Here is a 50,364-nt window from a genome sequence, read left to right on the forward strand (position 1 = left end):
CCCCGCTACATGGAATTTCTTGCTAAAATATATGTAGTCGGATCCCCTCCCGCCATTCTGACCAAAAGGAGGGGTGGCCGCATGGAACTTATCATCTTAGCCGGATCCTGGGCAAACCTTAACGGTACGCTCGGAGCTGTGCTTCCTGCTGCTGCTACTGTAGTGGCGGCCTGGATAACGGCGAAAAGCGTTAACAAGGACAAGTAATACCTAAAACTAAACATTTATAGATAGCATGAGCATAAAGCCGGATCAATATACTCCAGCGTCTTTTCCGTCTGACCAACGGAGCTGTGGCCGACTTTAAATAACTCGCCAATACAACCACTTAAACGCGGGAGGAGATCGTTGAGAGAAGGCCGCTTGCTGTAGCTGTCTAGGCTGGCTTAAGCCAATGAAAAAAGCACCTGGGTGACCAAACCCGGTGCTTTTTTCTGATGGGATTTTATTAATCTTTCCAGGATCAATAAAATCTACGTTCTGATTTGTTGCTCAAATTAGTGTTGGTACGAACATTGATTCTTTTAATAGTGAAAGTCCTCATCTAATAAAAGATACGCTTTGCCGACAACCACACCGGCATGAAACTTATCATCCTATTTTAAGTATATTCCATTCCCGGGGAAAAATAAACAGATATAAAAGGAATTAATGGAATAAACCGGATAAAAGGAGTAAAAAGACGCTGCTAAACAAGCCTCTAAACCCTTTTTGATAATTCCTTATACAACTCCCTTGATTTTTCCGGGAGCCATGAGAACCGCGTCGGATTGGAATAATACTTTATAAATCGTTCTTTTTCCGCTTCCTCTGCTTTCTGGATCACAGGGAGGCAACCTTTACAGTAGTAGCGAATTTTTTTAGGATTATTCCAACTTGCTAGCGGATAGACTTTAGTTTTTTGCATGCAATAACCGCAATGTTTTTCCATTCTATATTACTCACTTTCTTTCCTGGGTTTCATAAAACCTCGCCCTACTCACGCTTTGACATATCTAATTATAAAAACCTGGAGGATCCGGCTCCAGGCCTTACTTATAATTTTCTCGCTTGTGATACTTCTTTATAAAGCAGAAAAGCTGCATTTTTGTTGTTATCTCCCATGATGGATATATTAAACTCCCGCTCCATTCTTGTCATTAAATTGGATAGTCTAATATCTTTCCTGGTTTGATCGTATCCGGAGGTTTGTATCTGATTAAATTCTTTTCTGTATTCTTTTAATGGATCCATTCCCTCACCCTTCCAGGAGCTATTTTATGCTGATTCGTTCTTTCTTTTAGCAATCTCCCTATATAAAGAGCTTTTTCCTACATTCGTTATTTCCTCAATCTCTTTAATTGTATGCTCTCCCGCTTCATATAGCTGCAAGGCCATTTTCATTCCGGCATGTTTATCAGTATATTTTTTGGGTCTACCCTCATACTTTCCATTTTCTTTTGCAATCTCAATTCCTTCTCGCTGTCTCATTTTGATTAAATCTCGCTCCAGCTGATTAACCCCGGCCATAATTGTAAGAAGAAACTCGCTGTAAGGATTATCGCTTGAAGTATCTAACCATGTATCCTTTAAGCTCTTTAATGCAGCTCCCTTTTCCTTTATGTCTGCAACAAGTTTAAATAAATCCTGGGTGCTCCTGCTGATCCTGGTTAAATCAACAACTATAATTTCATCTCCAACCTCAATTACTTCTAACAACTCCTGGAGCTTTTCCCGCTCGGTAGTCGCCCCGCTTATTTTTTCTTCAAAGATATTTTCCTCCTGAATCCCGGCCTCTTTTAATTGTTTAATCTGTCTTCCTAAATTTTGCTCTTTTGTTGAAACTCGCGCATAACCGTATTTCATTTTTAATGACCCCCATTTATATGTAATTCCGTTAATTTCTGTCTTAATTATAACATCACTTTTGGGAAAATCCTATTGGGAATGGATAAAACCTTATTATTATGCTTATTATTATTTTCCCTAACCCTTCCCATTTAAGTAGACTTTTTTGGGAAAGCGTAGAAAGGGATCCTTTAGGTGAACCAAGCATTCTTTTTAAAGAAACTTGGTTAGAACTTACGTGAAAAGTTAAGTTAAACCTTGGTATTTATTATCAAGGGGGTCGTATATTTAATTTCATCTCGAGATGACCTTTCTTCGGATATAGATTTTTGAATGACACAACAATAAAATGAACCCTTTGTCTTTTTTATGGTTATTAATGGTAAAATATATTTTTGGGAGAGCATGAAGATAAAAAGGAAAATGAAACCATTTCTGTATTTGAACGTAATATTGTGGAATAGTCTTTATCTAAATCAACTTTTAAGGGGGATATCATGAGAGAAATAATTTATTTAGACACGGATTTTTTACATTCATTTTTAGCTCAAACTCAAGGAGGTTTACCTACTGATTATACTAGAGAAAATGAGGAATATACGCAGGAAGACCTTCAGCGAACAAGCGGTTATCAGTCTAATAATTATACTGAAATGGAAGGTAAAACAGGGAAATTTAATATACCAACCATTTTAGAAACTCCTGAGGGAGCTTTAAAGTTACATTTTGAGCCAGGTAAGTACAGTTCAGAAAATACATTTTGGAGTGAATCTGATTTAGGGAGAGAGCTTATCTCAAAAAAATTACATGATAACTCTATAATTGAATTTGAAAATTACTTACTTAACGAAGGAAAGGTAACAGAAACGAAAGTAGTAAGTGGTGACGAGACATATATAAAAGTAAACTCAAGTTTTGAATTAATTGATTTCAACACTTTTAATACAACTTTTAGTGAAGATATGGTATATACAATGAATAAAGAAATTGAGAAGGAAAAAAACGCCAAACTAAGGGAAATAAATCAAAATGATGGGTTAACAAAACAGCAAAAGAAAGATCACCGAGATGAAGTTAATAGAATAGCTGAAGAATCAAAGAAAAAAAATGAAGTTGATTTTAAAGACTATCGGGAAACTTTAGGATTTCTCAAAGAATTTTTACCATCTAACTTTTTCTTAAAAACACCAAACTCTTTAGCACCATTGAAAGAAGAGTATTTAAGGGAAAGTAGAAACCAATTACTTTTTAAATATGGTAATAATGAGGATGGAGCAAAAGTTACTATGATAGGTAAAGTTACGAGAAAAGTGCATTGTAATGAAGATTATACCGAGATTGCGGAGGACAGGAAGGCAGTAAGTCAAATGTCTTATATTTGGAAAAGTTTGGTTGATGATATGTTAGTAAATCATCTGGGTATTATTGAAGACGGAGATTTTGTGGTTAATCCTATTGCCATTTATTTTGAATAAGTCTTCTATTATTAGAGCGTCTTTTTAGGCGTTCTTTACTTTTATTTATTTCCTCTTGAACAAGGTTATGATGCTTTCGGCTATCTTCAAGATCTTTCTCGATTATTTCAAAACCTCTTCGAAACATATGTTCAAGTCTTTCTTTATTCATCGTTTACCTCCTTTTCAAGCATTTTCTTTTAATTCTAAGATATTTATACCTTCTATTCAATCACTTTATTCCAGCAATGGTATCTCGTGTTTCATCTTACATTAGCAAAAGAGAAAAGGATCCTCAGGTGAGGTATCCTTTTTCTTTTAAGCTAAAGTAACCTTCGGGGTTATCAGAAACGATTAGAGAGTCTAAGACTTCAATACCAATTAGCTCGCCTGCTTCCTTCAACTGCTTACTAACTTGGATATCCGGATTGCTTGGCATGGTATTACCTGATGGATGCTGGTGAGCAACAACTATAAATGCTGAGTTATTAAGGATCGCTGCCTTAAAAATCTCTCTGGGATGAACAATACTGGAATTTAAAGAGCCAACATGCGCCCTATGTACAGCAATAACCTCATTTTTTGTATTCAAGCACATCACCAACATCACTTCACGATCATCATCCCCAATAAATTCAGTAGCTACTACAGCAGCATCTTCAGGAGAACGAATGGTACTTTTGTTCACCTCTACTTCTAATTTTACCTGTTTAATACGCTGAATTTCCATTATGCTTTTCATGTTAATTCCTCCTTTTCTTTGGTGGCTACCACTTAATTTTTTCGAGAATGGCAGTAGAAGGGAGAGCCGGAGGCGAATACGAAGTATCAAAAAAACCTTAGTGAAAGTTAGAAAACCCAATGACTTAGGGAGCGTTAAAGGCGAAATTTCCTTTTTACGCTCCCTTAGCCAACTTGGTTTTCTTACTTTCTCTTAGGGCTTTTGCAGACCCTTTACCGCCATGACGAGAAAATAATTACAATAAGGAGACCAAAGAAGGATGGATACAACTGCATAATAGAAAAAGCAAAAAAGGTATTAGCTGGTCTACAGCTAATACCTTTTGCGCGTATGTGTTAACTGCGATAGCATTTAACACATCGGTTTGCGGAGGGTTCGATGCCCGGAGCAAACCGCATAGATATTAAGTTGGTTCATGAAATCAAGTGACTAGCTTTCCGATGCCAAGAGGAAAGTATCCACGCCTTTAGGTATATACTTTCGTAACATCTATATTTTCAACATGGACTTTTCCATCAACCTTCGTAAGTTTTAATGTAAGTGGATCGTAAGAAGAAAAGAGATCCTTCAATTTGGTAACGAAACTTTTCTCTTCTTCTTTAAAATCCGAAAAGTCTATTGCTGATAAAATCATCTCAACTCGATAGTCTTCAAATGGATTGTACTTATCGATTTCTCTCTTCATGTCTAACCATAATTCATGGCCATTTTTCCCTTGAATACAGATAGGAAATATTTTTTCCTCTTGAATAGAGTCACCTTCTTCGACTAAATAGTTACCTCTGCTGATTGCTTGACCTCTTTCTAAATATAAATAAACAGCATCAATTTCATCTAAGATTCTTTGAGAATAATAAGCAGTAAAACCTTCAAGGTGTGAAAGTGTATCCATATATCCAATCATAGAAGGTATTGCAACAATTTTATTATCTGGATTTTGGTAAAAATCAACCCCAGGTAGATCATATTGTTGGGACTCAACAACATCAAATTTTGTACCACTCACCTCTAATTGATCATCTGGAACATTATAATAAACCTGGCGATTTTGCTTAATAGCGTCTTCCAAATCAATCCCTATAGATTTTAACAGTCTTACAGTATTACTTGGACCATATCCTCCGTAACCTGCATTATAGTCATCTCTCCAGAATTCATCACCATTTTCATTTCTTACTACTAGTCTTGGTACGTTAATAATCTTTTTAAGCTTATGATTATGAGAGACTTCTTCTGTTTCATAGTAACCTTTTAGCATAGCATCTTTATGAACAAAACAAGCGAATACTTCCTTAACGGAAGATAGTTCATTAAATTCAGGTCGAACCTTTTCCCAATCTTCATTAAAATATCTTACCACTTCACTCACACTCCCCATTAAAAGTTATTTGACGGACGGATGGCTTGTTTCTCAAGGGCTAAAGTCTTTTATGGACTCTCCCTAATTCAATGCAACAGAGACTCCGTGAATTTTATTAGCTGCTTCAAATTTAAGTTGGAACAAATAATTAGTTATCTCTTTTGTCGCTTTCGTTCTTCATTCTTTTGTAAGTGACTGTTACATCTCTCCCATGCACCCTGCTCTTGACTTTACTCATTAGAATAGACAAATCTTTAAGTTGTTTATCAGTTAATTTTATCATTACAGATTAGACCCCTTACATAAACGTTATAAAAGCAAAAGTTCCTTCTAAAAAACTTAAGTTTTTCTTTACGTCACTTAAGTGACTCATGAGTTTTGATTAATTGCTATCCTCCAAAAAATCTTTTAATTGTTGTTCTAATACCTCAATTCCTTCAGGACTTACTATAATCCCATCGTGCAATTGAACATTGTCATCACTGACTTCCCCTGTAATGATACATTCATTATTAGGCGTGTATTTCTGGATAACAATTTTTTCATTATCTACATAGATCTCAAGGGGATCTTGTTCATGAATATCTAAAGTTCTTCTTAATTCACTCGGAATAACAACCCTTCCAAGCTCATCAACGTTTCTAACAACTCCAGTACTTTTCATCTAATTGCTCCTTTTATATCTTTTGTATTTATAAAGGTTCAGCCTTGATTTGTTCAAAGTCATTAACTAACCATTCGTCTCCTTCTTGCTGTAAAAAAACTTGTAACGTCATTTTTTTGTAGCTGGATTCTTGATTGGCTAAATTCTTTACCTCTTGATCAAATACCACATAAGCACTTCGATCTTCTATAGATAAGTAAACAGCTACATCAGAAGCATCAAACTCATATTTCAACCTTTCCTCGTCTCCGGGAAACAGCTTTTCGAATAATTCCTGTGTAAGTATGACTTTGGCATCTTCTTTTCTTTCCTCATAATTATCTTTTTTAACATCAAACGTGGATTCGATAAATACATTCACGCTTTCCTTCATCTTTTGACTAGATGCGTCTTCGGATATTTCTGTTTGTTCACGCTTAGAATTTTGAAGATACTCAATTTGTTCTTCCTGCTTTTTTATAGTAGCTTCCAATTCCTGAATTTCGTTATCCTGTCCTTCTGCGCTGGAAAGTCCAAACCAAACACCTACTATAAGTATGATCCCAGCAATCAGCGTTACCGTCTTTATTAGTAAGTCCTTCGTCATTTTACCCCTCCCCAAGATCGAAAAAATTTAATGGATCTTGGTGGCCGCTCCATTCTTCGTTTTTTGCTTCCAGGTGTAAGTGGGGGCCAGTTGAATTACCAGTACTTCCACATACGCCTAGTTTCTTGCCAGATTCTACAACGTCTCCGGTGCTGACTTTAATAGAAGATAAATGAGCATAAGCCGAAATAACATCCCCATGATCCACCATGACTAAATTACCGTAACCTTTACCTTGAGAGGCATAAACCACTCTTCCAGAATCTACGGATTGTATAGGTGTTACTCCACCAATGCAAGCAAAATCAACACCTTTATGATTTTCTCTAGCCCCTGTAAATGGATCATCCCGCATTCCGAATGAGCTTGTAATGTTCATAACACCTTCAATCGGCATCGACCATTCACCACTTCCTACACCAGTGGAAAAATCATAATAACCAAGTACCGCATCTACATAATAAGGATCTCCATAACAAGCATCATAAGGAACGGCTTCTGGTCTTATGCAGCTGTAACTACCCGTATGTTTTAACTCTTCATATTTCATAGCTGAAAATTCTATCGCTAAATCCTTCGTGTAAGAACCTCCATTGCCCATTACAAAATCAATGAATCCCCCACCAAAATTATAACTTTGCAAAGCTAGTTTAATGTCATTGTCAGCTTCCTCTAGCACATCGGCAAAATAAGATACGCCTTGCTCGATTGACTTTTCTGGATCATCGATACAACCGACAGAGCCACACAACGACTCAGAAGCTTGCATAGGGTCGCTTCCTCTTCCTCCTGATTCTTGCATCATTAACGCTAATAGAATCCCCACATGGTCTTCAATACCTTCTTCTTTCGCATACTTGGTCACTTCATCTTTATATTGGAGAACCTCAGGGGAAACATTCCCGACACTCCCATTCATGAGATCGCTGGATCCCTCGTTTGTAAGATTCCCCATCAACAACACAAACATAAAGATAATGCCGTAAACGACGCCGAAAAATATTAAAAATGGGAGAACATACTTTAAGAAAATACCTAACAAAGCTAATTTCGCCTTCGTTTCTACATAGTTTCTTAGCATGTTCTCCCTCCTTTACTGGTCAGAATCCTTGTGTAATCGTGAGGTGCGATTTAATAACCCTTCTTCTGAACGGCTTCCAATAGGTTTTTTATTCTGCCTTCTTTTTGAGGTGGATTTATTGTTAGATTGATAGTTAGTAAACCTAGATTGATAAGGGTTTCTACCTGATCTCTTGTATGGCTGTTTTTCTTGTTTCGGATGTATGGTTTGTTGATTAGAGGAGACCTTGTTTGCTTTACTTTTTCCCACTTGATTATCCTTGATTTGCTGTTGAGCTTCCCATTTCGTAATTGGTTTATCCTTACGAATGTTATATTTTTCTCGGACAGATTGATTCACATTCTGATTAGCAGAAGAACCAACCTTCTTAGCTGTCACTCCTGCTGAGGGCATATAGGCCTTCGTATTTCCTTCTACATTTTTCTTGTCGGCTGTTTTTTGATTAGTTAATGAATGATTCTTATTTGATTTAAAACCTGATTTGTATTGTCGAGGGTTGCGTGCTCCTTGGGTCGAATTCACGCTACCTGAAGGATGTTGCATGTAATTAGATCCTACAGCTTCCTTGGTTTTCTCCGTAGCTTCATTAGTTGACACGTTTTGAATTACTGCATCATTGTGATAGGGATTTTCTTTTTGACTTGGAATCTCCCCCTCTTGAACGGCTCGAATATGATCTCTAGCCCTTCCAGCTTTATCTTTAATGGTCCCTTTTATATTTCTGCCTGAAGCTGTTGGTTTGTCGTTCAGACTAGATGTATTTTGAAAAGATGCCTTTCCAGCGGACATGCCCTGTAAGCCTTTTTCTTGCAGTACACGCTTTTTCTTATTTGCTTTGTTCATACCTTTATAAGCTTTATTTTGCCTTTGTCTATTCAAAAATCTTTTTCCTTTTCGAATGGTTCCTCTTCCCATACCTTCAGCTGCACCCATGTCCGATAAGTTAGGGGAAGCACCTTCTAGCATATTAAAGACAAATTGACGCTTCATATACAGGAATAGAATAGCTACACTGAAAATGATTTGAATAAACATCCGATAATAAACGTCATCGTTGAAATTAGTCATGTCATATCCAAGAGTGATAAAGCTTGTTGCTACAAGAACAAAGAACATCGTAATTCCTTTGAATACGATTACCATAAATGTACCTTTGGTAAATTTCCCAACCAAGCTTTCAAAGGAAGGAAACAGACTAACAAAAAGAATGATCGGTACTAGTAACATCATGATAATGAACGCAAATTGAAGCATAATCCTAGTCAGGGCTATAAAAAAGAATACAACCCCTTGGATAATAGTAGAAATCATCATAATCATGATATATCCCATTTGCTTATAAGCGTTCCCAGCAAAAATAGATTGATTGTTATAGTTATTAAACTCTTCTTCTTCAATTTCTGCCCTTGATTCTGCTCCATCCTCTGTAGCAGGGTCTGCCGATAAGTAACTATCAATTCGTTCTGGATCCTCAGCTTTAATTGCTTCTTCATCACTTGTACCGTAATTTAGTAATAAATAAGGTTGATAAATCAAAGCATTAAAAACCTTATTTTCAACAGCTATAGATACATCCCTAGCAGAATTATTGTCAAAGTCTACAAATTCAAAGGCGCCATCCTGAGATAGAGAAGGATTAGCTTGCATGAGTGTATTTTCAAGAGTTATAGATAATCCATGTGAAAGTTCAATGTAGTTAAATTTTTCGGATTGAATGGAATATAGCAACGATAGACTTATGAGAATGAGCGATAGTAACTTCATAAATGAACGCCAGTCCTGTTGAATATAAGAGCGTACAACTATCCCAATAGAAGCTACAGCTAAGGCAAACAAACCAAAGTTATAGGTTAAGGCTCCAGCTGTACTTGATGTTATATTCTGGACAGATGATTTAGTCATTTCTACAATATCTAAGGAAAAAAGTTGATAAACAATCATCAGTACAAACGAGGCCATTGTCCGATTAAGTGCCCAAAGAGAATTCTTTATGAAATCCATCATTTCAGATCCTGATTTACCCATGAAGTCATACCAAGCATCATCTGAATAGGTCATTAGTTCATACCGATTTTCCTCATATTTTTGAGATTGACGTTCCTCTTCATCAGCTGCCAACACATTGTTTGCCGGAATTAACAATGAAAATATCAACATAAAGGATAGTAAGAGTTTTTTATGCATCGACTCTCTCCTTATTTAGTAATTAATGCATTCCTCCGTTTTTTCGTAGAAATCAGCAGCTCCATCTTTTTCATATTTTTTCATGACTGTATTTTTTTCATATATTTCTCCGTCATTAGTTTCCCAATGAACAAAATAATGTTGCGGAACATCCTTTTCTGATTTTCTTTCTGCTTCACAGATAGAATTCACTTCAATATCGGAAGCTTCATAACCACCTTCTCTAATATCATGACGTTCTAAAGCTTGCTCTACTACAGCTTGCTTCATTTTCTTTTCGTCTAGATCTAAATTGTTGCCTCCACACCCTGCTAAGATTAGCAAAGTGCAGGCAACAAAAACTATCTTTTTCATATGGTCCACTCCTTCTAAGAAAAGGCTTCTTCCAACTGTACAGCTTCAGATTCCTTTTGAGTCGTTTTAAAGGCTTCAAACCATTCATCAAACAAGATATCTATGGCTATCGCTTGATTACGTCCCCGATGATCTTGAAATAAACACATCCCTGATTTCAGATTACTTACCACGCCGATATTGGCTAGGTTTTCTTCCATATCATAGAAATTTAAGATTGGCTTTATAGATTCATCTGATTTAGGTCGAAAAGCAAATTTAATACCAATCTGTTCTTTCGTGGTATCTACATTGAAATCATCATAAGCTTGTGTCACTAGAACGATATCTGTTTTTAACGAGCGTCCTGTACGAAGCATTTCATCAATCAAATCTTGACCATTACGAGACCGCTTAAGTGTCCATGCTTCATCGAAAATTATCATGGCTTCTTCATCTTTGCGTGTCGAGAAGATATGAACGTACTTAGAAATAGACATCATCAAGCACAACCCTATCCGTTCTTCTTCGTTCATATTATCTGAAGTCGGAAGTCGTAACCCTTGTAATCCCAATACATTGATTTGTTTATCAAAGTCTAATCCATAGGAGTCTTCAGTACCGAATAACATACGTCCCAACCCATATTTATACTTTTGAATGAATTTACCAAGGATATGATCTTTTTCTAAAATCCGATTTAAAACCCCTGACAAGGTAGGAAAATCAGATTGATTTACCTCTTCCAACACCGAATCATAGATTGTTACGGACTCATCACGAGATCCACTAACCTCAGCCAAGGTATCTAAAATCATAGTAGCAGTCTGTATTGCTTGGTCACCTTCAAGAAATACCAAAGGGTCTAAAGCTCCGTGAAACTCACTTTGCTCTGATAAGTGAATGAAATTAATCCGTTCATACAGCTCTCTAAACTCGGGAATATCCCCAAACTTATTCAAGGCGTCCTCATAATAATTCTGAAACTCATTTTTTGGATCAATGTACAATACCTTTGATCCCAGGAATGTAGACCACGTAAAGAAATTTTTAACAAGCATTGATTTTCCACTCCCGGGGGGGCCTGTAATTAAAATATTTCCATTAGTATGGGTAGCCCCGGATATGGCTTTTTTCGTGAGAAGAGGATTAAAAACCACGATATTATTATTGATCTCTCTCGCTTGTTCAACACTAGAGAGTTTCTTACCTGTTACTACTTTTCCTAATACCATACCAAAACGATTCCCTATCTTATTCGATAAATCCATAGCCGATTGAGCTAAATATGTTTCGTCTACCACTTGTTCAAAGTAATCGTATTCGGTATAAGAAGCTGGTAAGGACTGTGTAAAGAGTGTCAGCTGATCTACTAAAGGTGTGACCAATTTAAACCCAGTATTCTTAAAAAGATTATTCAAAGCTTCCTGTTTAGCCTCTAATCCTTCTTTGCTACGATCGGATAATACAATATAAAAGTTCATAAACAGCAGCTTCCGAGTATCTGCCTTTACATCATCGAGTAAGTTATCCAACCTTTCCGAAGCCATTTCTACTACAGTATCTTCATCTGCTGTTGTTGTGTTCTGGATCTCGTAATCAAAGTTAGCAAAGCGTTTTTTTAATTTCCGCACTTGGCGAACGTTGGTAGTATTGTCTTTGAACTTATAATTAATTTGAAACTCAACGGGAAAATCAATATTTTCGATGATGTCTTGAATGAAACGATAACCTTCTAATGAAACAGGCATTTCGTGGAAAGGCATAAACGATAGATATTCGGTATAGTCCTGATGTGCAACGGTCATATAACCCTTTTCGTTTTTAATAATGCCTTCCGTTAAGTTGTAATCGTTATCTGGAATTTGAAACATATCACTTGTTCGGTGAAACATGTAATAAATCAGACCATCAACTTCTTCTTCTGAGAGTTTTTCAAAGCTCTTGTTATAAGCAGTCTTGTTACTGAAGGATTGTTCTAGTGATTCATAATAAGTAAAATCATCTTCCACATTCGTTTGTAAGGTCATCAGTTTTGATAAGTCATCACGTACTCGTTTTACAAATTTCTTCCCCAGATCCATCACATCAGAAGTAACCACGTCATCAACTTTATTTAAGTGAACGGAAACATACACGTTATATTCATGTAAGAACACTTCATTTTTTAATGTTTCGGCTGCCCTGTTAAAGTAAGCTCTCCCAATGTCCGCAAATTCACCTTTTACAATCTTGTTATTAATTACATCCGTAAACTTATCAAAGTCGAAACGCTTAGGTAGAATCATAATATGGTAGTCATACTCATCATTGGCTAAAAACTCAGCAGTACGTTCGACATAGCTTTGGAAATCCGTTTCGCTATTTAAACGAATATACTCTTCATTCAACTTATAGAAAGCCCACACTTGCTTTCTCTTATTGAAAGTCATGTTCTTATACTTGTGAGCAATAGGAAATTCGAGAACAGGATTCTTCACGAACGATCACCTTCCTTCTCCACCATAAAAGCTTCGAATGACATCTCTTTTTCCATTTGGTCATGAGCGACTTCAACAAAATGTTCATACTGTTTATGGCGATTTCTATAAAAATTAAAACGATCACGTACATATGGAATAAATCCTTTATTATCATATTTTAGATTGAAAACAACGAAGGTTATCGTTCCTGGCACTACCGTAATTAATATAAGCCAATTTTTAGCCACGAAACCTAACAGGTTAGTATCACTCTGAAAACCAAGAATGACAAAACTAAAAATTAATATAGCAGCCAAGATAATTGAAAAGACAACCTTGCGAATTTCTAGGCCGTTTGCAAATTCTACAGCTCCAATGCGATAGATTTTAATAGGATATTTATATTCGGATGTAAAGTTTTCTCCTGTTTTCAAAAATATCCCTCCTATGGCTAAAAGGAAAAGGAGGTAAAAACCTCCTTTCCAAATTAGTTAAATACGGCATTCCCTACAGCTTTCGCCAATTGTTCAAACTGAGGACCAAAGAATACTACGACTAAACAAAGAACACCTAACGTAAGACCACTCCAAAACTGCCCCCAGTCCTCTCTTGTATAAGCAATAAGAGCTCGAATTGCCATTATCAACAAAATCAAAAAGCCAACTTGCGAGACAATGTTAGAAGTAAGACTCTGCAAATCAAAATTCATTATTAATCCTCTCCTTATTCAATAGATTCAACATAATACTTGTTCGTATCATTGTGTGTTTCTGAAAGACCTAGCTCATAAGTGTAAGAGCTAGTAAGGGAAGTTTCCTGATCGTTATATTCAACATCTACAATGACCTTATAACCATCTTCTGTACTTACCAGCTGCTGGATTGTAGCCGATTGAAAAGCTTGATTAGATAATCCACTTTCAACAGATGCCATAAATGGCAATTTATCATCACTAACACCATAAGAAGTAAAGAAATTCTCCAAGAAGTTTTGAATATTACTTTGCTCGGTTGAGGTAACACGTTCACCGTTTAATTCCTCTTCATCTAATGAAATGCTAGCTTTTAAATCGCTTTGAACAATTCGAACATTTTCATATACCGCATAACCATCCCCATTTGTAATAACCGGAACGATCACTTCTACATGATTGAAAACTTCTCGTGGATCCTCGTCTTCAACCAATTCCCGAACTTTGTAAGTCACGCGATAATGAACCTTTGCCTTCTCAGCATTGATCTGATCTGTCTTCAGATACTCTAAATCTTCAATAACTCTTGATCCTTTAAATTCCTCGACTCTTAAAGAAGAAGTATCAAAGCCATTCACATAAAAAGTGCTTAATTCTTCAATCCGACGTTCACGTTTTTTCTCATCCTTTGAAATGTAAAAGTAGCTTTCTAAAAAGTCCCGGGTATAAGCCAAGACTGCATCAGACGTAATCATATCAGCCTTTCCTACATCCCCAATTCGTTCTTCAATGGAAGTTTGTTGAGCTTTAACTGAGTTTCTTATTGTCTGATACTTGCTAAAGAAAATCACATTAAATAACAGTGATAGCGCGATAACTGAAAAGAAAATAATACTAGCTACACGGCTGGCTTTCTGCCTCGAAAATGCCACCCTCCGATTAGTAGTGTTTTTCTTAACCTTTTCGGGTTTACCTTTTCTTCCATCTACAGGCTTCATTTTTTTCTGAAATAGCTTTAATTTCTTCACCGAATCACTCCCTCCATGTCTTATAAGCCCTTCAATGGATGGCGTACATATACAATTTCAGGCTTTTTAATCTCACTGGAAGCTTTACGAGCGATAATAAACTGACCTTTACTTAGCCTCCTGATTTCATCTGGAGTAATGACATATTTTTGCACATGACGCAAAGATCCTTGGTCTGACTTCTGATCCCTTCGTTCGATCCTTCCGGTTTGCTTTTCAGTTTGAACCGTTAGATCTACATCTTTGTAGGTTCCTAGAGTATTTGCCCAGGCTTCTACTTCATGAGGATGATTGGTTTGGCCAATAGCGTAAGTATTGGTGTTACCTACTACTTGTTTAGCTAGTGTAAGATCTATTTTCTCTAAGTCTGCTAACATTTGAGTGGCAATAATACAATGAAACCCTGCAGACCGTGATTTATTAATGGTATCTACGATCTTTTCATTTGCATAAACAGAAAACTCATCATAAATAGCTAAAAACGGCTGGTCATTCATCTTTTGACGATTTCGATAAGACACTAAATAATTCAAATCGAGAATGAGGAATCGAGCAATAACCTTGATATAGTTGTCATATATCAAACCATCTAAGCTAAAAAACAGAGCTTCTTTATTTTCGCTAACCCGTAATAAATCAACATCATTATTACTTTCTTTGAACAAATGACCTATTTCACTATCTAACAGTAAATAAATCTGCGTTCGAACCGATGAAGCATTAGAAAATAAATACATATCTCCTTCTTCTTCATGAGCATATCTTTTAAAGAACCTTTCATAATTCCTTTCAGAACGTTCACTTCTAACTTGCTTAACAATAGTTTTCTTAGATGCTTTAGCATCTTTATCTTCTTCAGAAGCAGAATTATCTTTAGTGGCAGCAATCTCACTTTCTCCACCATCAAAATAAGAAGCAAAATCCTCTTCCTCATCATTATCTTCTGAAAAATCAGAATTTTTTTCGTCTAAAATAACCTCTTCCAGCTCAACCGTATCTTCGTTTAGTACTTTCTTAATTTCATTAGGGTCTAAGTACTTCGAAAATGTCCATAAATCACGTTTGAAACCATAGTCATCAATAAATTGAATAATAGCTTGAACAAGCGACGTTGAAATGTCTGTATAATAGGTGGATTCAGTTTCTATGAGTTGTTGTAATTTATCTTTAATAACGGTAGCATTTCCATACTTTAATGGGTTGTAAGTAACATTTCCCTCATCTGAAAAAACAGTTAAATCCTTTCCATACTTATCACATAATGTCTTCACATCATCGATACTTTCTTTGGACCCCTTTCCATCAATGAAGAGAAAAGGATACTTTTTCATAAGTGCAAATTCTATATAATTTAATAAAAGGATTGTTTTCCCTCCACCAGTGGTTGCCGGAAGAAACATGTGCTGGTTGATTTCTTTAAAATCCTGGTAAAAAGGTTTACCCTTCTCCGAAACCCCAAGCAATAAACGATCAACCTCTTTTTGCTTACGCCACTTCTTTTGAACTTTTTCATTAAGCTTAAAGCGATTGTTATATGTTTTCTCATATAGACTGCTATCTTTGAATTTTTCCCTTTCATCTTCCTTTGAATGAACTCTTTTGGAACGATAATATTCTGTTAGCAGATTCCATCCATACGATACAAATAATCCACCACTTAAATATAGAACATAGGATGATGCGCTAAAAGGTAAATCAGAACCGGTAAATTCCCGCAGCCATTCTACATCGAAAGGGAGCACTCCATATAATCCAAGATAGTCTTCATATCGATAAAACATCGTAAATCCAAATACTACAGCTCCTACAACAGCTAAAAACAAATGAACTTTCATTTTATTAATGAGTCTGAATATGACAAAAAATGGAAGTGAAAATAAAAAAAGGGGAAGTATGATAAATGCCCCTGCTAACATTCCAACTCCCAAAGCGAATTCCTGGCTAATCTGACTGTTACTCTTTCCCTTAGTGGCTAAATCGTGCTGCCTTGTATCCCTACTTTTGCTTTGCATGATCCAAAACCCCTTCTATTAGGTTAAGCTGCAACATGCTGGAAGAAAAACCTCCTTCTTTCGCATATTTGCCAACGGTGTTCTGAACCTTTTTATTTTGACAAACATAACGAACCATATCGTACTGACCATTAAAAATTTCATCTTTATAACGCGCTAATTTAGTTATGTACCTCTTAGATGATTTCCGCGTTAATTCAACTTCTAAAGCAATTTTCCTTCCGCTCTCCCAAACAATTCCATCCGGGATACGATCAGCAACTTTATTTATCTTCTGAGCATCCTTACGATCACTTGCAGAAAAGTTATCGTTAATGTATTTGCTTCTTAGTTGCCTTTCTGTCATAAAATCAAAATCTATGCTTTTCTTTTGAGCTATCCTTTTAAAAGCTAACAAACAATCATTCAATGATAATTGATGCTCTAGCTGCTTGTAATTCACCCGAGAGAAAGGCGTTAAATCACTGTCTAAAAAATGAACCCCTCTTGGCCGAACATATAGCAAACGATGATAACCAATTTTTTCTTCAGCAATAAATCCAAGATTCACTAAAACCTTTTTGGTCGCATAAATACTAACCGATGAAATATCACCTTCCAGGTAATTAATTAATTGAGTTGAAGTAATTACCCCAAAACGATTAATACCTTCTAAAACCCAACGTTGTTTCTCCGTTAATAACTTCATTAGAACTCCCCCTCACATTCCTCCTTCCAATTGTAAACATAAAATTCCCTTAAAAAAACTTAAAAACATCATTCCTCACACACCTAAAAATGAACTTGAACTTCTACTTAATTTTGACTTTGAACCTGAACTTAAACTTGATCTTCTCTTAATCTTGAACTTAAAAATACCTTAAAAATCTTTGGAACTATAAACCAATCTTACCATCACTTTCCACCCTGTTCAACCCCTATATCCAAATTCTTCCGTTCGTGCGCCGCCCCATGGTTTCCTGACCACCCGCAATCATAAGTACAAAGTACGTTGAGTGTGGGTGGTCAGGAAAATTTTTAAGCGACCAGCGTAAAATAATGGGGCGGCGCACGAACGGATATCACTTTTATAAGGTTTCATACACTTAAAAATTTTTACATAGTTTTTTTAAGTGATTTTTAAGCATATTTTAAGTTAAATTATCCTCAATTGGAAGGAATATACCTCTTATGGATCCAACTGGAAATCTTATTGGTTCATACATATTCCCTCATTTATAAAACGCATAAAAGTTTTATATACGAACTTACATTCCTGTATAAAATAAAGGATACAGGGATCTAAGTATAGAACATTGCACATAAAGATCCTATAGATCTAAAAGAAAGCTACCTGTTAACGAGAAGGATAATTTAGATATGTATTGGCAGACTGGCTTATTTTAAAAAATCAACATATCAACGGATGTTTAAATCGTCGTTCATATTGGATTGCCCATTGTTCAAATGGCAGGAAGAATACTTCAAAGACATGTTCCAGGGTTCTATCTTCAAACAAGAACGCTTCGTACATAGCTTTCCATGTAACCCCATTACGAATAAGCTTTTTACGTAACTGTAAAAAGCATTTAAATAAAATCTCTCGGCTAGCCAAATAAGTTTTTTGACCGCGTCCTTTCCCTTTTACGACCTTCATAATCTTACTGGAACCCTTTAACACTTCTTTTAAAGTGGATACAGCCATCCCTAGTCGCTCAGCAAGCTTTACTTGGGAATCACAAATAAACACATCTGTAAGCTCTTTGTCGGAGCTTGTGTGCGCTTTTAAATAATCCAAGATATCTTGTTCCCATTCTTCATAATGAGAACGTTCACGGTCTTTTCTATCTTTTTTAAACTTATACCAACCCTTACCACCAGATGTAAGATTAATAGATTGATCGGTCCATTGATCGAGTAATCCTTGTATGTACTCTTTCTTTGCTCCTCGATACCTTCCAGAATAAGCTGACTTCAATGTACGCTTAAACTCGTTTTGGCTCATTGGATTTTTTAAATTCGAATTAAATTGATCTAGCTCATTAAAAGCTTCTTCATATGTACGGCCACTGGCGTAATTAGCAATAGCCAATGTCAAAAGAGCATTATTCCTGCTGCTCATATAGTGCCCGTGATGAATGTGAGTGGATTGAAGAAGAGTACGATACCATTCTTGATTAATCTGAGCATCCTGATCAAGAGCATAAATGACATGGAACTTTCCTTTTCGCTTTCTTTTCTCGTAGGATTTTGACCACTCAATGAGTGTAGCTGCAGAAACGGTTTGCTGGTCATTGAAATATAAGATATTTTCGTGGTTTGGGATCCGGTAAAAGCCAAATGCATTACATCCTTGATCAACTGGCACATGACTTGCCAACGCTTCTTTTATATTTGTCACAATACGCTCGGCCACTTTAAGTACTTGAAAGTTACTTGATTTAGTCAGAAACATTGGAGCTTCCAATACAAAATAGAACTGGTAGCCTCTTGGTGTTTCTAAGATGACATTTGGAGCTGGCAACCTTTCTTCTTCACAAGCTAAAAAGAACGCAAATAAATCTGTGTTCTTGGTATCAATATCAACCACAAAAGTATTAATCTGCTTCAAATTATCTTTCGTATGTCCCTGGATAATACGGTTTTTAAAATCTATGTATGTACCGCCTAAAAAGGTATTGGGTGTCCAATGCGTTAGCTGATCGCATTGCTCATTCAATGTTTCATAAGAAGTAATAATATGCCCTTTCCCTTGGCTTAGATCTTCCTTTGAAGGTGATACAAATACCACACCACGCTTCTCAGACTCTTTCTTATAGGCTTCATGCTGCTTTGGTAAGGATGCTTTGGATCCTCTCGGCTTATATGTTTTTAAACTATTATGGGTAATAAAATCTAAAACTCCGGATGTATCAATCACTGGAAATCCTCCTTTAATAAATGCAAAAAGAGACCGATGTAAGCTAACGCCCACAAAGGTCCCTTTTCAACAAATATTAAAACTCGAAGGTTCTCCAAAATTTCCAATTTAGAACGCTTGAAATTTTACGGAAAATAGGATAATATAAACCTACAATTGTTTTTGTTGAAAAGCTAACGGTACCTTTGGCGAGGGTTAGCTTATGAAGAGAATCGTTGTTGGTAGCAACGGTTCTCTTTTTCTTTATGTAAATGTCTCTTTTTCGTCTATGAATCTAGTAATTTTTAGAAGTTAATCCAACTATACAGAAAATATGAAAAATTGTCTAGACCTGATAGGATTCGTCTAAATGAGACGAGTCTTTTTTTATGTTTTTTATTTGTGCGCACAATAGGAGTATAATAGAATACAAAAGGAATACAATAGGATGATAGTTTAAATACAATATTTGATAAAACAAGTGTTATTTATACATATTATATGCGCACAATATATTTATTTTGTGCGCATAAAGTGATATAATGGGGGTAAATATATTACATAAAGGTGGTATTAATATGAGCGTACTAAAAGCCGGAGCCGATGCAGGGAACAATGGTTTAAAATTATGGGTGAAAGATAAAGAACCTTTATCCATTCCCACCATTTATTCTTTCTATTTAGGAGAAACCACTGAGATTATGGATATGGATGACATTCCAAAAGACCAGCTGGTCAATAACATTGATGTAACGATTAATTCAAAAGCCTTATCAGAAAATGGCAATCGCTATATCATTGGGGAAAAAGTTATTAATGATAATCAATCACCGATCGAATTAGAAAAACGATCAGATAAGTCCAGAGATGAAATTCCTGTCCTAGTCACTTTAGCAGGATTAGCAGTTAATGCAATGCAGGATCAATATGATCAAAATCAGATTGAAGTAACTTATGACCTAGCGGTTGCCCTTCCTGTACAAACAATAACGAAGGATGCAGCTATGAGAAATGCTGACCGTTACATGGGAACTCATGAGGTTATTTATCATCATCCTTCCGGACGTGATGTAACAGTTACTATTAAGATTGAGTATTGCAAATGTCTACCTGAAGGGGCTTCTGCAGCGTGGGGAGTTGTTTATGATGAGAAAGGAAATCTCTCTGAACGAAAAGTAGAATCAGGAAATGGAATAACTACAGTTAACTTTTTGAATAAAACACTGCTTCACTTCGATATTGGAGCCGGAACTACGGAGATTGTTGTGACGACAGATGTTAAGTTTAATCCTAAGTTATCGGAAGGCTTACCATATGGTGTCAAAGAAACACTCCTTGACGTGATAAAGAGATGGAACAGAAAAAATCCACTAAAAACAATAGACTCCATTGCTGAATTTAACGAGATTTACTTTGATACAGAACACCCACGGCACAATGAATTGATTATAGAGTCTACTCCTGCTATCAAACAACTGGCACATCGAATAAGCAATAGTGTTATTGACAAAATAGATGACATGAAAGATGACCCTTACGTGTTTATATATGGTGGTGGATCTGCTGTATTAAAAGACAGCCTTCAAGCTATTTTAAAAAGTAAAGACCGCACCACAAATGTCATCTTCTTAAAAGATCCGATGTATGTAAATGCTAGAGGACTATTGGTTTATGCATGTTCACCACGATTTGAGCAACAGAAGGAAAAAACATTAGGAGTGGCTGTTAATGGCTCGGACAAGAAATAAAGAATATAAACAAGGCGACAGAATTAATCTTTATTTAAGTCAAAATCTCCCCGATGATTTTATAGAATGGATTAATAGTCAATCGGACCTTTCTAACTTTTTTCTGTTCGCTGCACAGCAGTTATATAAACAAACAGGAAACATTGATGTAGCAGAAGTAATGCCAAGGAAACTAAGATTTAACTTAGAAGAGAATCCATCCTCCCGAAAATTAAGCAAGGAAAACCTTGGTCCAAACCTTAATAAGTCTGAAATAAATACAAATGAACCGTACTTAAATGATTCAAGTACGGCAGATAATAAAGAGAAAAGCGAAGCATGGGAAAGCTTGGACGAAGACATAGACGACCCTTATGCTTAACTTCTAACACAGCTTTAAAGCTGTGTTTTTTCTCTCTATTTTTTTATAGTGATGATAGTCCTTTTTACCATGGTAAAATATACACATTATACTGGAAGGGTGATTAAATGAATGAACTTCGTGAATTTTATTACTTAGATAGTAAATTATCCGGGAATTACTTAACACAAATTGAAGATGGTTTAACTCATTATAAATATGAGCATAACTTGGAAAATGGTTCAAACCACTCATTCGAAATTTCTACAGGTGCTCTTGCTGAGTTATTATCAACGACCTTGGGGGTACCTTTACCCGATGTTTCATTTCGGAGAGACGGAAAATCAAAAAAAGTAAATACTGAAGAATTCAAAACTTTAAATGAGGTTAGCCAGTTCTCCCGCTTGATTAATTACTTAGAACCTGCAATATTAACCTTAAATAAAAAAATAGACAGAGAGTTTTGGGGTAAACTTATTGAAAATCAATTTATAAAATTTGAATGCACAATAAAAATATCCTCACTATACTTATTTACAGACTTCACACGTAAGCTTGGGAAAAAGTCCATATTTAATCCAGAAACCACTGACGATTTTAACGAATATGTAGAACACTCTGAAATTATTGAGAACAAAAAATCTCAAAAGGTATTACTCAAACCCCATTTTTCTCCAGATATTAATAGGTACTATTTTGTATCAGAAATACGAAAGAGATTTCTAGATGATGATATCAGTTTAGTAGACTTAAACAATTGCACTTTCACTGTGTTAGGTAAGATAGATAAAAAATTAGATCATTCTGAAAAAGAAATTGTGTTTGACTTAACCGAAACTGGATTGCTTGAAATAATGAGAAGCAAAGATATAAAACAGTTTTTAAAGAAATTCAACAAAGATAATGATAATCCATTGATGTCAAAATTCTTGGCAACTGAGGAAGATGTTTATGCAACGAATCCTACTATGATTTTTAAACCGTTAGCAATATATAAAGCTTAAAAAAAGGAAGATAATATGCTAGATAAAATAAAGGATATTAAGCTCGCTCTTAATAACAAAAGTTATTTATCAGCACTAGCACTATCTTTAACTTTACCCGATATTTGTGGGCAAATAGAATATCCTAATTTAAAAAAGAAAAACGGAAGGCGTAACGTAGGAAAACAATATGCAGCATGGTTTGATGATTGGGTTAACCAATATTATGCAGATCATACAGGGTGGACAAAGGATTATACTAAAGCCAAAAATCCAATTCTCACAGGAAGAATGTGCTATTCTTTACGTTGTAAATTCTTGCATAATGGGAATACTGATTTAGATAACTGGGGCACCGATGAAGATGAGGATTATTATTATTTATACGAATTTGAATTATTCGTAAATGGAGCGGACTCATCTGGTGAGTACTGGGTACACACCCCTAACATTAATTCAAAAATAACAAAGACAAAAATAGTGCAAATAAATATCAATAATTTGTGTAAATATATTTGTCTAGCTGCTGAAGAGTACTATCATAAAAAAGATTCCTATCTATTCAAAAATCATAACATTAAGCTGATTAACTTAAATAAATTCCTATGAAGACACTCAAAATCCCCTTAATAATTAATGTTTGAACACAGCTTTAAAGCTGTGTTCTTTTGTTTTAAAACAAAATAATGACCTCCACTATAGGTGGCCTTACTGTATTTGGCATTTATTCGATGTTTGAAATGGCAGTATATTTTTTGCATATAAAAAACCTTCAACATACAACCGATGCAAAAATTATTGTATATTAAAGGTCTTTTGTGTTTATAGATTATTACATTAAAGCCCCCGTTTACGGAAGACTCGAATTCGAGATATATCTACTGTTATTTCACTTTAGCACCCGTTAATTTAAGTACATTCTTTCACAAACATAACCCATAATCTTCATTTGTTGGGGTGGTACCAGCGAAGCTGTCACAACCCGCAATAAGGAAATATCAAGATTTTTAATACTACTAACACGTATACCCCCATCCTGTTTTGGATGGGGGTTAAATGATGTAGAAATTTTTATAAAGGGTACTTTACCTTTAGCTTATTTACTAACGCTCCCGTAAAACGTAGGGGGAATCTCCCTTTGTTTTTTCTTTACCTCCGTTCCTTATTAAAATTAACTTGCTATAAAAGCCTTCAAAGAATTCACATATCCGTTTAACAGTTCTTCTTTATTCTTTGCTGGGAGCTTATAATAAGGTACTTCCGAAGGGAAAGTTAGACTGCTGAGGAGAATGCCCCCTATTTGATTGGCAAGGAGACCTATGTCCGGTTTATCTTCAAGTCTAGCGAAGTGTATATCCAATCCTTTTTTAAGCCCGTTATAAATAATAATCGGAAAATTAATATCTTCAGCTAAATGGCCCATAAAACTTTCGGCTAGAAGTGTTTTGGCAAGCTTTCGATTTTTTGACAGAGCCGTAAGCCGATCATCAAGTATGCGCCTTAAAAAATCCTCTGTCTCCGGTTCTTCTGCAAACTTCATGACTTTTGTATGGAATTCATTCTCGAGTGCTTTTTTCACCACGGTCTCAAACAGGTTCTGCTTAGTGGAAAATTTGCGGTAAAGCGTCACCTCAGCCACATCTGCCTCCTTGGCGATTTCCTGTGTTGTGGTCTGGAGAAATCCTTTTTTGATGAATACTTTGATTGCCGCATTCAAAATCTGGTCTGTTTTATCTCTCATATCTATTTCACCCCATTACAGTTTCCGATCCGCTTTCCTTGTCGCCCTTTGTTTGCACAAATCTGTCAAGGAACATCAAGATTGCTGGCAGGACGATAATCGTGCTAATAAGAGCGAAGGAAATGTTCACTAATGTCATCATACCAAAATTGCTCAAGATCACGAAGTCGGAAACAAGCAAAGCACTGAAACCTCCGATTGTTGTAAAGGCTGAAGCAAAAATAGCCTTGCCGATCTTTTGGTTGGCTGTTATGATCGCTTCCCGTCTCTCTGACCCTTTTCGACGCTCCTCATAAAATCGTTCCATAATCAAGATAGTGAATTCCGTGCCTATACCGATAATAAGAGCACCAAGGGTTGCCGTGAGCGGTGTATAGTTGATGTCAAACAAGTACATCATTCCACCTGACCACCCGACGATGAACAAAATCGGTAGTAAAGGAATGAATGCCTTAACCGGGTGCCGGTAAATCAAAAGCAACGCTATAAATACAAGGCCCATCCCCAGCAACGTCATTTTGTATCGGCCTGTTGTCAGTGCGGTAACCATTTCCACATCTAGAACCGACTTACCGGTTACTATCGCATTGATGCCTTCCGGCTGGCTTTCTGAAACGTATGCTTCCATTCTTGCTATGAAATTTTGCAATTCTTCTGCCTCAAGATGCTTGATGCCGACATTCACGACAGCGCTGTCTCTATTTTCATTCACAAAAAGCTTCAACTGTTCTTCCGGCATATCCGCTAGAATGTCGGCTGTTTCTTCCTGATCCGGCATCTCTCCATCATTTGCTTGCTTTAATAGTGCAGGCAATGAATTTGTATCGACGACAACTGACGGGAACTCACGTTGAAGAGAAGCAGTCAGTTCCTCAGTCCATTCCAACGTTTCTTTATCAAGTACGTTGTCTGTACTGTACATGATAGAGACCTGGTCGGTGGTACCCAGGATGTCACGCAATCTGTGAATATCCTCCAGTTCCTGGGTATCCTGGGGCATAAAGGTTTCTACATCTGTTTCCACCCCAGTATTCATATCCCCCCAAATGCCGGCTGTGGCTGTGACAATGGCGATTAAAAGGATCAGCCATCTGAGTTTAATAATTAAGTTGGTGAGCATGCCAAAAGCCTTCTCCATTTTTGAATGCTCAGGCTTTGCTTTCTGATTCTCTGTCCTTGATCTTGTGAAAAAATGATCCCGGGTAAATAGGATCGGAATCAGGATAAACAATCCGACTATAAAGCTGACCACCATGCCAATTGTCAGCATTTTTCCGAAGTCTTGTATCATTGGGACCGGTGACGTATACAAGGATAAAAACCCTACGGCTGTAGCTAAAAGAGCTGTAAGGACAGCGGGTGTCATCTTGATTACGGTCTTTTTGGCACTTTCGGTGCTTTTGTTTTTCATCTTTATTGTTCCTCCCCTTTCATTTCTTCTGTATATCTGCTTTGGAATTGAATTGCATAGTCAATACCGAGACCAATTAAAATCGGGAATACCGCCATCGAAACCATCGTGATTGGCACACTGATCCACCCCATCAATCCAACTGTACCAATTACAGCAATCAAGATTATCACAAGCGGCAATATGCGCCATTTCACACGGAACACAATACCGAGAACCAGAATCATGAACAAGATGGAAAGACCCATCATTTTTTGCATGCTATTTTTCATCTCTGTTCGGATCGAATTATCCAGAACCGGTTTTCCCGACACCATAGTGTCTATCCCTTCAATCGGGTTCTTTTCCATATAATCCTTTACAAAAGCAACTGCTTTACTTTTATTGGTGTCTGTAGCATCACCCGTAAACTTAATCATGAATATCATGTATTTTCCGTCGATAATCATGTCATTAAATATGGTGCGCAATGATCCGTCATCTTCATAAATCATTTGGTCAAGTGTCTCCTGTTTTTCTGGGATAACAGGCGACATGCTGTCAGAATAGGTAATCATTTCACTGAGATTATCACTTACAGAAATGAGATTTTCCCCCATTTTCGTAAGTCCCTCTGCAAGCTTTTCCAAATCTTTTTGCTGCTGGGCCTGTTTTTCGCCCATTTCATCGAGTTGGCTTTGCTGCCCTTTCAGTCCTTTTTCCATTCCCTGCAAGCCATTGATGGTATTTCTGGATACATTAGGGAGTTGTGCGCTTTTCTCGGAGGCGCTAACCATCTGATCAGCCATTCCGCCAAGTTTCAGACCAACCTGTTTTAACTCTGCTGCCTGTTTCTGCTGTGCCGGTCTTCCTGCAGCGGTCTTTTCCATTTGTGCGGCGGATTGCTGGAGTTTCAGTGCAACGTCCTTGAGTTGACTACCCATACTGGAATAGCCGTTTACTAATCCCCCTGTACCCTGCTCCAGTTTTTTCTGTCCTTCGACCATCTTACCGATGCCCTTTTCCATTTCAGATATTTTCGATCCAAAATCCGGTAAGCCTGACTGGCTTGAAGTATTTTCTTCCATGTTTGTACTGATTTCTTTAAGTTTTTCTCCCATTTCCTCCAGACCGTCAGCCATTTCCGTCAGGCCTTCTTCATATTTCTCGGCTTTTTTTTCGGATATTTTTAGAACAGCTGTATGGGGGCCGACGATTGAATAGATGCCCTCTTGTACCCGCAACTGACTTTCGAGGTCTTTCATTTGCTTCAAAGTGTCAGGTTTCAGCAATTTGGATTCATTATCAGCTTCGTAAATCACGATTACCGATTCACCGCCAAATTCCTGTTCCAAGGTAAGGTTATTCTGATAGACCTTTGTGTCTTCCTCAATAAGTGTGTTGTTCCCTGTTGCCATTTCCACCTGCTGCGCCCCGATGGCAAACAGTAATATAGCAACTATAGTAATCGTTATTACTTTTATTGGATTCTTTACGATCCTGTTTGCAATTGTTTTCAGTACCCTCATTTGTTCCCCTCCATATTTGTTAGTAATAACTTACATTATATTTATAAATGTTAGTAGTCACTTACAAACAATATATCCTTTTATATTTTTTTTGTCAAACTTAATTCTCTTGAAAAGGAAAGACCTCCAAAAAATGAGAATAGCATCTCTTTTCTAAATGGAATAGGAAAATTGCCAGGCAAACAAATTCCAAAAAAGGGAGATGCCATAAGGTTTATATAGTTCAAATACCGTTGAGAAATCCTACATCACGTCAAATAATAAATGAATTAGCACATAAAAAAGTCTAAAATTTGAAAAAACTTCTCAAACTTTTGATTTTAAGTACTGCTTCCGAAAAATCCATCAAGGTTGAAAACCGCCTAAAATATTTGAAGGAACATCCCTGTTAATCAAAGAAAAGGCCTACATATTACTCCTTGTTTTTAAAAATGCGATACAATATTTACCCTACTGCTAGTTGGTACTAAAAGTAAAATGAGAATTAAGGTACAAGGTATACCGAAACCTCCAAAGTTATGTTGTTTGGAGGTCTTTGGGAACTCTTTCATATCCATAGTGCTTAATGGTGAATGAAGCAATAATGCCAAAAGCGATAAATGCCATTGTACTTGATATTACAGTCCCTACTCCTGCCTCCCAAGGCAATGTAACCTTCCCTTGTGCAGCATTAAGAGGGATTACGATAGCCCACACAATCAGTCCCCAGATTGCACCAGTAACAAAAGTATTCAAACGTTGTATAGAAGTCACTTTCCTTATTATGAATAGCAGAATATATCCTCCGACTTGACCTGCAAGTATATGAGTGATTAGCTGCATAAAAGTTAACTTTGCCCCCATCTGAGATATTCCAATATTCTCTGCCAACATAACGATCCCTGCTTGAATTAAAGAACCAATCAAAAATCCTAATGAATACTTAATATACATTAGAGTACGCCTCCTTTTTTAGTTAATATTATCTATAGGTGCAGATTTATACCTTTTCTATATAAGAAGAGGTTAATTCTACAGTGTGCATACCTTTCAAATATAATGACGAAGAAAATCCAGATAGAAAACGAATTGCAGAATTTTTTACCGGAGTAGGTAGGTTGTAAGGTAAACGAACAATCTCTTGGAAATTGTATAAGAGACCTATTCTCACCCATCAGGAGATATGAAAAAATGGTCGGTTTTCCCTTCATAATGTTATATAGGTCCTTACTTTAATTTTTGGAAATGGAAGTTAAAGAAGGAGAACTCTCACAAATAATCCTTAATTAGAGTTTTTTTTACAATCTCACCCGTTTTCGGAATAAGAGTAACTAGAGATCTAATTTTATTTTTTTAAAGTAGTATTTTTGATGCTATAACCGTAACAAAAACGAACGACCATTTCTGTTACATGATGTGAAAAATATATTTTGTCTGCCAATCTAGCATAAACAACGTAACAAAAATATGTAACAAAATATTTTGTAACAATATTAATTATTTAAGAGTTTTGGTACAATCATGCTGAAAGGTGAGGATATGAATGAAATTTGGTTACATGCGTGTTTCGACTATTGATCAAAATTTGGATCGCCAAAAAAGACAGCTTGAAAAATTTGGATGTGAACGCATCTTTTTTGAGAAAGTAACTGGAACGAAACGGGAACGTCCGGAACTAAACCGTATGCTGGAGTTTCTTCGTCCAGAAGACACCGTTGTTGTATCGGATTTAACTCGCTTATCCCGTTCCACGAAAGATCTGATTGAGATTACGGAACTCATCGCCCAAAAAGGAGCGCATTTAAAAAGTTTAAAGGAGTCTTGGCTGGATACAACAACGGCACATGGGAAAATGTTGTTTACTATTTTTGCAGGCATTGCTCAATTTGAGCGAGATCTCACCTCTGAACGGACAAAGGAAGGCATTTTAGCTGCAAAAAAACGGGGAAAATATCCTGGAAGACCAAAAGCTGATGAAGAAAAGATCAACTATGCCCTATATCTTATAGACCAAGGGTTGAGCCGGACAGATGCTGCCGAAAAGGCCGGTATTTCCCGTATGACTCTATATCGTAAGCTACAAAGGGGTGAAAAACATTGAAAAGGAATTGGGAATTAGATGAGCTAATTGATCACTTTATCCTTATGCCTGATGAACAAGAGCAGATTCAACTAAAAAGGGGAAATACGAAACTTGGGTTTGCTGTCATGTTTAAGTTTTTTCAATACGAAGCTAGGTTCCCTCATACCAAGAGTGAGATACCAAAGACAGTTATAGAGTACATCGCTAAGCAACTAGAGATGAATCCCGATGTTTTTTCTGAATATGATTGGACCGGACGGACCGTTACTTATCATCGTTCGGAAATCCGCACCTATTTTGGATTTCGCGAAGCTACTCTGCAGGATGTAGACTTATTGACAGACTGGCTGTGTAAGCACGTATTATTTCATAGCCATGAATTCAACTATGTTGAAGATAAGTTATACCAACAATATAGAGAATTAAAAATTGTGCCTCCCACCCCTGATCGAGTAGAGCGCCTTATTCGCTCTGCTACCTACTCCTATGAAGATAAATTTTTCGCTTCTATTTATCAAAGACTTTCTAGCCAGACATGTGAAGGACTAGATAAATTAATTAATCTTTTAGAAAAAGTTGAAGACACCTCAGAAGCAAAAGAATCATTAACATTTCATGAATTAAAATCCGATCCTGGACGCATTGGATTAGAAACAGTCTTCAAAGAACTACAGAAACTTCAAACCATAAAAGAGCTGCAATTACCCTATGATTTATTTAACGATATTTCACCAAAAATTTTAAAGAAATATAGAAAGCGTACAGCAACAGAGGATATCCGTGAATTGCGCCGGCATCCACCCCAGATTCGCTACACACTTTTATCTTCCTTCTTTTGGCTTCGAAGAGCAGAAATTACAGACGGTCTGATTGAACTACTTATACAAATTATTCATCGTATTAATGTTAGGGCCGAACGTAAAGTGGATAAAGAATTAATACATAATTTAAGGAAGGTAAATGGGAAAAACAATCTATTGTTCCAAATGGCTGAACAAGCGTTAGATAATCCAGATGGAATTATTCGGGATGTCCTTTATCCTGTTATCAGCGAGGAAACACTTAAAGATTTAGTAAAGGAATTTAAACATACAGGGCCTGCCTACAAACAGAAGGTATATACGATTATTCGTTCATCGTACAGTTCCCATTACCGCAGGATGGTTCCCCGTATTTTGGATATGTTAGAGTTTTGTTCAAATAATGAGGCTCATCATCCAGTAATCGAAGCGTTAGAACTTATAAAAAAATATATAAATTCAAATGCTCACTTTTTCCCGGATTCTGACCAGGTTCCATTAGATGGTGTGATCCGTCCCAGCTGGAGATACCTAGTCGTGGAACAGGAGACTTCAGGCGAAGAGAGAATCAATCGTATTAATTATGAGATTAGCACCTTGCAAGTCTTACGTGATAAGCTGCGATGCAAAGAAATATGGGTACCTGGTTCGGAACGATATCGTAATCCAGATGAAGATCTGCCACAGGACTTTGAACTGCACCGTGAAGAAAACTATAAAGCATTGAAAAAACCTATTAATCCAGATGATTTTATCGCAAATTTAAAGGAAGAAATGACAAAGGCATTAAATAAATTAGATCAAGGAATCCCTAAAAATAATAAGGTTCGCATTTTAGCAAAAGGAAAGGGAAATGGCCGAATATCTATTTCTCCTTTTGATCCGGTGCCGGAGCCAGTTAACCTATCACGCCTAAAAGCTGAAATTATGAAACGATGGCCAATGACGAGTTTACTAGATATCCTCAAGGAAGCCGATTTGCGTGTAAACTTTACGGACCTCTTTAAAACAGCTGCATCAAGAGAGGTCGTTAGTAAATATTTACTACAGAAGAGGCTTATCTTATGTTTATACGGTTTGGGGACAAATGCAGGGCTAAAGCGAGTTTCAAATGGGGAACATGGCGAAAAATACAAAGACCTATTATACATACGGCGAAAATATATAGATAAAGATAATCTACGGGGTGCAATTGCTGAGATTGTTAATGCCATTTTGCGAAATAAAATGACAGATATATGGGGAGAAGGAACAACTTCCTGTGCTTCCGATTCCAAGAAATTTGGTGCGTGGGACCAAAATCTAATGACTGAATGGCATATTCGGTATAGAGGCAGAGGTGTAATGATTTACTGGCATGTGGCTAAACATTCAACCTGTATCTACTCTCAATTAAAATCATGCTCTTCTTCTGAGGTAGCGTCTATGATTGAAGGAGTTTTGAAGCATTGTACAAGCATGGAGGTTGAAAAGAATTATGTAGACAGTCACGGTCAAAGCGAAGTAGCTTTTGCCTTTTGTCATCTCTTGGGTTTTCAGCTTATGCCAAGATTAAAAGCTATCAATTCACAAAAACTTTATAGGCCAGATAGTGGCATGAGTGATGCTTTCCCTAATTTACAACCTATTCTTACAAGACCTATCAACTGGGAATTGATTCGTCAGCAATATGATCAGATGATTAAATATGCTACAGCCCTGCGTCTTGGAACAGCCGAAACAGAGGCTATCTTAAAACGATTTACAAGAAGTAATTTAAAACACTCGACTTATCAGGCCCTGTCTGAGCTGGGAAAAGTTATTAAAACCATTTTCTTGTGTGATTATTTGGATTCTGAAGATATTCGGAGAGAAATTAATGAAGGCCTTAATGTTGTAGAGAATTGGAATTCCGCCAATGGCTTTATTTTCTATGGAAAAGGTGGAGAAATTTCTACAAATAGATTGGAAGACCAAGAGGTTGCCGTTCTTTCCCTGCATTTATTACAAAATTGCCTCGTGTATATTAATACACTCATGATTCAATCTGTATTATCAGAAAAGCAGTGGCAGGATATGATGACACCTGAAGACTTGAGAGCGTTAAGTCCACTTATATATAGCCATGTAAATCCTTATGGTATCTTTAAATTGGATATGATGGAGAGAATTCCAATCGAAGAAAGGCAATCAGAAATAGAAAACACTTTGCATATTTAACTTTATTCCTTATTGCGGGTAGTGACAGCTTCGCTGGTACTACCCCTTGTTACAGGAATGCTGTACAGCTTGTTTTCACTATAACTAGTACTATGTATAATCAACCAGTAATCAGTTTTCTCTGTTTTTAAGTTGTAGACGATTTAGAATTGGAAATCCCCACCCTTCATTAGCATGACTTCGGTTCCGCCTTCTTTAATACCCACTACTTTCATATCTTCGGTACCAAAGGTCACATTGACTGACAAAAGTGAAGTATTCAGACCCGCTGCCTTCAACTCTTCCTCAGATTGGTCAATGCCATTTTGAATATTGGAAGGAGGTGCATTTCCGATCCCAATATGACAGGACGTATTTTCATCAAACAATGTATTGTAAAAAAGAGTATCTGCCTGAGCAAGAGGAGATTTATTAGAGACCAATGCAATTTCACCTAAATAATGTGAACCTTCATCTGTTTCGATGAGATTTTGTAACACTTCCTGTCCCTTTGCGGCATAATAGTCGGTAATCCGACCATCTTTAAAAATTAGATAAAATTCATCGATTACACTTCCCCCATAGATAAGAGGTTTAGTACCTACCAATTTGCCATTCACCTTATTTTTATGAGGAGCAGTAAATATTTCTTCCGTAGGAATGTTCGGAAAGAAAGGTACTCCCTTCTTATCTATGACACCCCCACCGATATAGAGATGATTATTGGGTAGACCAACTAATAAATCAGTTCCACGGTTATTTGTAAAATGCAGGGATTCAAATTGGCTCTCATTTAGGATCTTTTTTCGAGACTCGAAGGCGCGGTCATGATTTTCCCAGTCTTTGGTAGGATTTATTCCATCTGCCCGCGCTCCACGTAAGATGGCTTGCCATAACGATTGCACGGCTTCTTCTTTACTTACGTGAGGAAATACTTTCGTGGCCCATGAGAAGGACGGGACAGCTAGAAGACACCAGCGTACCTCGTGGGCCATAATCTTTGCATAATAACCCTCCAACTTGGTGCGGGAGGCCTTTTGAAAGCGGCTGATCCTTTCTTGGGAAATCTCCTTAAAGACATCTAAGTTTTCAGAAATAATATGGATGTAAGCAGCACCTGCATTGTCCCACTCCTTAAAGCGGGCAGCCTTCCAATCAGGAAAGTGATCGATAACACTATCTGCTGCATTTAAGTAAAATTCTTTGGTAGACTGTTCATCTGTCCAATCTATAAATACATTTGAAGCTCCTGACTCGTAGGCTACCGTTTGGATTAGACGAGCAAACGTAGCATTTTGTATATCACTATGAATAATCAATAATTGATTTTTTTGAAGATTTACACCAGCTCGTACCGCAAGTTCTGCATACTTTTTCAACTGTGCTTCATTAATAAATTCATATATTCCTTTACTCATTTAATATCTCCCCTGTGATGTTCTTGATTCAAGAAAGGGCCCCCGTCTATGTAAGTCTCGAGTTTGAGATATATCTTGGGGGCCTTAACTTTAGTACCCGTAATACACTTGACTGTATCCTATCGATATTCCTTTGCAAATGTCGAAGGTGAAAATGAAACGTTATATTTTCCTTCAAGTTCTTTCTGTACTTTTTCTGTTAGTTTCAATCCTTCTTTATTATGCTCTTCTTCAAGTTTAACACCATTAAGAACTATTCCATCTTTATCCCAATCAATCCATTCACCATACTTCCCCATCCATTTCATTAACTCCAACTTCAAGTCGAGCTCAATTGGAAGCTCTTCTATGTCAAGGTTACAATTACAGCGATTGCACCATATAGGGTCAGCGCTCACATCTCCCTCTACTTTTAATTCATTTGTTTCCTGTTGTTTACATAGACATTTCATTTTGTTTACCATCTCCATTTATTAAAGTAAACTGCTCGTTTAGTAAAGAATCATAACCTTTATTGAACGATTGCCCCTTATTATGGAAGACTTGATTTCGAGATATTGAAGCACAGATCTTTAACTAACGCACCCTTAAGTTAAAGATCTCAAACCATTTTTGTTTCTTTTTTCTTGAAAATACCAACCATTAATATAACGAGTCCGATTATGAAGATAAAGGGAAAAATATACCACATTATCAATCCTGCCCAAGCATTTTCTACAATGAATGCATAGGTTAACCCTATCGCAAAAGCTAAAGCTGGTGAAATTGGTACCATAAGAGCAATGCCCCATACCTTATATTTTTTATTTTTTGGTTTATCTACACTTAGCAAAAAAGCTACAAGCGCACCTATAAATGCAATTACATACCCTATAGCAATAGCCATTTTATAAATCCTTTCTTTTTTAATATCTTCTATCTTCTTCTTTCACTAAACTGCTCCGTTAGTAAAAAAGCGGTCGTCTATATTGAACAATCGCCACCTTTTACAGAAAACTTGATTTCGAGATAACTTAAAGTAGATCTTTAACTAAAGCCCCCGTTAGTAAAACAAGATAATACTTTCTTATCTGAGGAATGATTCTCCTTGTATAAACAAACTTTTTATGACCCAAAATTACCAGTCCACCTAACTGCAATAACGTAAATAAAAAGGACTAACCAAACTAACGTACCAAGAGAAGAAATAGATAAAGTAATTGTTTTTAAACGCCCTTTCTCACTAAAAAGTGCTGTAAAAAACGAACCCAGTATAAGAAGTGATAATAACCATACGTCTAATAATTTAGGCAACAGATTCAATACTTGTGGAATAACAAAAGTTAAAATCATAAAAATACCTATCAGTACCAATGAGATTAAGCCAAGATATTTTCTCAACAAATAAACCTCGCTCTCAATTCTAATCTTCATACAAATCCTAACCTACAGGTAATAACAATCCTAATCTTCTCGGAAGATGCATTAAGAAATCCACCATTCTTCTTCTACTATCATGCTCCGTCAGTTAAAAAGCTACATTCATGATAATCCCTATGCTTATGTAATAAGGGCAAGTACTCTTTTAAGCAATTGCCCCCTATTATGGAAGACTCGACTTCAAGATGACTTCAATTTTTTTCTTTTAAAAATGGCGGATGTTTCGTAAAGATAAATAAAATAAATAGCCCAAAAGCAGAATAAATAGTTGGGTATAGAACCTCAAACCCAGTCAAAGGAAGGGTTTTATAAATCAGCCAGGCTGTAATAACACTTACAAACAAGGCAGGTATGTAATATTTCTTCTCTTTACTGTTCTTAACTTTTATCAGTAAATATATGACTTGTAAAAGAAGAAAAGTTAGAAGTACCAACTTAATCACCACATTTATTCCCCTTTCAACAATAATTTCCCTCTTATTATTAAAAACTACATAAAAGCGCTCTCAAACGTTCTAATACCTTATTCTCTTTCAACCAGCAAAGGTAAAAAGCAACAAACTGAATCCAAATAAAGTACTTGCTATTCCAATTGCTAGATACATGATAAATTCAATAGTTGAAAGTTTCCTTTGTTTTTTAGTTTTTGCCAAATGTGAACCATAAAAAATTGAACTCATAACTAGTACTGTAATAGAAATTGCACGTAATGCTTCCGCTAATATTACCAGGAAGATCAACTCCCTTATTTTATAGTTTTGCGCTACTCCCAATGCTAGTTTATATTGGAATTTCACATTTAAGAATAGAAGTTATTCCTTGTTAAGCAATTGCCCCCAATAAAGGAAAAACACCTGTAATGACAATCAATTTAAAGTTCAGTTGCTAAGGTAAAGCCCCCGAAAATTGCATAACTACGTTAAAGGCCTCAATCGATAAATTCCAGTCAAATCATCGGACTAAGTGATTGTTGAAGATTTAACTCCAAGATACTTACAACTTAACTTGTGCTTTTGTGGTTTTGCAATAATAAAAGACACTATCGAAAAAAGAAGCAAAAAGAATGCTAGTATCCCATACGCTCCCCCTTCGAACCCCCTAATTCTCACGAATCCAATATAAAATAATGTAATTGCAACAAGTAAAGTTAAAATTCCAGGAACATTTCGTACAAATAACGGGAAGTCTTTCTTTCTAAGCCACCACGTTAATAATAAGACGATTCCCCCAGGTACGAGGGCTACAAGAAAGGGACCTTCTATCATGTTCACGTATAATCACTCTCTCTTTACAGTTATCTCATTTGAAAATAACATAATATGGAATTTTATTTTAGGTTTATTCTGTTTTTTATCCACATTATTTAAAAATAGGGCGATCACTAATACAGCAATCGCCCCCGTTACATGAAGACTCGATTTCAAGATATCGACCTTATAAGAGACTTTACACTTCCATTATTAATGATAAATAATTTATAAAAGTAAACCATCCAAAGGAAGCTATACTTAATGTAAGCACCGTAAGTGAGAGATAAGGGTGATAGCCCGAATTTTTTTTAGATTGTATTAGGAAAAATAATGACCCCAAAATACTTACTACAAATATCAACCCCAAGACAACATTCATTACACTGGACAGCCTGATACCGAAATCAACATGAGTATTGCGGACAGATTGAGCCATCAGTGCGGTGATTTGAGCCACTATTTGCGGTCAACTGAGCCATTAAGTGCGGGGGTGAGAGCCACTCTTATTAATGTAGCTAATAATATAAACAACCACTGGAACTTCACTCGCTCCAATGGTTGTTTATATTATTATTTGAATCTCTTATCTCTCAATTCCTGATCAATAATCTCAATAGCCCAACGAACTAATTCATCCTGATCTATATCCTCTTCTTCGTTCCAAATGCAGGAGGGTAATAGCTTTTCCTCTACAGCCTGCTGTACCTTATCAGGTAAATACATATGCAGAAAGTATCTAGCTATACGGTTTTCAACTGCTCGCGGAATCATTTAAATCCCCGCAATCCATGGCGTTCCCTCATCGAAACTTCACCATCAACTAGAATCTTATAAGAATCATGAACGATTCTGTCAAGAATCGCATCTGCTATTTGTGCCTGTCCCAGTTTGGAATGCCATCCCTCAGGTGAAAATTGAGAACAGAATATAGTAGAGGCTCTTTTGAGCCTTGCTTCAACAATCTCCAACACATGAAGTACATTTTCCTCTGACAGCTCTGTTAGTAGCCACTCATCTAGGATTAATAAATCAATCTTTTTGTACTTCTGAATTAACTTACGGAAGCTGCCATCTGCTTCATACTTTGCTACAGCTAATTCATCAAGTAATTCTGGTAACCTTATATATTTAACTTTATAAAATTGGCGACATGCATGTACCCCAAAGGCATTAGATATCCACGTCTTTCCGTTCCCAGAGGCGCCCATTAAAATGATGTTATGGTGATTTTGAAGGTAATTTCCTGTTGCTAACTCTAGTATTTGATTCTTATCTAAATTACGATCCGGATGATATTCGATATCTTCAATAGCTGCTGTTGGTTCGCTGAGTGTAGCCTGTTTAATTAGTCGTTCAAGTCGATTCGATTTACGTCTATCATATTCATAATCTACCAGGAGATTGAATCTATCATCAAAATCCATGTCCCTATAATCATTATTCTGCTTTTGCTTCTGATATAATTCCGCCATCGCACCCATTTTCATTTCTACTAGTTTACGTAAAGTTTCTTGGTTCATTATTTTGTATCCCTCCCAAAGTATTTAGCTCCACGGACAAATCCATAGTCGTCAGATGTAGTGCGAGGTCTGTTAATATCCGTTTTTTTATTTTGTTTTTTCTTCTTATTTCTTTCTACTACACTTTTAAAGACAGAAACCGTTGGGTTTGTTGAAATTTCAAGTAAGGTTTCTGTTGCTTTCTCTATTTCTTCATTTGGGTATTTCTTTGCTATATTCCTCAGTGTGCTAAGGCTGCTTTTTTCTCTACATTCATTTCTAAGATACGAGAGACAAATTGAGTCATAGATGGCCCAATTGTTTCTGCCCACTTCCGGTTATTTTCTGGATTATGATCTAAATATAATCGGTGATTGTCAGGCATATGGTCTGGATTGGTCTCTAACTGGCCAATTTCACCATGTTGTCGTTTATGGGATGCAATCCGGACTTCTTTGAAGTAAACTTCAATTAAATCCGTGGTCAGTCGAACATCGACATTCTCTCGGACATAATCATATGGAACGGAATAATACATTCGATCAACTTGGATGTGGTAGTTCAGTTGAACTTTTGCTGTTTTCCATTCCGCAAGTTTATACCTTGTTTGAGGAAGCTGTTGAAGGTAGGATTTCTCTTCTTCCTCAAACACCTTTTTACGTGAACCTGGTCGCTTTTGAAATTCAGTGGTGTTGATTTCTTCTAACTTTTCAAAGATTTTCTGATTTAAGTCTTGAAGATGAAAACACTGATAGTTTCTTAGTGGAGCGATAATCTGCCTGGAAATATATCCAACAGTGCCTTCGACACTTGCTTTATCTTTTGGCCTTCGAACACGGCTTGGAACAATGACAGTACGGTAGTAATCTGCCATTTCACGATAGGCTTCATTTAGAAGAGGCTCTTCACGATGTGCTTTCGTAACTCCTGTTTTCAAATTATCGGGAACCATTGTTTCAGGAACTCCCTCAAAATACTCCAATGCATGAATATGAGCGATAAGCCAATTAGCTGATTTCATATCTAAAAAGGCTTCAACATAACTGAACTGACTATAAGGTAAGGTCGCAATAAAAACATACGCCGGAAGCGTTTCTCCTGTTGAACGATCATTAATCTTCAGTGTAGTTCCAGCCCAATCTACTTCCATGACTTCACCTGGTTTTCTTCGAATAGGCATTGTCAATTTATACTTTTTCGCATATTTACCATAGTTCTCACAAAAAGTACGATAGGCATAGGGGATCTTTCCACCTTCACGTGCCTCTGTCGAGTACTCGTGGTGCAGTAGGGACAGGGTTACATTCTTCTTTTGTAGTTCCTTATGCACTCTTTCCCAATCAATTGGGAAGTACCCTTTCTCAACAGCCTGTTTCTCTGGGAAGAGAAACGCTTCTAGCCATGGATTGGTCATGGTGTCGTTCAAGCTTTCTACACCCAGTTCTTTGGCACGTTGAACGACATCTGAAACTGTATTCCTTGAATGCCCAGTGCTTGAACTAATCGTTCTTTGACTGACTTCTTCAAAGTGAAGTTCCAAAATCTTACGGTAATTAACCATAAAAAAGCCTCCTGTATAATAATGTCATGCTTGCTGGCATGCAAGATAATTATACAGGAGGCCTTTCTCTATTCTATTTATAGTGGCAATGCATTCCGCAAAGGGTGGCTCTTTTCTCCGCAAAGACTGGCTCAAAACTCCGCATAAGTGGCTCATTTCAACTGCAATAATCACAACAAGCACGTTTATTAAGTAAAGTAGGTTAACAATTGCTGATATAGCTAATAATGTTTTCTTCATAGTACCTCCTTAATTGATGGTAGTGTATTTATTGATAAAGTCACCCTATACATAATTCCAATTATTTCAAATCATCTTCAGGAACTCAATCCTTTTTCACTAAAAAGAGACTTATCTTTACTCCAGATAAGCCCCCTATACTTTAAAACTCGATATCAAAAAATCATTCTAAAAGCTACGTAATTAATGGCACGACATTAATTACAGGTTCCTCATATGGATGAATATTTTTAATAATATTTCTTATCTCCTCTATTCTCTTGTAAGGCGACTTAAATTCCATTTTGCACTCTGATCCAAATGTTACTTTATTCTTTTCACCTGAATAAGGTTCTGAAGATTCTAGGGGCCTCCAATACCCTTTGGTCTCAGTATAAGAAACTACATGATCATACTCTCCAACAGTTAATACTTTATTTTTGTTCAATTGGTCACGTAAAGGTACAATGTATTCTTCTGGTAATAACACTTCAAACTTCACAAAACTGAAATTCATTGAAATATCCTTTCCTCTTTAATAGTAAAGCCCCCGTTAGTTTAATTAGGTGTTATGCAAAAATGATCATTAACTCTTAATTATTGTAATGTCCTCTTATTTCAGAATACAATATCCAAACATTTGTTTTAAAAAAGAAAAAATATGCCAAAAAACAACACTACAGTCCATATAAAGGAAATATGTATGCTTTTGTTAATACGATTGTTATTTCTTTGTTTTTTGTGCTCAATCGAAAAAATAAATAGGAATATTAAAAAGAGAAAATATATAAGGAAGAAATATAGGAGTGACCTCCACTGTTCAATCCAGCTCATAATGGGTCCAATAGTTCCACCCACCAAGAATAGAATTACGGATAAAACACCTACTGAGATACTAATTTTGGGCATCAAACTCCAAAAGGATCGTTCAAAAATATTGTTTCTCTTTTTTGCCTCAAACAAAAATATTAAATAGATGCAAGATAAAACTGCTGTTACGATACTAAATGTGATGTAAACATTATTCACGGGGGTCCAACCAGTCGAAGAGCTTACCAGTCTGCTAACAGCAACCAATTCTAAAGTTGCCATCAATACTCCTATAACACCCACTGTCAGGATTTGAAGTACTAACCATTTCACTTTCTAAACACCCCCTAACCATATACGTATAAGTACACAAAAGTTCTAATAACGTCCTCATTTCTAATCTCCCACCTCTTTTATTAAAGACCCCGTTGCAGGAAGACTTGAATCCGAGGTATATCTTATTGTTTTACCATATGACTCTTATCGAAAAAATAAGGAATAAATTATAAACCCAGCTACTATTTGGAAAATAAATATACCAGTTCCCTTCCAGCCTAAGCCACCAACTAAATCTGCAAGGTTACTTCCGTGACCACTACTTGAAGGATTGCTTAACTCTTTTTGTCTTAGTCTTTCTCTTCTTTCTCCAGGTGTTTCATTTCCCATCTAATTCCTCCTAAAATCATTTCTCTTATTACACACATACGATACTAATCCAAATTAGTTTCAAAACGCCTAATATCTCGAAACTGAGTCTTCCACAAACCTGCCCTTATATGGAAGACTCAGTTTCGAGATAAAATAAATATACGAACTCATTCATACGAAAGCTCGTTTTCTTATACCGCTTTGCTAATAAACATGGTGCTAAAGCCTACAAAGAATAATGCAATATACTAACTGGATAAATAAATACTTAACTTCTAACACAGCTTTAAAGCTGTGTTTTTTGTTTTAAAACAAAATAATGGCCTCCACTAAAGGAGGCCTTACGCAGTCAGTATTAATGAAGGGAGGAGCAATAAACCTTCCTTCGTCTTATTTCTATATTTCACCTTAATTGGTTGTGGTGTAGCTAAGTATCGATAATCCTTGGTTTCTTTTTTGATCGGATACTGATAAAACTTGTTTCTAACCGCTGGCGGAACACCTAACTCCATCACACCTGCGTATGTTCCATCCGGGTACTCTAGGATCCAACCAAATTTTGATTTGCGGTACCCTGTTACGATTGCATCTGTATATTGATAATTAATTACTTTCAGCCAGGAATGGCTTCGCTTCCCAGAATGATATCTGGAGTTTATATGTTTTAACACAATACCTTCTAAGGATTGTTCTTCTACTAAATCATAGTAAGCCTCTCCGTTTCCTTCGATGTAACGAACCTTAGAAACCAAAGAGCTATCCTCAACGAGAACTTGATCCAAAAGTATTTTTCTTTCCAGCAACGGTAAGTTAGTTATGTTTTTTCCTTTATATTGTAGGATATCAAACACCACAAAACTAACAGGTGTAGTGTTGCTGTTTGACATCAATCGCTGCATTAATGCTTCAAAGTCTGGCTTTTCCGCAGCATCAGTTGCAATTAATTCACCATCAAGAGTAGTCCCTGAAGGTATATTAATATCTTTTAACTCAGGAAATCTAGCAGTAATTTCATTATTGTGACGTGTATATAAACGAACCTTTCCATTAGATCCTTTATGAAAAATCAGACGTATCCCGTCCAGTTTAAGCTCTGTTAAATATCTATCATCTGTGAAAGGTTTTTCGGCCTTGTGTAATAACATTGGTGATACAAACATGATAATCCCCCTCATAAAGGATTATAGTTTGCTATATGACGCAAATAAATAGGAGGTTCATGGAAACCGTTCTTATAACCGACAACTTGCTCATTTTTTCACATGGAAAGATATAAACAAAAGAAGTCAAATTTTGAGTAAATCTCCTAAGCCTTACCTAAAGGTTATTGGTAAAATAACACCGAATATATAACTTAAGATTTAAACATGTGTGAAAAGCTTAAGAAAGGTAAATATCAATGCTAAAAAGCTTTGTAAACCTAAAAACACAAGATATTATCTAAGTTAAATAAGGTGATTGTAAAGCTTAAGGTAAACCAAAACTAAAGTGATTTTATAAGTGCGTATACTTTCTGCCAAAAGAAAATATTTTTAATCTCATTCTAAACTTTCGTATAATTAAACCATGCATTATACTTAAGAACCAAACATACATAAAAAGCTTTGTGAAATTGAAAATCAACGTTAAAAAGCTTTGTAAATTCAAAAACACAAGATATTATCTAAGTTAAGAAAGGTGGGTATAAAGTTGAAGGAAAATCAAAATCAAAGTGAAGAAAAGGTTAGTGAAAACTTAGATGATCTTTCACTAACAGTTAAAGAGGCAGCAAAACATATTGGAGAAAGTCCTCATGTAATCCGCAATTGGATGCGCGAGCTAAAAAATCATATCCCGACATCAAAAGGGGAGAATGGTTATCATCAATTTGGAAAAGAAGCAATTGAACAACTACTTATCATTCAGCAATTAACTCGAGAACATGGGTATTCATTAAGGCAGGTGGAACATTATCTTGCCACTGGAGGGGAATTTAAAAAACCGGAACCAGTAACCAATGCTTCAGAAGATATCATGAATAAATTAGATGCTATTACTCAAAAGCTAGAGGAACAACAAGAATTTAATAAGATACTGGTACAAAAGCTTAATGAACAACAACAAAGCAACGATAGATATAAAGAGTATATAGAGCAATCGTTAAACCAAAGAGATCAACGTTTATTAGAAACGCTAGAGGAATCAAGGGCTGCTAGACAAGAAGCTGCAGCTGCAAATGAAGAAAGAACCAATGAACAAGAAAAGAAAAAGGACAGTTGGTGGAGTCGTTTGTTTGGATCTGATTAATTGTCAGTTATTCTTTGAAACGGAAGATGTACTATCGTAAATATAGTAACCAGGACATAATAGGGTACTGCAAAAAAACCTAGTAAGAAAGAAGAAAAAAACTTCACAAATAATTTTACCATGGAGATAAATAAGCTCGTTCCCGGCCAACGGGTGGCATAAATAGCATCTGTAATTATAGCTGTTTCAGACTTAGGGGCAATTAACCGATTAATGAGGATCCAACCAGCTGGAATGGAACTAAATGCATAAATCATGTCCCAACTGTGAAATTCCAGTTGGACAAAATAAAAAGCTATAGCACAACAAAGCAAAGGGAAAAAGTTATATAAAATACGCCCCATACCATCATCACTCCTTATCTATCAACGTGTTTTTTCCTTTCGGTGCGTATTTTCATAGTACCATTTTTCCCTTTATGGATCTTATCAAGGTATTGCACAAGAAGCTGATCTGTAATTCTCCTCGGAATATAACCAAGGCGTTCACGGACTAAGTTTTCTAACACAAACATCTTTCGAGTAATATAAGTGTATTCCTCACCTGATATCTTTTCATATTCCATATAATTAGTATCTTTGGAAACATCCATTGCATCATGAAAAACAAGGTTTTGATGATACATTTTACTGCGCCCGGCTCTAGCTTCTTTTAACAAATAAATTAATTCAAAAGTCGATAGCATCATAAGTTCCGGGGTGGATTTATGAATGTATTCTTCTAAAGCAAACTCCTGCACCCTGACCTCTAATCTTTCATGATTTTCTTTAACATGTGAAGGCTGTAGACTCATTTCACAAAAACTACAGTAATAACCCTCGGCCTTCGGTTTAATAGGAGATCCGCAATAACCACAAGTCTTCATTTAATTCATCCTTTCTATTGTTTTGTTCGTGCTTGCTCTTTTTTTAAAAAAGCTTCACAAGTAGATCCTTTCCAATACTTTGAACCAGCTATTTCTAAATCAGGTTTTGGGATGATTCCTCTCTTTAAATAAACGTTGATTTTCGATCGATCATATTGAAGACCATTACTTTTTAGGTACTGAGCAAACTGCGTTTGATTTTTATACGCATCATTTTCCTTAATGACACTGAAGGTAGAGGTTTTCATTAAATACGTATCCTCCGAGAAAAACACATAGATGGCTTGTAACGCTAACTCTAGCCATTCATCATCCAAGTGCTTATAAAGAGATGCTATTTTAAAGTTTTCCTTCTCTGGATTCTCGAAAAATAACACCAGCTGCAAAAAAGTCTTTTCAACTTCATTGAGCTTTACACTAGAATCTTCCGTACGATTCACACTTTCACCAGACTGAAGTATCTTTTCAATAAACGGTAGTTGTTTCACGATAAGAGAAGTAGCTTTTTTCATCATTCACACCTCTGTTAACATTGTTAACTCCATTATAAAGGAAATCGTCAACAATGTTAACAAAGATATAGTGTTGCACAATTATTCAAAGTTTCTGCTTAACGATATTTTTCTGTATAAGGAAATTACCTTTTTGTTTTTCTTCTCCCATTCTTCATTTCTTAAAGCAGGGATAGAGAATTCCTTTTCCATTGAACTCATTAATTGCGCTAACTCTCTGTCTTTCTGTGAATTATTCAAATGGGAATGTACAATTATTTCATATTCTATTTGGTACTCAATTAACTTTGACATCTATATACAAGCTCCTTATTCGTAATTACAACCTGTCTTATTAGTATAAACCATCCCTGTATGTTTTTTCATACAGGGATTATGTTAATTAATACATCCCTAAAATATGATCGCTTGCTTTCTGCGCTTTTTGAGAAGCACTGACAATTAAGGTTTTATCGTCTTTTAACTTCTTTAACCACGATTGTATATAAGAGGCGCTATTATCAATGGTATTATTTTCAATTCCTGTCACCCCGCAAAGCATCGAAGCCCCTAACTCAGCAATTAGTTCCTCCTTACTGTAATTTTCGCTTCCAAATCTGATTTTCTCTGTAATTCCTGCTCGATCTAGCCGATCTTTATGGCCGGTACTGTGTATCATTTCATGAAATAGAGTGCTGTAGTATTCGTGGATATCTTCAAAATCCTCTTTGGGCGGAACATTGACGCGATCCTCAAAAGGAATGTAGTAAGCTCTCCCACCTTGAAAACTATAAGATGGTCCATTGAAATACTCTTTCTTTACCTTTTCAGCTTCTTCTATGGGGTCATGATCGAAAGTTTCATAGGTTCGTTTTCTTTCTAATCCTTCCACTTGGGACCCAACTTCAAAAACTCGATAATACCGTAGCAACGGAACGCTTTTTTCTTCTTCTGTTTTTTCATCTTCCACTTTTATCATCTTCCAGAACACGACAATGTGGGATCTTTCACCCTTTTTGACTTTTCCTCCTGCTTCCTTGATTTGCTTAAAGGTCGCATACTCCCCACCATCTAAAAGCATGGTATTAATCCCTCGATAAGGCTTTTGTGTCTTCCAATTTACCGCTATTCCATTGACCCAAGGCTTTCTCCATGGTACGCTCCCTTGCTCTAACTTCTCGATGATTTGGTTTGTAATCATTTCATAGATTTTTTTACTCATGGTTTTCTCCTCCTTATTTTTCCTTTGGAATTCCGAAGCGAAGGTTGTTCCCCAAAAGGGAATTATTTTTCCCTTTTGCTATGGAGAATCTCAAAACGACCATAAAAAGGAGTCCATAAAGCCATGGAATACCGTAGTGAAGCGAGGATATGCCGTGAAAGATTATGGACTTCTTTTTCATCTTCTTGGCTTACAGCAGGGAAGGTTCGGGTGTCCTGCCTGCTGTAAGGTTAGAAGATTTGGGATGTTTTACGATTCGGAGTGCAAAAGGAAAAATAACCAAAATAAAAAAGCAGACGTATGTCTGCTTTCCTGGAAATTGATGTTTTTAGAGTTTTGAACCTCGACTCGTTCGGTATGGCCGTAGGTAAACGGATCAGGAACTTAGAGAGTGTTGGCGAAGAAATGAGCCTTACAATTCCTAGTTATCGAGGCGTTTAATACCGAAGCGACACGTAGGGAATGACGAAAAGCGTTATTTGCTTTTCGATCAGTCCCTTGTGCAGTCGCTAAGGCTAACTTAGAATAGTAAATAGTGGTAATTTCAGGGGATGATGTTCATTAAAGTATAATGATTAAATTCGTGTTAGAAACCCAAGGAAGTTTTACTGCACTGCATTGAGGTTGAAGTTAGGGGGAGAACGATTGTATGTCATTGTTGAGTTGGAACGAAATCAGAGATAGAGCTGTCCGATTTTCTAAAGAATGGGAGGATGCATCAAACGAAAGTGCCGATGCTAAGTCCTTTTGGGATGCATTCTTTCATGTATTTGGAATTTCTCGTCGGCGAGTAGCAACGTTTGAACAAAGCGTTAAAAAAGCTGGTGGAGAGCAAGGCTTTGTTGATTTGCTATGGAAAGGTGTCTTGCTGGTTGAACATAAGTCCAGAGGGCGTGATTTAGAGAAAGCTTATAATCAAGCAAAAGATTATTTTCCAGGTCTTAAAGAGACAGAGCTACCTAAGTACATATTGGTCTCAGACTTTGAGAATTTTGTGCTTTACGATCTTGATGAAGGCGGAGAACGGCGCATTAAACTGAGCCAATTACCGCAAAATATTGAGTTATTTGGGTTTATTGCTGGCTATCAAAAGCAGGAGATTAAAGAACAGGATCCTGTGAACATCCAAGCTGCGGAACAGATGGGAGAATTGCACGATAAGTTAAAGGCCATTGGATATGCTGGCCATGAGTTAGAAGTGTTCCTTGTGCGGCTTTTATTTTGCTTATTCGCAGATGACACAGGCATTTTTGAAAAAAACATTTTCAAAGACTATATTGACATGGAAACGCGGGAGGATGGCCGTGATTTAGGGCTTCATTTAGCCGGAATATTCGAAACCCTGAACACGCCTGTAGAAAATCGTACAACGAATATTGATGAAACGCTTAATAAGTTCCCATACGTGAACGGGAAGCTATTTGAGGATCGTTTACCTCCTGCCACTTTCGATGCAGAGATGCGTGAGTTGTTGCTGGAAAGTTCTGCACTGAACTGGGGGAAAATTTCACCAGCTGTATTTGGTTCTCTATTCCAAAGCGTTATGGATACGGAGCAACGGCGAGAACTTGGTGCTCATTACACAAGCGAAGAGAACATTTTAAAAGTCATCAAGCCTCTATTCATGGACGAGTTATGGGCGGAGTTTGAGAAGATCAAAAACCTTAAAACGCAGCGTGATAAGAGGTTAGAGGCCTTTCACAATAAGATAGCGGAACTTAGATTTTTTGACCCTGCCTGTGGTTGTGGGAACTTTTTGATTATTGCTTACCGTGAATTGCGTCTTCTCGAAATGGAAGTCATCCGAGAACTTCTCAGAGGAGAATTGACACTTGATATTGATTTTTGGGTTCGAGTAGACGTTGATCAATTCTATGGTATTGAAATCGATGATTTTGCTTCTCAGATTGCTCAAGTTGCTTTGTGGCTGATGGACCACCAGATGAACATGCAGGTAAGTAATGAATTCGGTCAATACTTTGCCCGGTTACCTTTAACGAAGCGACCGAATATTGTTCATGGGAATGCACTTCAATTGGATTGGGAAGAAGTCGTTTCTAAGAAAGAGTTAAACTATATTTTTGGTAATCCTCCATTTATAGGATCAAGATTTATGACAAAGCTTCAAAAGCAAGACATGAAGAAAGTTGTGAAGGACATAAAAAAACCTGGAGCTTTAGACTTTGTGACTGCTTGGTATGTTAAAGCTGCGGATTATATAAGGTTTACTAATATTCAAGCAGGACTTGTTTCGACGAACTCTATAACACAAGGTGAACAAGCAATTGTATTATGGAAATATTTAATGCATCAAAAGGATGTAGAAATTCATTTTGCTCACCAAACATTCCAGTGGAACAATGAAGCTAAAGGTAAGGCGGCAGTTTATTGTGTAATTATTGGATTCAGTTGTATAAAGGGTTTACCTAAAAAGATTTTTGCTTACCCAGACATTAAAGGACTACCTACCGTAAGAATGGTTGATAAGATTAATCAATATTTGTTAGATGCACCTACTGTATTTATCGAGAGAAGGTCAAAACCTATTTCCTCTGCTGCTACGCCCATGGTATGGGGAAGTCAACCTATTGACGGGGGCAACTACTTATTTACAGAAAAAGAGATGGATGAATTCATCTCGAAAGAACCAAAATCAGAAAAGTACTTTCGTCCATGGGTTGGGTCGAATGAGTTGATAAATGGGATTAAAAGATTTTGTTTATATTTAGCTGACTGTCCTCCGGCTGAATTAAGAAAGATGCCTTATGTACTGGAGAGGGTCGAAGCAGTTAGAAAAATGCGAATAGAAAGCAAGAGGCCAGATACTAACAAATGGGCAGATTTTCCGACCAGATTTCCTTATGATCAAGTTACAAATGGAGATATTTTGGTTATTCCTCAAGTTACATCAGAAAATAGAAAAATTGTTCCAATCGGTTATTTTGAAGCACCGACGATATGTAGTAATTTAGCTTTTCAAGTAGAAAATGCTGATAATTATTTGTTTGGTATTTTGAATTCATCCATGCATATGGCTTGGATGCGTACAGTTGCTGGAAGACTTGAGAGTCGTTATCGGTATTCAAATACGTTAGTCTATAATAACTTTATTTTCCCTGATCCAACGGAAAAACAAAAAGACACCATTGAAAAGAAAGCGCAAAAAATCCTGGATATTCGAGCGGGCTATCCTGATAGTTCACTGGCAGACTTATACGATCCATTGGCCACACCGCCAGATTTATTGAAGGCGCATCATGATCTGGATAAAGCAGTGGAAAAAGCATATGGGAAGACACTCAAATCAGATGAGGACCGTGTTGCTTTCTTATTTGAAAAATATAAAGAAGCAACCATAGGAAAGTAATAAAAGTGACAGTTTTATTGCGTTCAGTAATTACGAGATCTCGAGAATATCCTTGCGTAAAGAGTAACAGAGCCAATTTACGTCAAATGAAAAGAATGCTTTTTGTTTTCTCGGTATAATGATACCAAATATTTCATTGGTGGGCTTCTGCACCAAACCTCATATTCTTTAAGCGGAAGCTATTCTTCATCGGTTGTTTTTACAGACTTGGCAAGTCGAGCGAACAGTCTTCCCTTCCTAAAGATTTGAGGAGGCTTTTAGAAAATATGGAGGGTAAAAAAGGTAGAAGGCACCTAAATATAGTAGGTGCACTTCTACCTTTTTGATTTAAAAGCATTTTTTTCAGTGACCCGCTTCTTTTGGCCGGGTTTTTTTATAAAAACCTACTAACACCCAACTGATTATCGGTTCAATACTTGCTACAATACTTTTGCAGGGTATATTTTATTGGAACGCCAATTCTACAAATTAAAGAATACATCCAGCTGAATAGCGGTGACATTCTTGCTATGATACTTATATAGAGTATTTTATTTACGGCAATTTTATCGTGAGTGGCAATAATAACGGTGCTAAAATTAATTTATAGAAGTTGAGAAAAAACGAGTGATGATCGGTATTAGTGATTATGAACATATTCAGAAGAAGGGGTGCAACTGCTATATTACTTTTAAAGGGGTTGTGATAAAAGTGCATTAAAGATTGGCGAGGGTCTCCCTCCAATGCATGGTACGATTTTATTTAATCAATTGTATCTTGATTTAGAATTATCCCCTCATAGAAAATGAGAAACGGAAGGTGGATTTTAGAAAAGGGGTGTACCCCTGCTATATTACTATTAAGAGGTATTTTTAGGAGGTGAGATGAATGGATAGACAAGCTAATACTATTTGGGCTTTAGTCGTCCTCGCATTAATCTTGCGTTTTCTGTAATGACCGGAAGCGGGGTAACAGCAGCGGCCAAACTTTTGTTACCCGGCTCCCTCTATAACGCTAGTTTATCACGTTTGTGACACTAACGCTATACGGTAGACAAGCCCCTGGATACAGGGACTTTCTGGTGTTGTTTTTAAAATTTTCCCATTAAAGAAATAAATTCTTATTATTCTCCCCGCTACATGGAATTTCTTGCTAAAATATATGTAGTCGGATCCCCTCCCGCCATTCTGACCAAAAGGAGGGGTGGCCGCATGGAACTTATCATCTTAGCCGGATCCTGGGCAAACCTTAACGGTA

General features: G+C 36.6%; 48 protein-coding genes. 10 read left to right on the forward strand and 38 right to left on the reverse strand.

What is annotated here, in order from left to right; all coding sequences use genetic code 11:
- The first annotated feature begins 81 nt into the window (after positions 1-81).
- Positions 82-207 (forward strand): hypothetical protein, encoded by a 126-nt coding sequence (locus ACGTNI_RS16565; protein WP_394463797.1) that lies wholly within the window; start codon positions 82-84, stop codon positions 205-207.
- A gap of 828 nt (positions 208-1,035) precedes the next feature.
- Here the strand turns inward: ACGTNI_RS16565 and ACGTNI_RS16570 are convergent.
- Complete coding sequence (locus ACGTNI_RS16570) at positions 1,036-1,233, reverse strand: hypothetical protein (RefSeq protein WP_394463798.1); 198 nt, start codon at positions 1,231-1,233, stop codon at positions 1,036-1,038.
- A 24-nt stretch (positions 1,234-1,257) separates the two neighbouring features.
- Positions 1,258-1,845: a recombinase family protein gene (locus tag ACGTNI_RS16575; RefSeq protein ID WP_394463799.1), complete on the reverse strand. Its 588-nt coding sequence runs from the start codon at positions 1,843-1,845 to the stop codon at positions 1,258-1,260.
- 479 nt (positions 1,846-2,324) lie between these two features.
- Here ACGTNI_RS16575 and ACGTNI_RS16580 point away from each other — a divergent pair, with 479 nt between their 5' ends.
- Complete coding sequence (locus tag ACGTNI_RS16580; RefSeq protein WP_394463800.1) at positions 2,325-3,302, forward strand: DUF6414 family protein; 978 nt, start codon at positions 2,325-2,327, stop codon at positions 3,300-3,302.
- On the opposite strand, the gene ACGTNI_RS16585 is transcribed toward ACGTNI_RS16580, so the two are convergent.
- From ACGTNI_RS16585 to ACGTNI_RS16655, 15 genes are all read right to left on the reverse strand, one after another.
- Positions 3,280-3,453 (reverse strand): hypothetical protein, encoded by a 174-nt coding sequence (locus ACGTNI_RS16585; RefSeq protein ID WP_394463801.1) that lies wholly within the window; start codon positions 3,451-3,453, stop codon positions 3,280-3,282. The genes ACGTNI_RS16580 and ACGTNI_RS16585 overlap by 23 nt on opposite strands.
- A gap of 123 nt (positions 3,454-3,576) precedes the next feature.
- Positions 3,577-4,023, reverse strand: a complete 447-nt coding sequence (locus ACGTNI_RS16590) for a JAB domain-containing protein (RefSeq protein WP_394463802.1) — start codon at positions 4,021-4,023, stop codon at positions 3,577-3,579.
- Positions 4,024-4,489: 466 nt separating this feature from the next.
- Entirely contained in the window at positions 4,490-5,392 is a 903-nt protein-coding gene (locus ACGTNI_RS16595) for a hypothetical protein (protein ID WP_394463803.1), read from the reverse strand.
- Positions 5,393-5,765: 373 nt separating this feature from the next.
- Positions 5,766-6,047 (reverse strand): AbrB/MazE/SpoVT family DNA-binding domain-containing protein, encoded by a 282-nt coding sequence (locus ACGTNI_RS16600; RefSeq protein WP_394463804.1) that lies wholly within the window; start codon positions 6,045-6,047, stop codon positions 5,766-5,768.
- 28 nt (positions 6,048-6,075) lie between these two features.
- Complete coding sequence (locus ACGTNI_RS16605; RefSeq protein ID WP_394463805.1) at positions 6,076-6,633, reverse strand: hypothetical protein; 558 nt, start codon at positions 6,631-6,633, stop codon at positions 6,076-6,078.
- Between the two features lies 1 nt (position 6,634).
- On the reverse strand, positions 6,635-7,714 hold the full coding sequence (locus tag ACGTNI_RS16610) for a lysozyme family protein (protein WP_394463806.1): 1,080 nt from the start codon (positions 7,712-7,714) through the stop codon (positions 6,635-6,637).
- Between the two features lie 12 nt (positions 7,715-7,726).
- Positions 7,727-9,898 (reverse strand): CD3337/EF1877 family mobilome membrane protein, encoded by a 2,172-nt coding sequence (locus ACGTNI_RS16615; RefSeq protein WP_394463807.1) that lies wholly within the window; start codon positions 9,896-9,898, stop codon positions 7,727-7,729.
- A gap of 15 nt (positions 9,899-9,913) precedes the next feature.
- Entirely contained in the window at positions 9,914-10,252 is a 339-nt protein-coding gene (locus ACGTNI_RS16620) for a hypothetical protein (protein ID WP_394463808.1), read from the reverse strand.
- Between the two features lie 14 nt (positions 10,253-10,266).
- Positions 10,267-12,711, reverse strand: coding sequence for an ATP-binding protein (locus tag ACGTNI_RS16625; protein WP_394463809.1), 2,445 nt, complete (start codon positions 12,709-12,711; stop codon positions 10,267-10,269).
- Positions 12,708-13,127 carry a TcpE family conjugal transfer membrane protein gene (locus ACGTNI_RS16630; RefSeq protein ID WP_394463810.1) on the reverse strand — a complete coding sequence of 140 codons (420 nt, stop codon included), beginning with the start codon at positions 13,125-13,127 and terminating at the stop codon, positions 12,708-12,710. Before ACGTNI_RS16630 ends, ACGTNI_RS16625 begins: the two co-directional genes overlap by 4 nt.
- 53 nt (positions 13,128-13,180) lie before the next feature.
- A complete protein-coding gene (locus ACGTNI_RS16635; protein WP_394463811.1) occupies positions 13,181-13,402 on the reverse strand; it encodes a hypothetical protein in 222 nt (73 codons plus the stop codon).
- A gap of 14 nt (positions 13,403-13,416) precedes the next feature.
- Positions 13,417-14,412: a conjugal transfer protein gene (locus tag ACGTNI_RS16640; RefSeq protein WP_394463812.1), complete on the reverse strand. Its 996-nt coding sequence runs from the start codon at positions 14,410-14,412 to the stop codon at positions 13,417-13,419.
- A 20-nt stretch (positions 14,413-14,432) separates the two neighbouring features.
- The gene (locus ACGTNI_RS16645; protein WP_394463813.1) at positions 14,433-16,424 is read right to left on the reverse strand and encodes a type IV secretory system conjugative DNA transfer family protein; all 1,992 of its coding nucleotides are present in this window, start codon (positions 16,422-16,424) and stop codon (positions 14,433-14,435) included.
- Entirely contained in the window at positions 16,408-17,112 is a 705-nt protein-coding gene (locus ACGTNI_RS16650; protein WP_394463814.1) for a hypothetical protein, read from the reverse strand. Before ACGTNI_RS16650 ends, ACGTNI_RS16645 begins: the two co-directional genes overlap by 17 nt.
- A 702-nt stretch (positions 17,113-17,814) precedes the next feature.
- Positions 17,815-19,323 carry a primase C-terminal domain-containing protein gene (locus ACGTNI_RS16655; RefSeq protein ID WP_394463815.1) on the reverse strand — a complete coding sequence of 503 codons (1,509 nt, stop codon included), beginning with the start codon at positions 19,321-19,323 and terminating at the stop codon, positions 17,815-17,817.
- 557 nt (positions 19,324-19,880) lie between these two features.
- On the opposite strand from ACGTNI_RS16655, the gene ACGTNI_RS16660 reads away from it, so the two are divergent.
- From ACGTNI_RS16660 to ACGTNI_RS16675, 4 genes are all read left to right on the forward strand, one after another.
- The gene (locus ACGTNI_RS16660) at positions 19,881-21,050 is read left to right on the forward strand and encodes a ParM/StbA family protein (protein ID WP_394463816.1); all 1,170 of its coding nucleotides are present in this window, start codon (positions 19,881-19,883) and stop codon (positions 21,048-21,050) included.
- Entirely contained in the window at positions 21,031-21,411 is a 381-nt protein-coding gene (locus ACGTNI_RS16665) for a hypothetical protein (RefSeq protein WP_394463817.1), read from the forward strand. Before ACGTNI_RS16660 ends, ACGTNI_RS16665 begins: the two co-directional genes overlap by 20 nt.
- 107 nt (positions 21,412-21,518) lie before the next feature.
- Positions 21,519-22,394, forward strand: a complete 876-nt coding sequence (locus tag ACGTNI_RS16670; RefSeq protein ID WP_394463818.1) for a DUF6414 family protein — start codon at positions 21,519-21,521, stop codon at positions 22,392-22,394.
- 15 nt (positions 22,395-22,409) lie between these two features.
- Positions 22,410-22,982 (forward strand): hypothetical protein, encoded by a 573-nt coding sequence (locus ACGTNI_RS16675; RefSeq protein WP_394463819.1) that lies wholly within the window; start codon positions 22,410-22,412, stop codon positions 22,980-22,982.
- Positions 22,983-23,544: 562 nt separating this feature from the next.
- On the opposite strand, the gene ACGTNI_RS16680 is transcribed toward ACGTNI_RS16675, so the two are convergent.
- From ACGTNI_RS16680 to ACGTNI_RS16695, 4 genes are all read right to left on the reverse strand, one after another.
- The gene (locus ACGTNI_RS16680; protein WP_010025395.1) at positions 23,545-24,114 is read right to left on the reverse strand and encodes a TetR/AcrR family transcriptional regulator; all 570 of its coding nucleotides are present in this window, start codon (positions 24,112-24,114) and stop codon (positions 23,545-23,547) included.
- Positions 24,115-24,121: 7 nt separating this feature from the next.
- Positions 24,122-25,525: an efflux RND transporter permease subunit gene (locus ACGTNI_RS16685; protein ID WP_029548206.1), complete on the reverse strand. Its 1,404-nt coding sequence runs from the start codon at positions 25,523-25,525 to the stop codon at positions 24,122-24,124.
- A gap of 2 nt (positions 25,526-25,527) precedes the next feature.
- On the reverse strand, positions 25,528-27,033 hold the full coding sequence (locus ACGTNI_RS16690; protein ID WP_029548207.1) for an MMPL family transporter: 1,506 nt from the start codon (positions 27,031-27,033) through the stop codon (positions 25,528-25,530).
- Positions 27,034-27,549: 516 nt separating this feature from the next.
- The gene (locus tag ACGTNI_RS16695) at positions 27,550-27,966 is read right to left on the reverse strand and encodes a hypothetical protein (RefSeq protein WP_010025397.1); all 417 of its coding nucleotides are present in this window, start codon (positions 27,964-27,966) and stop codon (positions 27,550-27,552) included.
- Positions 27,967-28,555: 589 nt separating this feature from the next.
- On the opposite strand from ACGTNI_RS16695, the gene ACGTNI_RS16700 reads away from it, so the two are divergent.
- The gene (locus tag ACGTNI_RS16700) at positions 28,556-29,113 is read left to right on the forward strand and encodes a recombinase family protein (RefSeq protein ID WP_010025399.1); all 558 of its coding nucleotides are present in this window, start codon (positions 28,556-28,558) and stop codon (positions 29,111-29,113) included.
- Complete coding sequence (locus ACGTNI_RS16705) at positions 29,110-32,094, forward strand: Tn3 family transposase (RefSeq protein ID WP_010025401.1); 2,985 nt, start codon at positions 29,110-29,112, stop codon at positions 32,092-32,094. Before ACGTNI_RS16700 ends, ACGTNI_RS16705 begins: the two co-directional genes overlap by 4 nt.
- Before the next feature lie 143 nt (positions 32,095-32,237).
- On the opposite strand, the gene ACGTNI_RS16710 is transcribed toward ACGTNI_RS16705, so the two are convergent.
- The 12 genes from ACGTNI_RS16710 to ACGTNI_RS16765 form a co-directional block, all read right to left on the reverse strand.
- Positions 32,238-33,491, reverse strand: a complete 1,254-nt coding sequence (locus ACGTNI_RS16710) for an aminopeptidase (protein ID WP_394463821.1) — start codon at positions 33,489-33,491, stop codon at positions 32,238-32,240.
- Between the two features lie 119 nt (positions 33,492-33,610).
- On the reverse strand, positions 33,611-33,943 hold the full coding sequence (locus ACGTNI_RS16715; protein WP_394463822.1) for an immunity protein CdiI family protein: 333 nt from the start codon (positions 33,941-33,943) through the stop codon (positions 33,611-33,613).
- A 149-nt stretch (positions 33,944-34,092) separates the two neighbouring features.
- Positions 34,093-34,377 carry a hypothetical protein gene (locus ACGTNI_RS16720; protein WP_394463823.1) on the reverse strand — a complete coding sequence of 95 codons (285 nt, stop codon included), beginning with the start codon at positions 34,375-34,377 and terminating at the stop codon, positions 34,093-34,095.
- A 724-nt stretch (positions 34,378-35,101) separates the two neighbouring features.
- On the reverse strand, positions 35,102-35,353 hold the full coding sequence (locus ACGTNI_RS16725) for a hypothetical protein (protein WP_394463824.1): 252 nt from the start codon (positions 35,351-35,353) through the stop codon (positions 35,102-35,104).
- A 516-nt stretch (positions 35,354-35,869) separates the two neighbouring features.
- A complete protein-coding gene (locus ACGTNI_RS16730) occupies positions 35,870-36,175 on the reverse strand; it encodes a YesK family protein (RefSeq protein WP_394463837.1) in 306 nt (101 codons plus the stop codon).
- A gap of 555 nt (positions 36,176-36,730) precedes the next feature.
- On the reverse strand, positions 36,731-36,931 hold the full coding sequence (locus ACGTNI_RS16735) for a hypothetical protein (protein ID WP_394463825.1): 201 nt from the start codon (positions 36,929-36,931) through the stop codon (positions 36,731-36,733).
- On the reverse strand, positions 36,928-37,683 hold the full coding sequence (gene istB, locus ACGTNI_RS16740) for an IS21-like element helper ATPase IstB (RefSeq protein ID WP_444875589.1): 756 nt from the start codon (positions 37,681-37,683) through the stop codon (positions 36,928-36,930). The genes ACGTNI_RS16735 and istB overlap by 4 nt, the downstream gene beginning before the upstream one ends.
- A 217-nt stretch (positions 37,684-37,900) precedes the next feature.
- Positions 37,901-39,220, reverse strand: coding sequence for an IS21 family transposase (gene istA, locus ACGTNI_RS16745; protein WP_394463827.1), 1,320 nt, complete (start codon positions 39,218-39,220; stop codon positions 37,901-37,903).
- A 24-nt stretch (positions 39,221-39,244) separates the two neighbouring features.
- Positions 39,245-39,460 carry a hypothetical protein gene (locus ACGTNI_RS16750; protein WP_394463828.1) on the reverse strand — a complete coding sequence of 72 codons (216 nt, stop codon included), beginning with the start codon at positions 39,458-39,460 and terminating at the stop codon, positions 39,245-39,247.
- 175 nt (positions 39,461-39,635) lie between these two features.
- On the reverse strand, positions 39,636-39,956 hold the full coding sequence (gene cutA / locus ACGTNI_RS16755; RefSeq protein ID WP_085505791.1) for a divalent cation tolerance protein CutA: 321 nt from the start codon (positions 39,954-39,956) through the stop codon (positions 39,636-39,638).
- Positions 39,957-40,729: 773 nt separating this feature from the next.
- Positions 40,730-40,915 carry a DUF6366 family protein gene (locus ACGTNI_RS16760; RefSeq protein WP_085505794.1) on the reverse strand — a complete coding sequence of 62 codons (186 nt, stop codon included), beginning with the start codon at positions 40,913-40,915 and terminating at the stop codon, positions 40,730-40,732.
- 323 nt (positions 40,916-41,238) lie between these two features.
- A complete protein-coding gene (locus tag ACGTNI_RS16765) occupies positions 41,239-42,057 on the reverse strand; it encodes an ATP-dependent DNA ligase (protein WP_394463829.1) in 819 nt (272 codons plus the stop codon).
- 529 nt (positions 42,058-42,586) lie between these two features.
- Here ACGTNI_RS16765 and ACGTNI_RS16770 point away from each other — a divergent pair.
- Positions 42,587-43,183, forward strand: a complete 597-nt coding sequence (locus ACGTNI_RS16770) for a helix-turn-helix domain-containing protein (RefSeq protein ID WP_394463830.1) — start codon at positions 42,587-42,589, stop codon at positions 43,181-43,183.
- Here ACGTNI_RS16770 and ACGTNI_RS16775 read toward each other — a convergent pair.
- From ACGTNI_RS16775 to ACGTNI_RS16795, 5 genes are all read right to left on the reverse strand, one after another.
- Positions 43,180-43,527, reverse strand: a complete 348-nt coding sequence (locus ACGTNI_RS16775) for a hypothetical protein (RefSeq protein WP_394463831.1) — start codon at positions 43,525-43,527, stop codon at positions 43,180-43,182. The two genes, ACGTNI_RS16770 and ACGTNI_RS16775, sit on opposite strands and share 4 nt — an antisense overlap.
- 14 nt (positions 43,528-43,541) lie before the next feature.
- Positions 43,542-44,048, reverse strand: coding sequence for a hypothetical protein (locus tag ACGTNI_RS16780; protein WP_394463832.1), 507 nt, complete (start codon positions 44,046-44,048; stop codon positions 43,542-43,544).
- Between the two features lie 14 nt (positions 44,049-44,062).
- Entirely contained in the window at positions 44,063-44,560 is a 498-nt protein-coding gene (locus ACGTNI_RS16785; protein ID WP_394463833.1) for a hypothetical protein, read from the reverse strand.
- Positions 44,561-44,641: 81 nt separating this feature from the next.
- The gene (locus tag ACGTNI_RS16790) at positions 44,642-44,854 is read right to left on the reverse strand and encodes a hypothetical protein (RefSeq protein WP_394463834.1); all 213 of its coding nucleotides are present in this window, start codon (positions 44,852-44,854) and stop codon (positions 44,642-44,644) included.
- 88 nt (positions 44,855-44,942) lie between these two features.
- Positions 44,943-45,761 carry an ArdC family protein gene (locus ACGTNI_RS16795; RefSeq protein WP_394463835.1) on the reverse strand — a complete coding sequence of 273 codons (819 nt, stop codon included), beginning with the start codon at positions 45,759-45,761 and terminating at the stop codon, positions 44,943-44,945.
- 649 nt (positions 45,762-46,410) lie between these two features.
- Here ACGTNI_RS16795 and ACGTNI_RS16800 point away from each other — a divergent pair.
- On the forward strand, positions 46,411-49,128 hold the full coding sequence (locus ACGTNI_RS16800) for a class I SAM-dependent DNA methyltransferase (RefSeq protein ID WP_394463836.1): 2,718 nt from the start codon (positions 46,411-46,413) through the stop codon (positions 49,126-49,128).
- The last annotated feature ends 1,236 nt before the right edge of the window (positions 49,129-50,364 follow it).

Origin of the sequence: Thalassobacillus sp. B23F22_16, from assembly GCF_043496955.1 — a bacterium.
Classification (GTDB): Bacteria; Bacillota; Bacilli; order Bacillales; family Halobacillaceae; genus Thalassobacillus; species Thalassobacillus devorans_A.

Excerpts from the sequence above, each read along its gene's own strand:
- ACGTNI_RS16565 (WP_394463797.1), top strand. The coding sequence starts at position 82 with ATGGAACTTATCATCTTAGCCGGATCCTGGGCAAACCTTAACGGTACG.
- ACGTNI_RS16570 (WP_394463798.1), bottom strand. The coding sequence starts at position 1,233 with ATGGATCCATTAAAAGAATACAGAAAAGAATTTAATCAGATACAAACC.
- ACGTNI_RS16575 (WP_394463799.1), bottom strand. The coding sequence starts at position 1,845 with ATGAAATACGGTTATGCGCGAGTTTCAACAAAAGAGCAAAATTTAGGA.
- ACGTNI_RS16580 (WP_394463800.1), top strand. The coding sequence starts at position 2,325 with ATGAGAGAAATAATTTATTTAGACACGGATTTTTTACATTCATTTTTA.
- ACGTNI_RS16585 (WP_394463801.1), bottom strand. The coding sequence starts at position 3,453 with ATGAATAAAGAAAGACTTGAACATATGTTTCGAAGAGGTTTTGAAATA.
- ACGTNI_RS16590 (WP_394463802.1), bottom strand. The coding sequence starts at position 4,023 with ATGAAAAGCATAATGGAAATTCAGCGTATTAAACAGGTAAAATTAGAA.
- ACGTNI_RS16600 (WP_394463804.1), bottom strand. The coding sequence starts at position 6,047 with ATGAAAAGTACTGGAGTTGTTAGAAACGTTGATGAGCTTGGAAGGGTT.
- ACGTNI_RS16605 (WP_394463805.1), bottom strand. The coding sequence starts at position 6,633 with ATGACGAAGGACTTACTAATAAAGACGGTAACGCTGATTGCTGGGATC.
- ACGTNI_RS16610 (WP_394463806.1), bottom strand. The coding sequence starts at position 7,714 with ATGCTAAGAAACTATGTAGAAACGAAGGCGAAATTAGCTTTGTTAGGT.
- ACGTNI_RS16615 (WP_394463807.1), bottom strand. The coding sequence starts at position 9,898 with ATGCATAAAAAACTCTTACTATCCTTTATGTTGATATTTTCATTGTTA.
- ACGTNI_RS16620 (WP_394463808.1), bottom strand. The coding sequence starts at position 10,252 with ATGAAAAAGATAGTTTTTGTTGCCTGCACTTTGCTAATCTTAGCAGGG.
- ACGTNI_RS16635 (WP_394463811.1), bottom strand. The coding sequence starts at position 13,402 with ATGAATTTTGATTTGCAGAGTCTTACTTCTAACATTGTCTCGCAAGTT.
- ACGTNI_RS16645 (WP_394463813.1), bottom strand. The coding sequence starts at position 16,424 with ATGCAAAGCAAAAGTAGGGATACAAGGCAGCACGATTTAGCCACTAAG.
- ACGTNI_RS16650 (WP_394463814.1), bottom strand. The coding sequence starts at position 17,112 with ATGAAGTTATTAACGGAGAAACAACGTTGGGTTTTAGAAGGTATTAAT.
- ACGTNI_RS16660 (WP_394463816.1), top strand. The coding sequence starts at position 19,881 with ATGAGCGTACTAAAAGCCGGAGCCGATGCAGGGAACAATGGTTTAAAA.
- ACGTNI_RS16665 (WP_394463817.1), top strand. The coding sequence starts at position 21,031 with ATGGCTCGGACAAGAAATAAAGAATATAAACAAGGCGACAGAATTAAT.
- ACGTNI_RS16670 (WP_394463818.1), top strand. The coding sequence starts at position 21,519 with ATGAATGAACTTCGTGAATTTTATTACTTAGATAGTAAATTATCCGGG.
- ACGTNI_RS16675 (WP_394463819.1), top strand. The coding sequence starts at position 22,410 with ATGCTAGATAAAATAAAGGATATTAAGCTCGCTCTTAATAACAAAAGT.
- ACGTNI_RS16680 (WP_010025395.1), bottom strand. The coding sequence starts at position 24,114 with ATGAGAGATAAAACAGACCAGATTTTGAATGCGGCAATCAAAGTATTC.
- ACGTNI_RS16685 (WP_029548206.1), bottom strand. The coding sequence starts at position 25,525 with ATGAAAAACAAAAGCACCGAAAGTGCCAAAAAGACCGTAATCAAGATG.
- ACGTNI_RS16690 (WP_029548207.1), bottom strand. The coding sequence starts at position 27,033 with ATGAGGGTACTGAAAACAATTGCAAACAGGATCGTAAAGAATCCAATA.
- ACGTNI_RS16695 (WP_010025397.1), bottom strand. The coding sequence starts at position 27,966 with ATGTATATTAAGTATTCATTAGGATTTTTGATTGGTTCTTTAATTCAA.
- ACGTNI_RS16700 (WP_010025399.1), top strand. The coding sequence starts at position 28,556 with ATGAAATTTGGTTACATGCGTGTTTCGACTATTGATCAAAATTTGGAT.
- ACGTNI_RS16710 (WP_394463821.1), bottom strand. The coding sequence starts at position 33,491 with ATGAGTAAAGGAATATATGAATTTATTAATGAAGCACAGTTGAAAAAG.
- ACGTNI_RS16715 (WP_394463822.1), bottom strand. The coding sequence starts at position 33,943 with ATGAAATGTCTATGTAAACAACAGGAAACAAATGAATTAAAAGTAGAG.
- ACGTNI_RS16720 (WP_394463823.1), bottom strand. The coding sequence starts at position 34,377 with ATGGCTATTGCTATAGGGTATGTAATTGCATTTATAGGTGCGCTTGTA.
- ACGTNI_RS16730 (WP_394463837.1), bottom strand. The coding sequence starts at position 36,175 with ATGATAGAAGGTCCCTTTCTTGTAGCCCTCGTACCTGGGGGAATCGTC.
- ACGTNI_RS16735 (WP_394463825.1), bottom strand. The coding sequence starts at position 36,931 with ATGATTCCGCGAGCAGTTGAAAACCGTATAGCTAGATACTTTCTGCAT.
- istA (WP_394463827.1), bottom strand. The coding sequence starts at position 39,220 with ATGGTTAATTACCGTAAGATTTTGGAACTTCACTTTGAAGAAGTCAGT.
- ACGTNI_RS16750 (WP_394463828.1), bottom strand. The coding sequence starts at position 39,460 with ATGAAGAAAACATTATTAGCTATATCAGCAATTGTTAACCTACTTTAC.
- cutA (WP_085505791.1), bottom strand. The coding sequence starts at position 39,956 with ATGAATTTCAGTTTTGTGAAGTTTGAAGTGTTATTACCAGAAGAATAC.
- ACGTNI_RS16760 (WP_085505794.1), bottom strand. The coding sequence starts at position 40,915 with ATGGGAAATGAAACACCTGGAGAAAGAAGAGAAAGACTAAGACAAAAA.
- ACGTNI_RS16765 (WP_394463829.1), bottom strand. The coding sequence starts at position 42,057 with ATGTTTGTATCACCAATGTTATTACACAAGGCCGAAAAACCTTTCACA.
- ACGTNI_RS16775 (WP_394463831.1), bottom strand. The coding sequence starts at position 43,527 with ATGGGGCGTATTTTATATAACTTTTTCCCTTTGCTTTGTTGTGCTATA.
- ACGTNI_RS16780 (WP_394463832.1), bottom strand. The coding sequence starts at position 44,048 with ATGAAGACTTGTGGTTATTGCGGATCTCCTATTAAACCGAAGGCCGAG.
- ACGTNI_RS16785 (WP_394463833.1), bottom strand. The coding sequence starts at position 44,560 with ATGAAAAAAGCTACTTCTCTTATCGTGAAACAACTACCGTTTATTGAA.
- ACGTNI_RS16790 (WP_394463834.1), bottom strand. The coding sequence starts at position 44,854 with ATGTCAAAGTTAATTGAGTACCAAATAGAATATGAAATAATTGTACAT.
- ACGTNI_RS16795 (WP_394463835.1), bottom strand. The coding sequence starts at position 45,761 with ATGAGTAAAAAAATCTATGAAATGATTACAAACCAAATCATCGAGAAG.
- ACGTNI_RS16800 (WP_394463836.1), top strand. The coding sequence starts at position 46,411 with ATGTCATTGTTGAGTTGGAACGAAATCAGAGATAGAGCTGTCCGATTT.